Raw genomic sequence first — 57,671 nt, 5'->3', positions numbered from 1 at the left:
CACTACCATCTTCCCACCATACTTTGTTGCGGGAGCTATTTTCTCAGGATTTGCCATGGTAAACACCCTCTTGATCATCATGCGTAAAGTATGTCACCTAGAGGCATATATTACCGTACAGCATATAGAGTTGATGAACATTGTAATCATGATCACAGGATCCATTGTGGGTTGTGCGTATATCACGGAGTTGTTCATCGCCTGGTATTCCGGCGTGGAGTACGAACAGTATGCATTCCTGAACAGGGCTACAGGACCTTACTGGTGGGCATACTGGTCCATGATGACCTGTAACGTGTTCTCACCACAGTTCATGTGGTTCAAGAAATTGCGTACCAGTATCATGTTCTCATTCTTTATTTCCATTGTGGTAAACATAGGAATGTGGTTTGAGCGTTTTGTGATCATTGTAACCTCTTTGCACAGAGATTACTTGCCTTCTTCTTGGACGATGTTCTCTCCAACTTTTGTGGATGTTGGAATCTTTATTGGAACCATCGGATTCTTCTTCGTGTTGTTCCTATTGTATTCCAGAACCTTCCCTGTAATTGCGCAAGCAGAGGTGAAATCTATATTGAAATCTTCTGGTGAACGATTCAAGAATCTTCGTGAGGCTGGAAAACCACTATATGAAAAACCTTCAAAAGGTGGAAAAGTGGAAAAAGCAGCAGCAACAGAAGCAAAGTCTGAGGCAGATGAGAACCAAGTAGCATCCTTATTGGGAGCTATCGGAACCTTTGATGCTACAACAGATCAGGTAGACGATTTGAAAAAAGTTAAGGGGATTGGACCTCAAATGGAGGAAACCTTGAACCAAATCGGGATTTATACCTTCGCTCAGGTAAGTAAAATGACCGAGAAAGAATACGATTTGTTGGATTCGATCACAGGCTCGTTCCCAGGTAGGGCACAGCGGGATGATTGGGCTGGACAAGCTAAAAAATTAAACGATAAAAAGTAGTTATGGCTTCAAAAGTTATACAAGCACTTTATAATGATGACGATGTATTGATGCATGCCGTGAAGAAAGTGAGGGCAGAACATCACCACATTGAGGAAGTGTATACCCCTTTTCCGGTGCACGGTCTAGACAAGGCCATGGGACTTGCGGATACGCGGATTGCAATCACATCTTTTATGTATGGATGTTTGGGTCTTGCGGTGGCTATTGTCATGATGAATTATATCATGATAGATGATTGGCCTCAGGACATTGGTGGTAAGCCCAGCTTTAGCTACTTGGAAAACATGCCGGCCTTTGTTCCTATCATGTTTGAGATGACCGTTTTCTTTGCTGCCCACTTGATGGTAATCACATTTTATCTTAGAAGTAGAATGTGGCCTTTTAAGAAAGCTGAAAATCCAGATGTAAGAACAACCGACGATCATTTTTTGATGGAAATCGGGATACATGATAACGAAGATGAGTTGACCACCTTGTTGTGGGATACTGGAGCTGTGGAAATAAATGTTACTGAAAAGGAGTCGTAATACTATGAAGCATTTAGGTAAAATAGGTATTGTTTTAATTTTGGTTCTGTCCCTGGCTTCGTGCGCGGATAAGAATAGCCCAAACTACCAGTATATGCCAAACATGTACGAACCGGTTGGGTATGAAACCTATCAAGGCGTGGATAATGGTTTGTTCCCTCAAGGAACAGAAGCCCTTCTTCCGCCGGAAAATACGATTTCTAGAGGCTACATGCCCTATAAATTTGAGAACACTCTGGAAGGAAAGGATTTGGCTAGATTGGAGCCAAGCCCATTGGATTCCTTGCAAAGTGAGTCCAATTTGGCAAAAGGAAAGGAATTGTACGATATCTATTGTGCCATTTGTCACGGTCCAAAAGGAAAAGGACAGGGTACTCTGGTAAAGCGTGAAAAAATATTGGGCGTGCCCAGCTATGATGATGTGGCCCGAAATATTACCGTGGGAAGTACCTATCATACCGTATATTATGGTTTGAACTCCATGGGTTCATATGCCGCTCAGCTTGCCAATGAGGAAGAAATGTGGCAAGTGTCCGAGTACGTGATGAAGTTAAAGGAAGACCTAACAAAATAATTGGATAAGTATACTATGTACACGTTTTCAAACAGACTTAAAATAGGATCTTTCATTGCCATGGCAGTAGGGCTGATTTTTTTAGTGATCGGTTTTACCTCTGCCCCAAGCACTGTGGAAGAAGCTAAGGCAATTGTGGCATCCGCCCATCACGATGATCATGGTGGTGGTCATGCCGAGGCAGCTGAGCATGCAACAGAAGATACGCATGGTGAAGCAGCTGGCCACGGACAGGAAGCTGCACATGAAGAAGGTCATGATGCATCCCATGATGAGCATTTGTTGCACCAATTGCAAAACAGGCCTTGGTCTGCATTGTATGTCGCGGCATTCTTTTTCTTTATGATTGCCCTTGGGGTTTTGGCTTTCTATGCCATTCAAAGAGCTTCGCAGGCAGGATGGTCCCCACTATTGTTTAGGGTAATGGAAGGGATTACAGCCTATCTGGTTCCCGGAGGGATTATTGTATTTGTGATTTTGGTACTTTCCGTATTGCACATGAACCATATGTTTGTGTGGATGGATGCGGACGTTGTGGCCCATGATAAGTTATTGCAAGGTAAAGCAGGGTACCTTAACCCAACCTTCTTTTTGGTAAGAGCTGCCATTTTCTTGGGGGGTTGGATATTTTATAGAGAGATTTCCAGAAAACTGTCTTTGGCTCAGGATGAAGCGGATGATAATACCAACTTTGTAAAGAACTTTAGGTGGTCTGCCGGTTTCTTGGTATTCTACCTGGTGACGGAGTCCATGATGTCATGGGATTGGATTATGAGTTTGGACCCGCACTGGTTTAGCACGCTGTTTGGCTGGTATGTATTTGCCAGTATGTTTGTTTCCGGAATCACGGTTATAGCTATGGTAAGCATTTACTTAAAGTCTAAGGGACATTTGGAAAATGTGAACGACAGCCATATCCATGATTTGGCCAAATTCATGTTCGCCATTAGTATTTTCTGGACCTACCTTTGGTTTTCACAGTTCATGTTGATTTGGTACGCGAACATTCCAGAAGAAGTTACCTACTACATAGCAAGATTCCAAGATTACAAATTACCTTTCTTTTCCATGTTGGTCATGAATTTCGTTTTCCCGTTATTGGTGCTAATGAATAGTGATTACAAGAGAATAAACTGGTTTGTAATTATGGCTGGTATCGTGGTGTTGTTTGGTCACTATTTGGATGTGTACAATATGGTAATGCCGGCAACGGTGGGTGATCAATGGCATTTTGGAATTCCTGAAATTGGTGGAATACTGTTCTTTGGTGGATTGTTTGTTTTCTGGGTGTTCAACACCTTGACCAAGCATCCTTTACAACCCAAGCGAAATCCATTTGTTGAGGAAAGTAGACAATTTCATTATTAATACGATTAAGTCTTAGAGCAATATACAATGACTGCATTATTAACATTGACTGTTTTAGTACTGGTGGCAATTGCAATCTGGCAAATGACCAAGATTTTTGAATTGTCCCAACTTAAAGCGGAAGAAACTGGAGTAGCAACGGACAAGGATAACAAGTATAACGGTTATCTAATGTTTGCATTTTTAATCTTCATTTATGGTATCACCATCTTTAGTTTTGCGAAGTACTCCAAGGTATTGTTGCCAGAAGCGTCTTCAGCACATGGAGGTGGATACGACGAATTGATGTGGGTTTCCTTCGCCATCATTTTTGTGGTGCAGACCATTACTCAGGCTCTTTTGCACTATTTCGCATACAAATACAGAGGAGAAAAAGGGAAGAAAGCACTTTTCTTTGCGGACAATGACCGTTTGGAGTTCATCTGGACCATCATTCCCGTTATCGTTTTGGCAGGTTTGATTCTTTGGGGATTATATACTTGGACCAATATCATGGATGTCAACGATGAGGACGATCCCTTGATTGTGGAATTGTATGCCCAGCAGTTTAATTGGACAGCTCGCTATGGCGGTGAAGACAATGTATTGGGAGATGCCAGCGTAAGACTTATTGATATTGATAGGGCCAACGTTTTGGGATTGGACGAATCTGACCCCAATTCAGCGGACGATATTTTGGTTAAGGAATTGCATTTACCAGTAGGGCGAAAAGTGAATTTTATGATGCGTTCACAGGATGTATTGCACTCCGCCTATATGCCGCACTTTAGGGCACAAATGAACTGTGTTCCAGGTATGATTACACAGTTTTCCTTTACGCCGACCATTACCACTGAGGAAATGAGACGTAACCCGGATGTAGTGGACAAGGTGAAAAGAACAAACACATTAAGGGCCAAATGGGCTGCCGAAGGCAAACCCAACTCTGACCCCTGGGAGTTCGATTACGTATTGCTTTGTAACAAGATTTGTGGAAAATCACATTACAACATGCAGATGAAAATCATAGTGGAAACCGAGGAAGAATATAACAAGTGGATTGCAGAACAAGCTACTTTCAAAGAAACTTTAGCCTCTGTCGAGTAATAAAAGGCCATCAAAAAATAAAAATAAAATTTAAAGAAGATTATGTCAGCTACTGGACACGAACACGGACACGAAGATCACGGACATCATCATAAGGAAACCTTTATAACCAAGTATATCTTTAGTCAAGATCATAAGATGATTGCCAAGCAATATCTTATTACTGGGGTATTGATCATGGGCTTTATTGGGATTGCTATGTCCTTGCTTTTCAGAATGCAACTGGCTTGGCCAGGTGAATCTTTTTCCGTTTTTGAAGGATTGTTGGGCAAATGGGCTCCTGATGGAGTAATGGATGCCGACATTTATTTGGGCTTGGTGACCATGCATGGTACCATTATGGTATTCTTTGTATTGACAGCTGGTTTGAGTGGTACCTTTAGTAACCTTTTGATTCCATTGCAGATTGGGGCCAGGGATATGGCATCCGGTTTCTTGAACATGCTTTCTTTCTGGATGTTCTTTTTGTCTGCCGTAATTATGGTGATTTCACTTTTCGTGGAAGCTGGTCCTGCAGCAGCTGGATGGACCATTTATCCTCCCTTGAGTGCCCTACCTATGGCGCAAGCTGGTTCTGGAGCGGGAATGACACTTTGGTTGGTCTCTATGGCTATATTCATTGCATCATCCTTATTGGGATCCTTGAACTATATTGTTACCGTGCTGAATTTAAGAACCAAGGGGATGTCTATGACGCGTCTACCTTTGACCATTTGGGCTTTCTTTGTAACAGCGGTAATTGGGGTAATTTCGTTCCCAGTGCTTCTTTCGGCAGCCCTGTTGCTGATTATGGACAGAAGTTTTGGAACATCCTTCTTCCTTTCGGATATCTTTATCCAAGGCGAGGTGTTGCATTATCAAGGAGGTTCCCCTGTACTGTTTGAGCACTTGTTCTGGTTCTTGGGTCACCCAGAGGTATATATTGTAATCCTGCCTGCCATGGGTCTTGTATCCGAAGTGATGGCAGTAAATGCCCGTAAACCTATTTTTGGATATAGGGCGATGATTGCTTCTATCTTGGCCATTGCCTTTTTGTCAACCATTGTTTGGGGGCACCATATGTTCATTTCAGGGATGAATCCGTTCCTTGGTTCCGTATTTACATTTACAACCTTGTTGATCGCGATTCCATCCGCAGTAAAAGCATTTAACTGGATAACAACCCTTTGGAAAGGAAATCTACAGCTCAATCCGGGCATGCTCTTTTCCATAGGTATGGTATCTACCTTCATCACAGGAGGTCTAACAGGGATAATTCTAGGGGACAGTGCCCTGGATATCAATGTTCACGACACCTATTTTGTTGTGGCCCACTTCCACTTGGTAATGGGTATCTCGGCACTTTATGGATTGTTCGCCGGAGTATACCACTGGTTCCCAAAACTCTTCCAAGGAAGGATGATGAACAAGAATTTGGGTTATGTCCATTTCTGGATCACAGCTATTGGTTCGTATGGTATTTTTTTCCCGATGCACTTTGTTGGAATGGCTGGGGTACCAAGAAGATATTACGAGAATACAGCTTTCCCAATGTTTGACGAATTGACCAATGTGCAGGTACTGATGACCGTTTTCGCCATCATTACAGCGGGAGCACAGCTAGTATTTGCATTCAATTTTGTGTACAGCATTTACTACGGAAAGAGAGGGTCATTGAATCCTTGGAAGGCTACTACCTTGGAGTGGACTGCTCCACAGGAGCATATCCATGGAAACTGGCCTGGAGCTATCCCACATGTACATCGTTGGGCGTATGATTATAGTAAAACCTATGAAAATGGGGAGTACATCATAGCAGGGCAGGATTTTGTGCCGCAGACCATACCGCTGCAGGATAATGAAGAAGAGCTGAATCACTAGCGCAAAAGATAAAACAAGGCCCATCCAATTAGGATGGGTTTTTTGTTTCTGGGGTTTGGTACGGCAATTGTTATTGCTAATTGTAATATCTTTAATACTCCATAATGCGAACACTTTTGAAAAATCTTGCCATACTTCTTTTACTGCTGTTTAATCTGACTGCATTCGCGCAGCGCAAGCCCAAAATAAAGGGAAGCAGGATTGTAACAGAAGTAAACGGCGAACTTCCCATGTTCAATACCGTACAGCTCAATGATGATTTGGATATCGTCTTGAAAAAATCATTTGGGCCAGGGTATAAAATAGAAGCGGACGATAACTTGATTGATATCCTTAAGTTCAATGTTGTGGACGGTACCCTGATCATAAGCTCGTTTTATGATGTTACCGCCAAGAAGAAATTGGATATAACGGTAGAGTTTACTGAGCTACAGGCCATCGTGGTTAAAGAAGGCAGTATAACTTCCGAAGATATGATCAACAGTGATGAGCTCTTTGTGGATGCTTTTTCCAATGCAAGACTAAACCTTCAAGCCAGCGCAGCAGTTATGGATATTCGTATGGAAGAAACCAGTCGTGGCGATTTTAATGTGGATGTAGACTCCCTCAATATTTCTATAAATCAAAGGGCAGAGGCCTATGTATATGCCGTAAATGAAGTGGGCTTGGTAGATTTGGAGCAGAATGGTTCTTTGACCTTGGAAGGAACATCGGATAGGATTGAGGCCAATCTAACGGATAATTCCAGATTAAAGGCCGAAAGAATGGAAACAGCGGCAATAAATGCAAAACTGGAAAACAGTGCAGTGGCCCGCTTGAATGTATATCGTGAACTTGAGCTCAGCGCAATAGATAATACCAGGACCTATCTCTATGGGAATCCCAGCATAACCCTTATTGAGTTCTTAAATACCGCCCAACTTTTAAAAAAGGAAGAACAATAGCTGCCCTATGAACGAAAACCTGGATCCAACATCCGAAAACTTTTCCCAAGAAGAGCTGGACATTGAAAGGGCTTTGAGACCCATAACTTTTGATGATTTTACCGGTCAGGAGCAGGTGTTGGAAAACCTTAAGGTGTTTGTACAAGCTGCGAACCTTAGGGGTGAGGCATTGGACCATACCTTGTTTCATGGACCACCGGGATTGGGCAAGACCACCTTGGCCCATATTTTGGCCAACGAATTGGGAGTAGGGATTAAGGTTACGTCTGGACCCGTTTTAGACAAACCAGGCGATTTGGCGGGACTGTTGACCAATCTGGAAGAGCGGGACGTATTGTTTATAGATGAAATCCATCGACTGAGTCCCATTGTGGAAGAGTATCTGTATTCCGCCATGGAGGACTATAAGATTGATATTATGATTGAAACGGGTCCCAATGCCAGAACCGTGCAAATCAATTTAAGCCCGTTTACTTTGGTGGGAGCCACTACACGCTCCGGCTTGTTAACTGCTCCTATGCGCGCACGTTTTGGTATCCAAAGTAGGTTACAATATTATCATACCGAACTGCTGTCTACCATTGTGGAGCGAAGCGCAGACATTCTCAAAGTGCCCATTACCAACGAAGCAGCCATTGAAATAGCTGGAAGAAGTAGGGGAACCCCCAGAATTTGCAATGCCCTTTTAAGGAGGGTGAGGGATTTTGCCCAAATCAAAGGGAATGGGAACATTGATATGGACATTTCCAAGTTTGGATTGAAAGCCCTGAATGTAGATGCACATGGCTTGGACGAGATGGATAATAAAATCCTTTCTACCATTATTGACAAGTTCAAGGGAGGGCCAGTAGGCATAACCACGTTGGCCACTGCGGTTTCGGAGAGTGCCGAAACCATCGAAGAGGTCTATGAACCTTTTCTCATCCAACAGGGTTTTATTATGCGAACCCCTAGAGGCAGGGAAGTCACAGAATTGGCCTATAAACACTTGGGCAAAATCAAAGGAGGAACTCAAGGCGGTCTTTTTGAATGAAGAAGGTACCTTCAATTTCCACTTTTAAGGTTTTTGCCAACCGACGTACAATCCAGAAAAACCCACTGAATTTCCATCACCGGAATTTTAAGAAATTGGGCGATACTTTTAGCGTATCCATCCCCGCCGAAGGCAGGGTAATCTTTACCCGAGACCCTGAGTTGGTAAAACAAGTACTTCAAAAAAAGCATAGAAGTTTTGAAAAATCAAAGTTGCAGACTAAAGATCTGGCCAAATATATTGGGCATGGTTTGTTGACCTCTAACGGGGAACATTGGCGCACCCATCGACGAATGATTCAGCCGGCCTTTCATCAGAAAAAACTCAAGGGACTTTTTGGAATTATGAGATCTGCCATTCAGGAAGAGCTGGATAGAATTGAGCCCGGCTCGGACTTGAATGTTATCCCCTTGATGGGGGATTTGGCCTTTCAAGTGGTGGCGCAAACCTTGTTTAGCCACAATGATATTAGGCAACCCATGGCGGAGCTTAAGCATATCACCGAAGTCAATCAGAACATGTTGGTGACTGAAATGCGTAGGCCGTATTTCAGATGGTGGTATCGTCTCATGGGAGAAATAAGCAAACACATAGAATTCAGTAATCGCGCTCGGGAGATTCTTAATACTCTTGTAGAAAATAGACGGGCTCAAAATGTAGACCGGGATGATTTGTTAGACATGCTCCTGAAGGCCACTTATGAAGATGGGACGCACATGCCGAGAAAGCAATTATTGGACGAATTGATGATCTTGTTTACGGCAGGATATGAAACCACCGCCAGCGCCCTTTCCTTTACATTGTTCTTTTTGGCAAAGAATCAGCTGGCGCAGGAAAAATTGTTGGCCGAGATTACCAATTTGGGCAAAAAACAATTGGAGTTGGAAGACTTGACCCAATTGCCCCTGACATCTTCGAGCATTAAAGAAGCCATGCGTCTGTATCCTCCAGCTTATTTTATGGATAGGGTAGCCACGGAAAACACAGATCTAAATGGGGTCAAGCTTAAAAAAGGAGGTATGATCCTACTCTCCATTTTCGAATTGCATCGGCATCCAGCCTTTTGGGAAAATCCCTATGATTATCAAGTAGATCGTTTTGTGGGGTTGGACAGTAAAGAATATGGCAACTATTTTTATCCCTTTGGAGCTGGCCCAAGGATGTGTATTGGCAATGCCATGGCCACCTATGAAATGATACTTGCAGTGGCAGAAATTGTTAAAAAGTTTAAGTTGACCACGAGCATGGCCGATGTGGAGATCAATCCGCTGATTACCCTAAAGCCTCAGAAGGTAACCATTGAATTTACGCTGCGCTGATTTCCTTATAGCAAGGAATGGATGTTCCAATATGCTCTTGGAATGCTATTGAATTAGTCGTTCTAAAGCTTTGATTTTGAATCATTTTTGCCATAAAATGGTCTATTTTTCTTATTTTCAATACTAGATATTTTCTTTCTTACAGAAGATTTTCCCCATCTGACCCAAATGTGTCATTAGTATCAAAATCAATATGCCCATATATATGGATAGACATATTGTTCCAGGCATTGAGGCCAAGCATGCTGCTGAGGCCCATAGGAAAGATTTATTGATTCAGGATGAATATGGGTGCCGGTGCATGACCTATTGGGTGGATGAAGAGCGAGGAAGTGCATTTTGTTTGATAGATGCTCCAAATGAGGAGGCTGTAAAAAGAATGCATGATCGGGCACATGGACTCATTCCGCATGACATTGTTCAAGTAAACAGTAATGTGGTTGAAGCATTTCTGGGTCGAATCACGGATCCGGTGGGGTATTATAGTCCAGATAGCCCCAATCTCAAAATTTTTAACGACCCGGCATTTAGGATTGTCATGGTGGCTCAAACCAAGGATACCCGATTGTTGAAAAAGGAACTGGGTGCAGCAAAGACGGAAAAACTCTTGTTGTTGTACCATGAGATCCTTCGCGAACAAATTGCAGAAAATCAGGGGAGGGAAGTTGAACTCAAAGGGGAGCGTTTCATTGCTTCATTTGTCTCGGTCACCCAAGCTGTATTATGCGCTGCTAGAATTCAGAAGAAATTACATGTGGCAGGTGAGTTGATTGACCTGAGAATAGGCCTCAATGCGGGTATGCCGGTTACCACGTACAAGAGTATTTTTGGGGATGTGATCAAAATGGCCCAATACCTAATCCATGTAGGTGCCGCAAACCATACCATGATGGCAAGTATAATCAGGGAAATTTACAAGGATGATGGTCAACCATCTGGTCATGAAACCTCTTTTATTTCCCTTAAACCTTCGGATGAAAATACGCTTGAACTGTTCATGGATGTTTTGGAAAAACAGTATGGTAATCCACAATTTGCGGTGCGGGATTTTGGTAATCAAACGGCCATGAGCAAATCAAAACTATACCGCAAAAGTATGGCCCTGTTCAAATCTTCTCCGAATGAAATACTACGCAAATTTCGATTACAAAAGGCTTTGACACTTTTAAAAAAGGGTAGCACAGTTTCCCATACTGCATTCGAATGTGGATTTAGCAGTCCTTCCTATTTCATAAAATGTTTTCAAGAAAGCTTTGGTTTATCCCCATTGTCCTATCAAAAAATGGAATAAACTTGGTCCATTTTTGACATTATTTGAGTTTTTCCTGTCATAGAATGCTTTGATTGCATTCTAGTTTTAAGGTGTAAAACTTTAAAATTAATGTCATGAAAAAAATCGTTTTGATTGCCACTGTTGTTGTTTTCTGCTCCGCTAACCTTAATCAATTATCTGCCCAAGAGCAAGGGAGCAATGACGAAGATAACAATCCTACAGCGCTTAAAAAGCAAGTATTGAAAACCTATGTGATAGAACGGGAAATTCCCGATGCTGGTCTTCTAAGTCAAGCACAGTTAAAAGGAATATCACAAAAATCATGTAGCGTATTGGAGAACATGGGTTCAGAAATTGAATGGATGCATAGCTATGTAGCCGATGATAAAGTATATTGTTTGTACAAGGCAGTTAACAAAGAACTTATTGAGGAGCACGCCAAGAAAGGTGGGTTTCCCGTCAATTCCATTCAGGAATTGTCAACGGTTATCGGACCAAATACTGCAAAGGAAAAATCCTAATTCATGGTTCGGGTGAAATGTCAGAAGCTACTTTGAAGTAGCATGCCTCATGGTTTTAGGTATTATTTTTTTAATTTAGAAAATGCTATTAATCTGATGTAATAGACACAAAACACAAATATTCGAATTTGATAAAAACCGAAGCCAAACGCCTCGGTTTTTTGTCTTGTGGTATCTCTAAGGCTGTTTTTCTAGAGGAGGAAGCTCCACGTCTTGAGAAATGGCTCAAGCAGGGCATGCATGGAGATATGCAATACATGGAAAACCATTTTGACAAGCGTTTGGATCCCACCAGGTTGGTGGAAGGTTCCAAATCTGTGATTTCATTGCTGTTGAACTATTTTCCGGAACAGCATCAAATAGAAAATACGTACAAGGTTTCCAAATATGCCTATGGAACCGACTATCACTTTGTGATCAAGGATAAACTCAAATCCCTTTTACATTTCATTCAAGAAGAAATTGGAGAAGTTCACGGCAGGGCCTTTGTGGATTCTGCTCCGGTCTTGGACAAGGCCTGGGCAGCCAAAAGTGGTTTGGGATGGATAGGTAAACATAGCAATTTACTGACCCAACAAGTGGGGTCTTTTTATTTTATTGCTGAGTTGATCATTGATTTGGATTTGGAGTACGATGCTCCAACCACTGACCATTGTGGTACCTGTACGGCTTGTCTGGATGCCTGCCCAACGGAGGCTATAGTAGAGCCTTATGTGGTGGATGGAAGCAAATGTATTTCCTATTTCACCATTGAGCTTAAAAATGAGATTCCAACCGAGTTCAAAGGGCAGTTTGACGACTGGATGTTTGGCTGCGATGTATGCCAGGATGTGTGTCCTTGGAACCGATTCTCCAAGCCACACCAGGAACCTTTGTTTAATCCGCATCCGCAATTATTGTCGATGGAACGAAAGGACTGGGATGAGATTACAGAGGAAGTTTTTAGAAAAGTGTTCAAAAAATCGGCGGTAAAAAGAACCAAATTCCAAGGCTTGAACCGAAATATTAAATTTCTGAAATAGGGAATTGCAAAATTTCAAACGTTTTCGTTGCCGATATCTTGATTTCAGTGGTGTTATTTTATAAATCCTCTATGGAAAACACTATATTGAAGGAACTTAAAGACAATAGGCGATACCTGGCCTTGGATTAAATCTCCCTCAGATATGATGAAGATCACAAAACCCCGATTAAGTTTTTGGCAAATATGGAACATGAACGTTGGATTTTTGGGTATCCAATATAGTTTTGGTTTACAGCAAACCGCAATAAACCCTATTTTTCTTTTTCTTGGCGCCAAAGAGGAATTGCTGCCTATACTTAACATTGCGGGGCCTGTCACTGGTTTGATTGTGCAACCGCTTATCGGTGCCATTTCTGATAAAACCTGGTCACCCAAATGGGGCAGGAGAAAGCCTTTTTTCCTTATAGGGGCCATCATGGGAAGTTTATGTCTTTTTGCGTTCCCTTTAAGTCCGGCACTTTGGTTTGCTGTTGGCTTACTTTGGATTCTTGATGTGGGAAACAACATGGCCATGGAACCTTACCGTGCCTTTGTTGGAGATAAATTACCCGACAGTCAGTTGAGTATTGGTTATCAAATGCAGAGCTTATTTGTTGGAGCTGGGATATTATTGGCGAATGCGTCCATCTTTCTGTTTCAATCTTGGTTTGGCGGCGGGGAAGAAACCTCGGGCTCCATTCCAACCTGGTTATATTATTCCTTTTTTATAGGTTCTTTTCTATCCATTGCTACCATTTTATGGTCTGTTTTGAAGACCCCGGAAATACCTCCTTCAGATGAAGAACTGCAAGAAATAAATGCCCATAAAGGTTTACCTTTTATTGAGAGGTTTAAAATGCCCTTTAAGGAAATAAGCGAAGCCGTTAAGGATATGCCCAAATTTATGTGGAAGCTTTCTGCAGTATACTTGTTCCAGTGGTATGCCTTATTTGTATACTGGCAGTTTATCACCCCCTTGTTTAGGGCTACAATGGGATTCGACACATCCGAAGCAGCCGCACAAGCTGCCAAAATGAGCACTACCTACAACATTGTAACTGCCGTTGTTGCTTTAATTTTGGTGCCCCTAACTGTAAAGTATGGCGGTAAAAAAATATACGCCTTAAGTTTGGTAGGTACCGGATTGGCACTGTTTGCCATCCCAAATATTTCAGACCCGGTCATGGTACTATTTCCCATGGTTTTGTTTGGAATTGGTTGGGCCGCCATGATGGGTATTCCCTATAGTATGGTTTCAAAGATTGTTCCGCAAGAAAGAAGAGGGGTGTATATGGGAATTCTTAATATGATGATTGTGATTCCCATGGGAATCCAAACCCTAAGTTTTGGCCCCATTTTCAAGAACCTGTTAGGCGCAAATTCTGTAAATGCCATGTTCTTTGCAGGCACATGTTTTGTGATTGCAGCTATACTGGCCATGCGACTCAACGTCAAGAAAGACTAAAGTTTTTCATAGAAACCGACACCACAATTCAACTCCGGTGAAAAGAAGACCTAACTTATATAGGTTTTCTAATGGAATGCCATAAATTTACCCCTTCAAACTTTAGGTATGAGCAAAGAGAAACAACGACGGGAGGCATTATTGTATCATGCCAAACCCCAGCCCGGTAAGATAAAAATAGTTCCCACCAAACCCTACGCTACCCAGCGTGATCTGGCCTTGGCTTACTCCCCAGGCGTAGCAGAACCCTGTTTGGAGATTGAAAAGAACAAGGAGGATGTCTACCGCTATACGGCTAAAGGGAACATAGTTGCCGTAATTTCCAATGGAACAGCTGTTTTGGGCTTGGGAAACATTGGCCCGGAAGCATCCAAACCTGTGATGGAAGGGAAAAGTTTGCTCTTCAAGATTTTTGCCGATATCGACGGAATGGATATTGAATTGGACACCACGGATGTAGATAAATTCATAGAAACCGTCAAGACCATTGCACCAACTTTTGGTGGGATAAACCTGGAAGACATTAAGGCTCCTGAAGCCTTCGAAATAGAAAGACGCCTAAAAGAGGAGCTGGACATTCCGGTGATGCACGATGATCAACACGGAACGGCAATTATCTCGGCCGCCGCATTGATCAATGCCATGGAAATAGCCCAAAAGAAAATCGAGAAGGTGAAAATTGTGGTCAGTGGGGCCGGAGCGGCAGCCGTTTCCTGTACCCGCTTGTACAAGGCCTTTGGCGCCAAAGCAGAGAATATTGTAATGCTGGATAGTAAAGGAGTTATCCGAAAGGATCGGGAAAACCTATCCAAGGAAAAACTGGAATTTGCTTCGGATAGAAAAATTGATACATTGGATGAAGCCTTACAGGATGCAGATGTGTTCATTGGGCTGTCCATTGCTAATATTATGACCCCGGACATGCTACTGTCCATGGCCAAAGACCCAATCGTGTTTGCCATGGCCAATCCCGATCCAGAAATTGAGTACGGTCTTGCCTGTAAAACGAGGAAGGATGTTATTATGGCCACAGGAAGGTCCGATCATCCCAATCAGGTAAACAATGTACTAGGGTTTCCGTTTATTTTTAGGGGAGCTTTGGATGTTAGGGCTACCAAGATCAATGAAGAAATGAAAATGGCTGCGGTCAGGGCTTTGGCCGATTTGACCCGCGAACCAGTTCCAGAACAGGTCAACATAGCTTACGATACGACAAGGTTAGCATTTGGCAAGGAATATATCATACCCAAACCATTTGATCCCCGTTTGATTACCAAAATCCCACCAGCAGTGGCCAAGGCGGCAATGGCTAGTGGAGTGGCAAAGGCGCCCATCCAGGATTGGAAAAAATATGAGGAGGAGCTGTACCAGCGGTCAGGGAATGATAATAAAGTAGTGCGGTTAATGCACAATAGGGCCCGGGTGAATCCCAAACGGATTGTTTTTGCAGAGGCTGAGCTCCTGGATGTGATGAAAGCTGCTCAAATTGTACATGAGGAAGGGATAGCCATTCCAATTCTCTTGGGGAGTAGGGAAATCATTGAAGGTCTCAAAAAAGAACTGGAATTTGAAGCTGAGGTTGAAATCATAGATCCTAGATCGGACGAATCAAAGGAAATCAGGACCAAATATGCTATGAAACTTTGGGAATCCCGAAAAAGAAAAGGGGAAACCCAATACAGCGCCCGAATCAATATGGGCAAGCGAAATTACTTTGGAGCCATGATGGTATTGGAAGGAGACGCTGACGGAATGATTTCGGGCTATTCAAGATCTTACCCCAAAGTGTTAAAGCCCGTTTTTGAGGTTTTGGGTAGGGCTAAAGGAGTTACCAATGCTTCAACGGTTAACATAATGATCACGGATCGAGGGCCTTTGTTTTTAGCGGATACCTCCATCAATGTGGATCCCAATGCCGAAGAATTGGCTGAAATTGCCCAGATGACTGCTAATGTGGCCAGCACCTTTGGGTTTAATCCGGTAATGGCACTGTTGTCCTATGCCAATTATGGCTCATCCAGTCACCCAAATGCCAGAAAAGTAAGGGAGGCGGTGCGCATGTTGCATGAGCGTAACCCAGATTTGGTAGTAGATGGGGAAATCCAAACGGATTTTGCCCTGGATCAGGATTTATGCCATAACAATTTCCCATTTTCCAAATTGGCTGGAAAAAAAGTGAATACCCTGATTTTTCCCAATTTGGATTCGGCAAATATTACGTACAAGCTTTTAAAGGGATTGCATAATGCAGAATCCATTGGGCCAATTATGGTAGGTCTGCGAAGATCAGCGCATATTCTACAATTGGGTGCCAGTGTGGATGAAATGGTGAATATGGCAGCAGTTGCTGTAATTGACGCCCAGGAGCGGGAAAAACGAAGAATGGCCCATATGCAAGTGGAAGATTAAATCTTATTTTTCAATAACCAATAACCAATAACCAATAACCAATAACCAATAACCAATTGACAGTTGCTTACGCCTTAAATCATCCCAAGTGTCATTTAAATCGAACCATCTAAGTATCTAATAATCCAACAATCCAAACATGATTACCCATCTATCCGGAAAACTGGTCGAAAAAAATCCCACCAATGTAATTATTGAATGCCATGGGGTAGGTTATTTTTTGAATATATCCCTACATACTTTTTCACTACTAAAGGATGAGGAAAACATCAGGCTTTTTACCCATTTGCAGGTTAAGGAAGACTCGCATACCTTGTTTGGATTTGTGGAGAAGGCAGAACGCGAAATTTTTAGACTTTTAATTTCGGTTTCCGGGATTGGATCAAGCACTGCGAGAACAATGTTGTCCTCCCTGTCACCCACGCAAGTTAGAGATGCGATTGCAAACGGAGATGTCCCTTCCATACAGGCAATCAAGGGGATAGGAGCCAAAACTGCCCAGCGGGTAATTTTAGATCTTAAAGACAAGATTTTAAAAGTCTACGATATGGGTGAAGTTTCCCTTCAATCAAACAATACTAGCAAAGAAGAAGCGTTATCTGCTTTAGAGGTTCTTGGTTTCGTTAGGAGACAATCTGAAAAGGTTGTGGACAAGGTACTGGCCCAAGACCCTGCACTAAGCGTAGAGGACATTATTAAACTGGCGCTGAAAAATTTGTAACTAGTTTGAAAAGAGGGGCAAAACCGATGCTTAAATCGTTGAGATTTAAGTACTTTTTCTTTTATATATGTTTTCTGATGGCCGCTTCCATGATGGGCCAGGAAACTACTGAGCAGGTACAGGACTCTGTTAAAACAGGTGTTGCCCTTGGTAAGTTGATATTGGAAAACCCCAATAGTATTATAGCAAAATACACCTACGACCCCAAACTGGACCGTTACATTTATACTGAAAGTATTGGGGATTTTGATATTACCCACCCCATCATCTTGACTCCTGACCAATACTACGATTTGGTTCAAAAGGAGCAGATGAAATCCTATTTCAAAGAAAAAATAGATGCCTTTACGGGAAAAAAGGAAGGAAGTGAGGAAGCGCGTAAAAACCTATTGCCCAATTTCTATGTGAACAGCAGCTTTTTTGAGTCCATTTTTGGGGGAAACACCATTGAAGTCATCCCGCAAGGTTCTGTAGCTATGGATTTAGGAATCTTATGGCAGAAAAATGACAATCCGGCCCTTTCTCCTAGAAACCGGACTAATTTATCCTTCGATTTTGACCAACGGATCAGCTTGAGCCTTTTGGGAAAGGTAGGAGAGCGGCTTCAAGTAACGGCCAATTATGACACTGAAGCCACCTTTGATTTTCAAAATCTGGTAAAACTGGATTATACCCCAACCGAAGACGATATTCTTAAAAAAATAGAAATCGGTAATGTGAACATGCCCCTAAACAGTTCATTGATTACCGGAGCCCAGAGTCTTTTCGGAGTCAAGACCCAACTGCAATTTGGAAAAACTACGGTTACTGCCGTTTTCTCGGAACAGCGATCCCAAAACAACACGGTTGTGGCTCAAGGCGGGGGAACACTCAACGAATTTGCCCTGACGGCTTTGGATTATGATGAGGACAAACACTTCTTCTTGGCACAGTACTTTAGGGACAACTATGATAGAGCCCTGACCAATTATCCATTTATTAGGAGCGAGGTACAGATTACCCGTTTGGAAGTATGGGTCACCAACCGAAACCAACAAACCTTGAATGTGCGAAACGTTGTGGCCATTCAGGATTTGGGAGAAGCGGAATTGGGCCAAAACGGGAACCCCAAAACCAGAATTGGGATTGCTGGCGGAGCCCCCGCAGGCTTTTTCAATGTTTTTGGCAATGACGTACCACCGCAAAACGGGGCCAACGATTTTGATCCCAACCAAATAGGAACCGGAGCGCTTACGGAATCCATTAGGGATATTGCTACCGTGGAACAAGGATTCAATGTTCCCGGATACCAGGTAAACCAGGGATTTGATTACGCCATACTTGAAAATGCCAGAAAATTGGAGCAGGGAAGGGATTACCAATTCGATACCCAACTGGGATATATCTCCCTGAACCAAAGATTGAGCAATGATGAAGTGCTTGGGGTGGCTTTTCAATATACTATTGGAGATCAGGTGTTTCAGGTAGGGGAATTTGCCAATGGTGGAGTAGACGCTACAACCGTGTCTGGAGGGGTGAATCCTATCATAGAAAACAATACGTTGATCTTGAAATTGCTCAAGAGTAACATCACCAATGTGGATGATCCTATCTGGGATTTGATGATGAAAAACATTTACGCCACTGGTGCTTTTCAGTTGAGTCAGGAAGATTTCAAATTGAATATCCTGTATTCAGACCCTACGCCACGAAACTACATTACGCCGGTTGATCCCAACCAAGGATGGCCTACAGGTTTAGAAGAAAGAATATTGATCGATGTGTTCAATCTGGACCGATTGAACATCTACAACGATGTGCAACCCGGAGGGGATGGCTTCTTTGATTACGTTCCTGGTATCACCGTGGATACGCAAAGTGGCCGAATCATTTTTACCAAGGTGGAACCTTTTGGGGAATTTCTTTTCGACGAATTGGGAGGAGGTACGTATGATGTTGAAAACGATCAGGGATATAATCCCAATCAGCAGCGGTATGTGTTCCGTAACATGTATGCCAAGACCAAGGCGGCTTCTTTGCAGGATGCCGAAAAGAACCGATTCCAAATCAAGGGACGATACAAATCCGAAGGAAACAATGGTATCCCTATTGGAGCGTTTAACGTACCAAGAGGTTCTGTACGGGTCACCGCAGGTGGAAGACAGCTTCAAGAGGGAATAGATTATACGGTGAACTACCAGGCTGGGACGGTTCAGATTTTGGACCCTAGTTTGGCAGCTTCCAATACACCAATCAACATTTCGGTAGAGAACAATGCCGTCTTTGGACAGCAGACCCGAAGATTTACCGGAGTTAATGTGGAACACCAGTTCAACGAAAAGTTTGTGCTGGGAGGAACCATCCTCAATTTAAATGAAAGACCGCTTACCCAAAAATCGAACTTTGGAGTGGAGCCGGTAAACAATACCATTTTTGGACTGAACGGAAACTTTAGTACCGAGTTGCCTTTCTTGACACGTTTGGCCAATAAATTGCCGAATATTGATACGGATGTGGCTTCCAACCTATCGTTGAGGGGAGAAGTGGCTTTTTTAAAGCCAAATTCACCTAAAAATGCGGATTTCCAAGGTGAAACAACGACCTATTTGGATGACTTTGAAGGGGCGCAGGCTCTAATAGACATCCGTTCCAGCCTTGGCTGGTCCCTAGCCAGTCCCCCTGTGGAATTCTTGCAGGACCGAACGGATATTGATGTGGGATATGAGCGGGCAAAAATGGCTTGGTATACCATCGACCCCATATTCTATACCAATCAAAGGCCTTCAGGAATATCAGATAATGATATTTCCCTGAACGAAACCCGCAGGGTTTTTATCAATGAGGTCTTTACGGAAACTGATATAGCCCAAGGCCAGACTCAGGTGCAAGGAACCTTGGATATGGTTTACTATCCAAATAATAAAGGGCCCTACAACGCGAATCCTAATTTTGCAGCAGAGACCCCACAGGATAAATGGGCAGGTATTATGCGTCCCTTGAGCAGCACCAACTTTGAGCAGTCCAATGTAGAATTTGTCCAGTTTTGGGTGTTGGATCCCTATATAGGCGGACAAGCCAACCCTGCCAATTCAGGGGAGCTGGTGATCAACCTCGGGAATATTTCAGAAGATATTTTAAAGGATGGCCGCAAGCAGTATGAAAACGGATTACCGGCAAGCACAAATAACGAAATCCCACGGGCCACCATTTGGGGACAAGTACCTTCTACCCAATCTTTGGTCTACGCCTTTGATGCCGATGAAAGCAATCGAACTTTACAAGATGTTGGTTTTGATGGATTGAATGATGCTGAGGAAGCTTCCATTTATAATGGCCCTAGTGAAGACCCTGCTTTAGATAACTATCAATACTATCTGAACCGAGAAGGGGGTATTTTGGAGCGCTATATTGATTTCAACAATCCAGATGGCAACTCGCCTGTGGCCGTGACCAATACCAACAGAGGTTCCACCACCTTACCCGATGTAGAGGATATAGACCGTGACCTTACCATGAACACGGTAAACAGTTATTACGAATATCGTATCCAAATCAGGCCCAACACGGATATTAATGATCAATATGTTACCGATATCCGAGAGGGGCTCACTCCGGACCTTCCCAATGGAACCCAATTGAACCGACGATGGATTCAGTACAAAATTCCTTTAAGCGATTTTACAGCTGCCGTTGGGGGAATTACTGATTTCCGTTCCATCAGCTTTATGCGGATGTATATGACCGGTTTCCAGGACGACATGGTTTTACGTTTTGCTACCTTGGATTTGGTGCGGGGAGATTGGAGAACCTATACAAATTCCTTGCAGCCCGATGTTGATAATGACCCTTCGGATGATGGTACCGTAACGGATGTGAACACCGTCAATATTGAAGAGAATTTTGGACGTCAGCCCATTCCTTATGTGTTGCCTCCGGGAGTTGTTAGGGAGCAGTTGAACAATAATAACACCATCATTCGTCAGAATGAACAATCGCTTTCATTTGTGGTGGAGAATTTGGAATCCCAGGATTCCAGAGGGGTGTTTAAAAACGTCAACATAGATGTGAGGCAGTATGAGCGGATCAAGATGTTCATGCACGCCGAAAAGATTTTAAATGGGGATTATTCGGATGACGATACACCCCTTGTTGGTTTCCTTCGGATTGGAACGGACTTTTCAGAAAACTTCTATCAGATAGAACTTCCGCTACAGTTTACATCGTTCAATGTGACCTCTGCAGATGAGATTTGGCCCGATGTAAACCAAATCAACATCGCCCTAAGTGATTTGAATAAGGTGAAATCCAGAGGTATAGCGGAACAAACCTTAAATCAAATCAACTATTATGAAATTGTGGATGGTGAGGCCATTCCTGTGGATGAATTTGCCCCTCGAACATTGGGACGATTACGAATGGGTATCCGGGGTAACCCATCTTTGGGGAGTATCCGTGGTATGATGGTTGGGGTAAAAAATATTGATGACTTGCCGGCGCGAGGAGAAGTGTGGTTCAACGAACTACGTTTGGCAGGACTGGACAATAATGGGGGTTGGGCCGCCATTGCCGCTTTGGACGCCAATATGGCCGACTTTGCCAATGTTACGGCAACGGGAAGCAAAAGTACCTCTGGCTTTGGTTCCATAGACCAAATGCCCAATGAACGTTCCAGGGAAGATGCCATCTCCTATGATGTGGTTACCAATGTGAATGTTGGACAATTGCTCCCTAAAAAATGGGGAATCCAGGTTCCGTTCAACTATGGAATTTCAGAAACTTTGATCACCCCGGAATTTGACCCCGTGTACGACGACCTTAAATTGGATGATAGAATTGCCGCTGCAACTACCGCAGAAGAGGCAGAAACCATAAAGGAACAAGCGGAGGATTATACCAAAAGAAGGAGTATAAACTTGATCGGGGTTCGAAAAAATCGCGGAGCCGAGGCCAAGGAGAATTTCTTTGATGTTGAGAACTTTACCTTCAACTACTCCTATAACGAAACTAACCATAGGGATTTTGAAGTGGCTGACCTGCGCGATCAGAATGTCACCACCGGTTTTGTATATAATCACAATTTTAAACCGGCACCCTTGGCGCCTTTCGCCAAAAACGATTCTTTGTTGACCGGCAAGTACTGGCAATGGCTCAAGGACTTAAACTTCAATTTGCTGCCTACCAGTCTTTCGGTAAATGCCAATTACAATCGCTCGTTTAACCAGCAACGTTTTAGGGATGTGTTGGAACCCGGAGTGGATGCTCTAGAATTGCCCTTGTTACAGCAGCGTAATTACCTCTTCAATTGGCAATACACCTTAAACTATAGTATCAGCAAATCCTTACGTTTGAATTTGACGGCCTCCAATAACAATATTGTCCGCAATTACTTTAACGTGGATGCAGACCCCGATTCCGGAATCAACGAGGCCCTTGATCTTTGGGATGGATTTTTTGATATTGGGGAACCCAATCGTCATCAGCAGAATATGCAGTTGAACTATGATCTTCCAACAGCTAAGATTCCGTTTTTGAATTTTATCAATGCCCAATACAGTTACACCAGTAATTTTGATTGGCAACGAGGCGGGGATGCCCTGCTTGAGGTAGCTGGTGAAAACATCAATACGGTTCAGAATGCCAGTACCCACAATTTAACGGCCAATTTGACCATGCAGCGTTTTTACGACTATTTGGGATTGAAAAAGCGGGATGGAAAAGTTACTGCTGCCCAAGCTCGTCAGCGTAGGGACAAGGCTGGGAACCCTGCTTCCGGAACGGATGAAAAACCCATAAAAAAAACCAGTAAAGGCTTCAATACTTTGGTGGATGTATTGACAATGGTGAAGCGGGTCAATGTAAACTACAGCAGAAATAGCGGAACGGTATTGCCTGGGTATACCCAATCCATTGGATTTATCGGAACAGCTAGGCCAAGCTTGGGCTTTGTTTTTGGAAGCCAATCCGACGTGAGATATGAAGCGGCTCGAAATGGGTGGTTGACCACCTTCCCGGAATTTAATTCGCAGTACATGCGAAATACAAATCGCCAACTGAACATTACCGCCACGGCACAACCAACCCAGGATTTGACCATAGATTTGACCGCTGATCGTTTGTTGACCAGTAGTTCCCAAGAAAATTATAGTCCGGAAGAATGGATCAATCAACAGGATGGGCTGATCAATGAGTTGGGGAATTTCAGTATTTCCACCATCATGATCGGGACCATTTTCAACAAGAGTGATGAATTTGACTCCAAAACTTTTGAACAGTTCAAAGCTAATCGAATTACTATTGCCAATCGACTGGTGTCTGACAGGGGACAAACATCTGGCCCTTTGGATGATGATGGCTTCCCACAACGTTATGGAAAAACACAACAAGAAGTATTATTGCCCGCTTTCTTTGCAGCCTATACAGGTCAGGATGTAAACCGGGTGAATCTGGATACGTATCGGGAGATTCCAATCCCAAATTGGAACATCAAATACACCGGTTTGATGAAAAACCGTTGGTTCAAAAAGAAATTCAAGCGATTCTCCCTAAGCCATGGATATAGAGCGTCTTATAGTGTTAATTCCATCCAGAGCAATTTGGAACGTCAAAACGGACAAATTGATCCCGAGACCGAAGACCTGTTGCCGGAAAATATCATCAATAACGTGGTGTTGACAGACCAGTTTAATCCGCTTCTCCGTATGGATTTTGAAATGAAAAACTCCTTTAGCTTCTTGGCTGAGGTACGTACGGATAGGGTATTGACTTTGAGCTTTGACAACAATTTGATGACAGAGATCAATGGAAAGGAATATACCCTTGGACTTGGATATCGATTCAAAGATGTAAAATTTGTGACCAACATTGGGGGTGAAAGAACCCGACTTAAGGGTGATTTGAACCTGAAAGCGGATTTATCCTTGAGGGACAATATCACCATTATCAGAAATCTTGATATTGATAACAACCAAATTACTTCAGGTCAGAAATTGGCTTCTTTAAAGTTTACCGCAGATTATGCATTGAGCAAGAGCTTAAATGCCCTGTTCTTCTACGACCATTCCTTTTCCAAATTTGCGGTTTCTACGGCATTTCCGCAGACTACCATCAACGCCGGATTCACCCTTAGATACAATTTCGGTAACTAAAATGTAACGTAATCTGGGCCTGTTTATAGGGGTGTTATTTTTGTTGCAAAGTTTACTTGAAAAGCTATTTCCGATCCGTTACATTTGTCACTGGACTAATACAAATTGATAATGAACATACCAGCAGAATTGAAGTACACCAAAGACCACGAATGGATCAAGATAGACGGCGATGTGGCCACCGTGGGAATTACAGATTTTGCCCAAGGAGAGCTTGGGGACATTGTTTATGTGGAAGTGGAAACTGTGGATGAAACCTTGGATAGGGAAGAGGTTTTTGGAACCGTTGAAGCCGTAAAAACCGTTTCGGATTTGTTTTTGCCCTTAAGTGGGGAAATCATCGAGTTCAACGAAGCTTTGGAGGATGAGCCGGAGAAGGTAAATACAGACCCTTATGGTGAAGGGTGGATGATCAAGATCAAAATCAGTGATACTGCTGAAGTTGATGATTTGATGAGCGATTCAGATTACAAAGCATTGATTGGTGCTTAAAAGAAATATTTATACCGTACTTTTTATAGGCTGGGTCTTGTTTTTAACAACACTCAGCTTATTTTCTTTCTCGGGGTTGGACACAGGTACCATTCGCATTCCGTATGCAGATAAGATTACTCATTTCATATTTTATCTGGTTTTTGGAGTGCTGGCCTGCCTAATGCTACGTGAGAAAACCCAGGGCCGAATGGAACTCGGAAAGGCCATGCAGTGGGCATTGATCGCTGCCATAGCTTACGGTATAATTATTGAGGTATTACAGTACGCACTAACGCAAGATCGCATGGCCGAATTGGGAGATGTGGTTGCCAATACTTTGGGGGCATTTGCAGGAGTTCTCTTAATTAAATGGTATTTTTCCAAAGAAAGGCCGTTAAAATGGAAATTTTAATTGTTTATTTCATCAATTAATAATTAAATTAGCAAACACTAAATTCAGAACGATGGAACTAAAAAAGAATCCAAAAGCAGACGTAGGAAAAAACAGTTCACTCTATTTTGTGATAGGGTTGGCCGCTGTTTTGGGGTTGGTTTATGGAGCCATGGAGTGGAAAAAATATGACAAATCCAATGATTATGACGTCTCTATGAACGTTGAAGACCAATTGGATGAAGAAGTGCCCATGACGGAGCAGATCAAGACGCCACCGCCACCACCGCCACCAGCTGCACCTGAGGTTATCGAGGTTGTTGAAGATGAGGAAGAAGTTGAGGAAACCGTAATCGAGTCTACAGAAACCAGCCAGGAAGAGGAAGTTATGGAAGTGGAAGAGGTAGAGGTTGAAGAGATGGATGAAGATATCTCCGTTCCATTTGCCGTAATTGAAGACGTGCCGGTATTCCCTGGTTGTGAGGGATCTAGCAATAAAAAGCAATGTTTCCAGGATATGATGCAGAAACACATCCGTAAAAACTTCCGTTACCCAGAAATTGCCCAAGAAATGGGAGTTCAAGGAAGGGTAAACGTAATTTTCGTTATCCAAAAGGATGGAAGTATCGGAAACATTAGAATGCGTGGGCCGGACAAAAACTTGGAGAAAGAAGCCATGAGAATTATTCAAAAGCTTCCTAAAATGACTCCTGGAAAGCAGAGAGGTAGAGCTGTAAAGGTTCCTTTCAGTATTCCAATTACCTTTAAGCTACAGTAAAAGAAGATTTACAATTCCTGTCGAGGCAGGAATGAAAAAGCCCTGATGGAAACGTCAGGGCTTTTTTTGGTCATTTGGTTACCATAAGATGTAATCTTGCGGTAGCTGGGTTAAGCGTGATAGTAGCGCTCGTTGATGATCTTACCGTCTTTCCATTGCGTTCTCACCGCTTGTTCAAATCTGTGGTCGGTGCCATCATCTGTGGTAAATTCCATTACGGCCTCATAAAAAGTAGTGTCCCCTTTTACAGCTGGCCCGGAGATTACGGTATATCCGTGAAAAGCGGTTACCGTATCCAGTAGTTTCTTTTCTTCGGCCAAGCAGAAATCCTTGCCCACCTTGGCGGGATTGTTCCCTTCAAAAAGTTGCACGTTGTCGTCCAAGTAGTTTTCCATGGCCTCAATGAATTTGCCTTCGGCCAATAGGGCCGTTACCTCGTTTGCCATGACAAGTAATTCTTGCTCTTGTATAGTAGCTTCCATAAATGTATGTTTAAGATGTTAATAACTGGAAACAAAAGTAAGTGCGGCTGATGCCTACTTCATTGTTGATCTTTCCCGAATACTTTTATGGATTTCCCTAATAGGGGGAAAGTGTGTGGTTTTTGTTTACTTTAGGATGGCCACAAGATGGAATCTTGCGGCAGCGGGAGGTATAATTTTGAGAACGGAATAAAATTGAATAATCTTAAATGGAATTGAAACAAAGGTGGGAAAATGACACCAAAGCAAATTCTGCAATTAGGAAAATTAAAAAAGCTTTTAAAAAAGGTGGGGTTTTGGATAAAAAATATTCTCCGTTTCAAAATATCGACGGTTATATTGACTTTAGAGGAATTAATGCTGGAAAGGAAAAAATAAACGGATTAAAAATAGATGGAGCAGATATATCTTATTCGAATTTATCTTTCTCTTTCATTAATAAATCTAGGTTTACCAACGTCTTGTTTAAAAAAGTTGAGTTCTCAGGATTTTCTGACAAGTTTAATGTCTTTGAAAATTGTCATTTTACGAATTGCAAGTTTCAAAAATCAGCGATTGGTTATATGGGGTCTAAATTTTTGAACTGTGTTTTTGAAAATTGCAATTTCACAGACGCGGTTTTCATTAGAGCAGAATTTGACAATGTGAAATTCGTGAATTCCAATCTTAAAGGCGTGGATTTTAATGCCTCTTCATTCATAAGTTGCTCATTTGAAGGACATTTGGAAGATGTTTGGTTCCGTGGAAGCTATGAGATTTCTTCTGACATAAATGAATTTGGAATTGCCCGTAAAAATGAAATGAAGGATGTTTCATTTGAAATGGCCACAATGATTGGTGTTAACTATAGCAATGATTGTGATTTGTCATCTATAAAACCACCAAAGGAAGGAACCTATATGATTTTTGATAAATGGCATGAGCGACTAATGAGATTGAAATTGGATATTGAACATTGGGAGGAGGAAGAGCAAATAGAGGCTAATATTTTTGTGAATTCATATCTAGTGCATGCGAAGAACCAGGACTGGTTCCTTATTAACGCGGAAGAGATAAACAAAGAGTTTGGCATAATAGGGGATAAGATTCTCAAAAGGATAAAAAGGAAAGAAGCGTAAAGGGTATGATTTTATTTTAAATATGGAATTTAAGTCTTGTTCAAGAACCATACGGCGCCAGATTTACCATTATAAACGTGCCTCACCCGTAATTCCCTTTGTTTCTCTGGAGGTTCAATGGTAAACTCCAATTCTAGGGAATGAGGTCTAATACAGAGACTTCCATGGTTCAAGGGCCGTGGGAGTTTTTGCATAGTAGTGGTTTTACCAGCCAGCGCTTCTATGGGGTCAAAAGCAACCAGAAAGGGAAACACCAGATTGTCCACTACATCCATTTGTAGGAGGGTTGAATCGTTGACTTTTTCCAGGATAAGTTCCGCTTCTCGACGTATGTGTAGGTCAAACGGATTTCCATGGTTAAACAGATTGATTTCCAGCGTTTCAAAAGTTAATTCAAGCGTGGAATGGGAGTCGCTTTCCCAAAAGTTTTGGATTTCCTCCAAAATAGATATAGGTGTCATAGCCAATGGTGTTGGTTAACTGGGGCTATGCCGGGGATGTAGTGCAATTTAGTAAAATTTTTAAATTGCCCCATCGTGGTTGCCCCTAGTTTTTCACCCTATACCCAAATTGGACTGTGCTCAAAGAATACACTAGCAGAGATAGGGAAGTAATGCGAAAAGTTGGCAAAAGAGTTCGTCAACTCCGTGAAGAAAGTGGGCTGTCCCAATTTCAGCTTGGTGTCGATGCTGACCTGACCAAAAATCAAATAGGAAGAATTGAACGCGCGGAACGCAATACCAGTATTGTAACCTTAAGCCGCATTGCAGATGCCCTGGAAATCCCGTTGAGCAGTTTGTTTCTTTTTGACGATTAGGCTTTTCAAGTTCAAGTTCAAGTTCAAGGGCAGGGGTCTTTTATCTTGTTTCTTGAATCTTTGGTCTTTGGTCTTTGGTCTTCAGAAATCAGCGTTCAGAAGTCAGAGCATAGCTATCAGTAACTGAACTCTGGAATCTGATATCTGATCTCCGACCTCCAACATCAAGCATCGAACATCAAGCATTCAAAACTAAGTTCAAGCCCAAGTTCAAAAACAATTGCCCATTACCATTTACCCTCGTCTAGCAATCCAACAGTCCAAAAATCTGAACTTCGAGCACCCAACTTCTGACCTCTAACCTCCAACATCAAGCATCGAACATCTGGCACCATTTTCAATTTTCAATTTCCCATTTTCAAACTTCTGTACACTGCCTCTCGCATTCGCTCCGGATTAATATAGGCTTTCCCATGGGTTTCATCGTACTTGGCCAGCAAGGAGCTGTTGTTTTTTACTTCGTCTAGACTTCTACCGGCATCAATCTCTTTTTGGATAATGCTTCGAATGTCCTCTAACATCGTTACAAAGCCTTGTAATTCTTTTTTGTTTGAAGGTCTACCATGCCCAGGGATAATTTGGGTTTCGTCATCAATTATCATGAGCGCATTTTTACTGGCAGCAATGTACCCATCAATGCTTCCCCCGCTGTTGATATCAATATAAGGGTAGCGACCCGCAAAATAAGTGTCGCCCATGTGCAGCACGTTTTCGTTGACAAAATAGACTTGGGTATCCCCATCCGTATGGGCGTTGTGTACATGCATGAGCATTATAATCTCATCACCCTCGTAAAAGGTCATCCCATCGGCATGCGTGATTTCAGGTAGACTTTTTTCATAATCGGATTGCGATAACTTCTGGTCGGCCACATTTTTTTGCCCACGTTCTTGCAGTCTTTTGCGCACATTGTCCTGGGCCACAATCGTGGTTTCGTCGGAATTAAAATTTGCATTTCCTCCCGTGTGGTCGCCATGCATGTGGGTGTTCACCAAAAAGGAAACCGGCTTGTCCGTTAATGTGGCAATCGTTTTCTTGATCTTATCGCTTAAAGGAGCAAACTGATCATCGATCATATAAACTTTATCCTGCCCCATATAAATTCCGATGTTACCGCCTCTACCCGTAAGCATATAGGTGTTTGAAGTCAGGGTGTCCACTGTAATAGTCACATCATTCATTTGGGCTTGAAGAGCTGCTGGAAAAACAAAAAGAAGGGCTAAAAGAAAGCGCATGATAATGGTTTTAAGGGTTGTTACCTAATCTTGGACGTACCGTCACATCAAAAATAACACAAAGACCGTCAATAGGTTGGAAAAGAGATAGGCTGGCGTTATCTTTGCCTGCCATTAAAAAATGAGGATGAAATCTGCAGTAGGCTCTGTAAAAAACACTTCCCTTTCCTTGATTTTTACCGATTTTAAGGAAATCACCAAGGCCAAATTGGCCGTGAGCGTGGTGTTTTCATCCATTGCGGGTTATTTTCTGGGCGCTTATCAGATAGATTTGGTTTCCTTGTTTCTGTTGGCTTTTGGCGGCTACTGTATGGTTGGGGCCTCCAATGCGTACAATCAGGTCATAGAAAAAGATTTGGATGCGCTCATGAACCGCACCAAAAACCGACCTATTCCATCTGGGCGGATGACAGTGGCAACAGCAATGACCATCGCCATTGTAATGACCATCCTTGGTGTAATTGCGCTATACATTTTAAGTCCCAAAACGGCCATGTTCGGGGCCATTTCCATTTTCTTGTACACCAGTGCGTATACACCGTTAAAAACAAAAACTCCACTTTCGGTATTTGTTGGGGCACTGCCAGGGGCCATTCCCTTTATGTTGGGATGGGTTGCGGCAACCAACGATTTTGGCATTGAGCCGGGAACCTTGTTCATGATTCAGTTTTTTTGGCAATTCCCACACTTCTGGGCTTTGGGCTGGATGTTGGATGAGGATTACAAAAAAGGTGGCTTTAAAATGCTGCCCACTGGAAAAAAAGATGCAGGTACCGCCCTTCAAATTATACTGTACACCATTTGGATGATCGTAATTTCCATTATGCCTGCATTTGGGTTTACAGGAAGATTGCATTTATCCATTCCAGCAGCGGTGCTAGTTTTGTTGGCAGGCTTGGTGATGCTGGTGTTTGCATTCAAACTGTACGAAAAGAGGGATAACCCAGCTGCAAGAAAGTTGATGCTGGCCAGCGTTACCTACATCTCATTGATTCAGATAATTTACGTTATAGATAAGTTTATTGGTTAAGCCTATGGATTTCACCGAAGTGGATATTGAAGTAAAGAATAAAAGAGCCAAAAAAATGTTGCTCTGGTTTGGAATTGTGAGCCTGATTATGGGCTTCGCAGGCTGGACCAGTGCCTATATTGTGAGCAGCAAGCGAGAAGATTGGATCAGTGATCTGGAATTGCCCCAAGCCTTTTTTGTAAGCACGGCGATCATTATATTGAGCAGCATCACTTATTTTTTGGCCAAGCAAGCTGTAGCTGCGGGCAACCAAAAAAGAGGAACGCTTTTGCTAGTTGGTACTTTGGCTTTGGGCATTTCTTTTATTGTGTTGCAGTTTATGGGTTTCTCCCAGATGTTGGAGAACGGGTATTACTTTACAGGGCCTACCAGTAATATTAAAATGTCCTATGTGTTTTTGATTGCTGCGGTACACATTGTCCATGTGGTGGCTGGGCTTATTTCATTGTTGACCGTTTTGGTTCAGCAGCTTAGGGGAAAATATACATCGGACAATATGTTGGGCTTGGAACTGGGGGCTACCTTCTGGCATTTCTTGGATTTCCTTTGGGTATATCTCATACTTTTTATGTATTTCGTGAAATAAATTTTTGATGAAGTAGTTTTCATTCAACTTTGTCTTTTTCAATACAGCAAAAGATGTATTTTTGCTAAAGTTTTATTAAAACGACCTTTTTATATGGATACAACGGTGACTACCGGTACAGAAGAAAGCACTTGGGGAGGTGGAAATCGTCCACTAAATGCTAGCTATGGAAAAATGATGATGTGGTTTTTCATCGTCTCGGATGCCTTGACCTTCTCTGGATTCTTGGTTTCTTATGGTTTTTCAAGGTTTAAGTTTATTGAAACTTGGCCTATTGCTGATGAGGTGTTTACACACGTTCCTTTCTTCCACGGTAATTACCCCATGTACTATGTTGCCTTTATGACCTTTATTCTGATTATGTCTTCCGTCACCATGGTATTGGCTGTGGATGCGGGACATAAAATGATGCAGAAGAAGGTCATTCTTTATATGTTCCTTACCATTATCGGTGGTGCCATCTTCGTTGGCTCACAGGCTTGGGAATGGGCCACTTTTATAAAAGGTGACTTTGGGGCAATTGAGACCAAAGGAGGTAGAATACTTCAATTTGTAAATGCCGAAACTGGTGAAAGGGCCGCCTTGGCAGATTTTGCCAAAACTTTACCTGAAGACCGCGTGAAGCATGTAAAGAGCGAAGGTGTTTGGTTCTTGCAGGAAGGCTACAAAACCAGCTATTCCTTAAATGAAGTTATAGAAGGATTCAAAGCTTCACCAAATATTTTGATTCGTACCGAGACCATTAACGAACATGGCGAAAAAACGCTGTTGGATCGTCCAGGTTCATTGGCAAAATTGGCAGATGCCTCTCAAGTGGTAGAAGGTGCAAACCTTATCCATAACGAATACGGAAGCCGACTTTTTGCGGATTTCTTCTTTTTCATTACTGGATTCCACGGGTTCCACGTATTTTCCGGAGTAATGATCAACATCATCATTTTCTTCAATATCATTTTGGGCACCTATGAAAGAAGAGGTCATTATGAAATGGTGGAGAAGGTTGGGCTCTACTGGCACTTTGTAGATTTGGTTTGGGTATTTGTATTTACATTCTTCTATCTAGTATAATTTGATTTTTCATTTCCGAGAAGTCGGAAATCCAAAATATAAAACAGCATGGCGCACGAACATAAACTTGAAATTTTTAGAGGACTGGTAAAGTTCAAGTCCAACGTCCAAAAGATTTGGGGAGTACTGATTTTTCTAACCTTGGTAACCGCGGTTGAAGTAGGTTTGGGTATAGCCAAACCAGCGGCTTTGACCGGAAGCTATTTCCTTGGTATGAAACTCCTCAACTGGATATTCATTATCCTTACCTTGGTAAAAGCCTATTACATTGCATGGGATTTCATGCACCTTAGGGATGAGAAAAGCTCTTTGCGTAGAGCTATTGTTTGGACACCGATATTCTTGATCTGCTACCTGATATTTATATTGCTCTTTGAAGCGGATTATATTTACAACGTGTTCAAGGATGGGTATATGTCCTGGAATTTCTAGTAAAGGATAAACAATATTAAAAGGCGGTTTCTTAACCGTCTTTTTTTATTTTTGCACTCAGCAAAATCATCATGAAAAAGGCCTCTGTTTTAATCGTTCTCTTTGTCTTTCCCCTAGTGGCCTATTTGTTTTTTGCCTCCGGTGTAAACAACTTTGGAAGATTGCCAATTTTAACCCAAAACATCCCTGAGCTTGATAACTTTGAGGGAGGTGCAAGGCTCAACAACAAGATTACCATTCTGGGTTTCCTCGGGAACAATATCGACTACAAAAAAGGAAACGCCTTTAATCTGAACCAAAAGATTTATAAACGCTTTGGCAAGTTCACCGATTTTCAGATTGTGATGGTGGTGCCCGAAGGGGAAGAGGAAAACGTGGAGGTACTTAGAAAGGATTTGGGCAAGCTTTCTGAGACCGACAGATGGAATTTTGTGTATGGTTCGGAGGGGGACGTAAAATCCCTTTTTAAGAGCTTGGAAACCAATTTAACCCTGGATGAAGATTTGGGAACCTCCTATGTTTTTATTGTGGACAAAGACCGTAACCTTAGGGGAAGAACAGATGATGAGGATGAGGGGACCAAATATGGATTCAATACCACATCCGTTGCCGATCTGAACAATAAGATGGAGGATGATGTAAAGATCATTCTTGCTGAATATCGCCTTTCTTTAAAGAAAAACAATGCCGACAGGAGCAACTAAGAAGAAGAAATACAACTACGTTTGGGTATCCGCCATAATCCTGGTCTTTGGGATATTTGCGGTCAATGAGATTACAAAGACCCTAAAAAAGGGAACTGTAGTGGAAACGGATCGGATGAGTGCGGTTCCCCAACAATCCAAATTGGGATATGTGATCAGCAATGGCAAGAAGAGGGAGGTGCCCAACTTTTCCTTTTTGAACCAGGATAGTGTACTGGTTTCCAACAAGGATTATTTGGGGAAAGTCTATCTGGTTGAGTTTTTTTTTACCACTTGCCCGACCATTTGCCCGATCATGACCCAGAACTTGGTGGAATTACAAGATACGTTTAACGAGTACCCTGAATTTGGTGTGGCTTCGTTTACCATCAATCCTAGATACGATACGCCAAGAGTGTTGAAGAAATATGCTAGCAAGTATAGTATTACCGATCAAGACTGGCATTTGTTGACCGGGGATAGGGACTCCATCTATACTTTGGCCCAGGAGGGTTTTTACATTGTGGCTAACGAGGACGAGGATGCTCCCGGTGGTTTTGAACATTCGGGGATGTTTGCCTTGGTGGATAAAGATGGGTATATCCGGTCCCGGGATGACCAACATGGCAATCCCATGATCTACTACCGGGGCACCATAACGGAAAAGCAGGGGGTAAACAAGGAAGGAGAGGCGCAACAGATTACCATGCTCAAGGAAGACATTCAAAAATTATTGCTCGAGGAATAATGGAACATGATTTAGCCAAGGAAAAAAGATTTAAGCGTTGGATTACCATCATTTCCATCGCTATACCGGTAGTGGTTGCCCTATTGTTCGGGTATAAGATTCCAAATGCAAAACCCCTCTCATTTTTACCACCAATCTATGCTTCCATTAATGGATTAACGGCCATACTTTTGGTTTGGGCAGTGATTGCCATCAAAAATGGAAAAAGGGACTTGCATCAAAAATTAATGACCACTTGTATCGTCCTTTCTGCCCTGTTTTTGGTGATGTATGTGGCCTATCACATGACATCGGATAGTACTAAGTTTGGAGGTGACGGGGCAATTCAATACCTCTATTTCTTTATTCTGATTACGCATATTGCACTTTCTATCGCCGTAATTCCTTTGGTATTGGTAACCTATTCCAAGGGATATCTGGGAGATTTTCAAAGCCATAGAAAATGGGCCAAATTCACCTTCCCCATTTGGCTGTATGTGGCGGTAACCGGTGTTGTTGTTTATATCATGATATCACCCTATTATGCGCATTAAACCCATCAGATCTAGCTCCTCACCAAATAGGGGAGGTGTCCTGATAAAATTATCAGGACGGAGGGGTATTTTTATTTTATTAATCCTGTTCTTCCTCTTCCCTCAACTCACCGAAGCCCAATGCGCCATGTGCAGGGCAGTGGTGGAAAGCGAGGCCGATGGAAAAACGGCAGAAGGAATTAATAATGGCATCGTCTATTTAATGGCCATCCCTTATATTTTGGTAGGAGGACTGTTCTATTTCGTGTATAAAAAGCTTCGCAGTTAAGAAATATTTAAATTTTTCACATTTTTTTTGCAAATAGGTGTAACAATTTGATGGTAGCTTTGTCTTATTGGATATACGTTTACGTATTTCATCAATCATCAAACACCAACCATCATGTTCGACATTGAAAGGTGGCAAGAAATATTTGACACCATCCGGAAGAACAAACTGCGTACTTTTTTGACCGGGCTGTCCGTGGCCTCCGGTATATTTATTCTTGTCATATTATTAGGTTTTGGCCAAGGGATGCGAAATGGTATTGAACACGAGTTCAAACAAGATGCAACCACTAGTGTCTGGGCCTGGCCCGAAGCGACTTCCAAAGCGTATAAAGGACTCAACCCGGGAAGGGTCATCCGTTTTAAAAACGCGGATTATGAAACCGCTGGAAGAATGTTCAAAGAGGATATTGAATACGAATCCCCGCGTGTTTTTGTACGCAACGTTAACATCAACTACGGTAGCGAATCCTTGGTCTATGGCATTCAAGGGGTGTCTTCCGAATTCCAATTTATAGAAGGTTTTTCCACTATCGAAGGGCGTTTCATCAACTATAAGGATGAAGAGTCCCTGGGTAAAGTGGCCGTTATTGGAAAGAAGATTAGGGGAGATGTTTTCAAAGATGTGGAGACACCCGTGGGAGAACGTATCGAAATAGCAGGTATTCAGTTTACAGTGATAGGCGTTTTTAAAGAACAAAATGAAAGGGAAGAAGAGCGCATTTACATTCCCCTAACTACGGGCCAAAGAGTGTTTAATGGGGATGATAAATTAAACACACTTTCGTACACTTTGCCCCCAGTTGAGAATTTTGACCAAGCCGTAGCGCAAGCAGTAGAGTTTAAGGATAACCTCCGAAAGTTCTTGAAAGAAGAACATCTGGTAGCTCCCGAAGATGAATCGGGAGTGAGGGTTTGGAGTGCCATGGAGGAGGCAAAGCGCTACTATGGGATTACGAATAATATGAAACTGTTTTTTTGGTTTGTGGGTGTTTGCACCATTATTGCCGGAGTTGTGGGCGTAAGCAATATTATGCTGATTGTGGTCAAGGAACGTACCCGCGAAATTGGAATCCGGAAAGCCTTAGGGGCCAAGCCTTGGTCCATAGTGGGCATGATTTTGCACGAATCCGTTTTTGTCACGGCCATTTCCGGTTTTTCAGGTTTGATTTTCAGTATGCTGATTTTAGAGATTTTAGGCCCCCATGTTCAAATTGAATACGTAAAGAATCCGTCTGTGAATTTTACCGTAGCATTTTCCACGGTTATGGTACTCATTTTTGCGGGCGCTCTTGCCGGACTTGTGCCAGCATTGCGTGCCGCTAGGGTTCAGGTAATAGAATCGTTGAGGGATGAATAAATTTAAAACCATACACCATGTTCAACAGAGATAGATGGCGTGAAATATTGGAAGTGCTCACCAGCAACGTGGGCCGAACCATTCTTACGGCTTTTGGGGTGTGCTGGGGCATTTTCATCCTAATTGTTCTACTAGCCGCTGGGAAGGGCTTTGAAAATGGAATTCGGGCAGATTTTGGAGATATTGCCACCAATACCATGTTCATGTGGACCCGCAGGACCACAAAACCGTATGAAGGTTTACCTAAAGATAGGAGCTTTGAATTCAAGGTTAGTGATGTGCAGGCCATTTGGGACAATGTGCCTAACCTTCGGTTTGTCTCCCCAAGAAATCAATTGGGAGGTTTCCGAGGAGGAGGAAATGTAATCAGGGGCATCCGTGTAGGGGCCTATAATGTGTACGGAGACTATCCCGAAATCATCAATCAAGACCCCATGACCGTTACCTCTGGACGGTTTATCAACCACAATGACATTCGGGAGAAAAGAAAGGTGGCGGTGATTGGACAAGGGGTTAAGTCCGAGTTGTACGAGAAGGGAGAGGAAGTGCTCGGTAGTTATATCAAAATCCAGGGAGTCAATTTCATGGTTATTGGCACGTATAAAAAGAAAAATAACGACGGGGATGGGGAAGAGGCCCAAAAGGAAATATATGTACCCTTTACCTCTTTTGCACAAGCCTTTAACCGAGGTGAAGATGTAGGCTGGATGGCAATAACCGCCCACGATGGAAGTTCAATTTCCCGTTTAAAGGAAGATATTATCAGAGTGATGAAGGAACGGCATAAGGTGCACCCTGAGGATAACCGAGCTGTTGGCCATTTTGATTTGTACGAGCAGTTCAATAGGGTAGAGAGCCTGTTTGTGGGATTAAAAGCCATTGCCTATCTAGTAGGGATCATGGTATTGCTTTCTGGAATTATTGGTGTCAGCAATATTATGCTCATCGTTGTAAAGGAACGCACCAAGGAAATTGGGATTCGCAGGGCTTTGGGGGAACAACCTTGGTCCATAAAAAAACAGATTCTGATGGAGTCGATTTTCTTGACGATAATTTCGGGAATGGCGGGCATTATTTTTGGGTCGCTGGTCATTTATGGAATCAATTCACTTTTGGATAGTGTGGGGCCAGTGGACATGTTTATCAACCCCAGTGTAAGCGTTGGGGTGGTCAGCGGGGCCCTGGTCATACTAATGGTATCTGGACTTTTGGCTGGATTCATACCTGCTAATAGTGCCATCAAAGTGAGGCCCATTGAAGCACTCCGAACAGATTAGAACAAATTGAATCAATCAAATAACTATAGGAATTAAAATGAAAAAGTCAGTAACCATCATCATCTTGTTGCTCATCGTTGTGGTATTCGGTGGCTCCATGTACTATTTGTATCAAAAGAATTCTGAGGACCCCGTGGTGTATGAAACGGAGAAACCCTCCAAACAGAGCATTGTAAAAAAGGCAGTTGCCACCGGGAGTATCCTTCCTTTGGAAGAAGTGCTGATCAAACCCAATATCTCCGGAGTTATTGAGGAGATTTATGTGGAAGGGGGCGATTATGTGAAATCGGGTGACCTTTTGGCCAAGATTAAAGTTGTCCCCAACTTAAATGCGCTTAATGATGCTAGAAATGCCATTGATGAGTCCAAAATCAATTTGGATGATCAAAAAAGAAATTACGAAAGACAACTGTCCTTGTTTAACAAAGGGGTGATATCAAAAGCCGATTTGGAACGCGCCCAAGTAACCTATGATCAGGCCAAACAGGCGTATGGCGCAGCCAATAAACGCTACGATATTGTGAAAACGGGAACTACAAGGGGATTGAGCAACGCAGCCAACACCTTGATTCGTTCCACTGTGAGCGGAATGGTCCTGGAAGTTCCGGTGGAAGTGGGGAACCAGGTCATTGAAAGCAATAACTTTAATGAAGGGACTACCATAGCCGCTGTCGCTGATGTGGAAAAAATGATTTTTGAAGGGAAAGTGGACGAATCCGAAGTGGGAAAAATTACGGAAGACCTACCCTTGGAAATTACCGTAGGGGCCATAGAGAATCAGGTATTTGATGCTGTTTTGGACTATATAGCTCCCAAAGGAAAGGAGGAGAATGGTGCCATTCAATTTGAAATCAAGGGGACACTCAAGAAAAGGGACTCCGTGTTTATTCGGGCGGGATTGAGTGCCAATGCCTCCATAATTTTAGCTCGGGCAGACAGCGTCCTAGCTCTAAAGGAAGCTTTGGTACAGTTTGATCTTGAGACCAAGGAACCTTATGTGGAAATAGAAACTTCAGAACAACAATTTGAGCGCAAGGATGTGGAGTTGGGCATTAGCGACGGCATTTTTGTGGAAGTAAAATCCGGTCTCAATTCCGATGACAAGGTGAAAATATGGAATGCTGTTGAGGAGGAAGAATCTGCCAACTAATCATTTAACAAAAAATTTCAATAAATCTTGTAACATTTTAACAACTTGTAAGTCATATTACAGGAGTTAAAATGCCAGATAGCTAATAGCACCAATCATGATAGAAATCAAGGACCTTCACAAATCCTACAGAATGGGAAGCAATTCCCTCCACGTACTCAAAGGAATTAATTTTAAGGCAGAATCAGGAGAACTGGTTGCCATTATGGGATCCTCGGGTTCTGGTAAATCTACTTTACTGAATATCTTGGGAATGTTGGATGTGGCCGATTCTGGTGAGTATACACTGGATAATGTCCCCATCAAGGATTTAAGTGAGACCAAAGCTGCCCAATACAGAAATAAGTTTTTGGGATTCATCTTCCAATCGTTTAACCTTATCAACTATAAGTCGGCCTTGGAAAATGTAGCCTTACCATTGTATTATCAAAAAGTCGGGCGAAAAGAACGACAGGAAAAAGCTATGAGCTATTTGGAAAAAGTTGGGTTAAAGGAATGGGCCACGCATTTACCAAGTGAGCTTTCCGGAGGTCAAAAACAGAGAGTGGCCATTGCAAGGGCCATGGCTGCCGAACCCAAAGTGCTTTTGGCGGATGAGCCTACAGGAGCCTTGGACAGTACTACTTCTTATGAGGTTATGGACCTTATTCAGAAAATTAATGATGAAGGGAACACCATTTTGGTGGTGACCCACGAAGAGGATATTGCACATATGTGCAAGCGAATTGTGCACCTTAAGGATGGTGTTATTGTTGAAGACAAAAAAATAGAGCAAGTAAGAGCACAACAATATGTTTGATCGCGATATTTGGCAAGAAATCTTTCACACGCTCAAGAACAACAAACTCAGGACGTTCTTGACCGGTTTTTCCGTGGGATGGGCCATTTTTATTTTGGTGATGCTGTTGGCTTCCGTAAATGGGATGCAGAACGGATTTACAAGCCAATTTAATGATGATGCCACCAACTCCATCTTTATTAGACCGGGCACAACTGCCCAAGCCTATGGAGGTTTTGAAGCAGGAAGAAGGATTCAGCTGAAAAATGACGATTACCAATATATAAAAGAGAGCTTTCCCAAGGATGTTGAATATATCAGTACCCGTTATTTTTCCAACACGACAGCGAGATATAAAAGTGAAACTGGAAACTACTCTGTACAAGCCGTACATCCAGAACATCAGATTATAGAAAAGACCCTAATTACCAAAGGCCGATTTTTTAACAATGCCGATGTGGTCAACCGGGCCAAGGTTGCAGTGATTGGAAGAAAGGTGGCCGAAGATCTATTTAAAGACGAAGATCCTTTAGGTCAATTTGTTGAATTTAATGGACTTCCTTTTAGGGTTGTAGGTGTTTTTACGGATGACGGTGATGACAATGCTGAGCGAGGAATTTATGCTCCAATAACTACGTATCAAAGAATTTTTGGGGATACCAACGATGTCCATCAAATTTTACTGACTTATAATCCAACCTATGATCTCACAAAAGCTTTGGAATTTTCAGGCAAACTGGAAGATTTAATGAAGAGACGACATAAAGTGGCTCCTGAAGATCAGGCTGGAATCAATGTTTGGAATTATGCGGAAGCTTTTGATGACATCAGCAGTTTTTCTGCCGTATTAAGTGCGATAAGTATTGGAGTAGGCTTTTTGATATTGATAGCCGGAATAGTGGGTATTGGAAACATTATGGTCTTCACCATTAAGGAACGGACCAAGGAAATTGGGGTTCGAAAAGCGTTGGGTGCGCAGCCTAAGCAAATTATCAATTTGGTGCTTTTGGAATCCACATTTATAACAGCTTTATCCGGTTTTATCGGTTTGGGTTTTGCTTGGATTATTTTATCCTTGATAGGACCTACCATTAATACCCCGGCCTTTACCAATCCAAACGTTAGCTTGTCAACAGTAATCACAGCAACCATTATTCTAATTGTTGCAGGGGTGTTGGCGGGATTGATTCCAGCAGTAAAAGCTGCCAATGTTAAACCAATAGTGGCCTTAAGCGATAAGTAATATGTGGTTGTTCGATAGAGATTTATGGATTGAAGTTTTCCACACCCTTGGAAAGAATATGTTTCGCACATTCTTGACCATGTTGGGTGTCATCTTTGCCATGATCATTTTGATGCTGCTCTTGGGATCATCCAATGGAATGACCAATGGATTCGATAAAATTTTTGCGGGTACCGCATCTAACAGTCTTTTTGTTTGGGGACAGTCTACCTCAGAACCGTATAAAGGTTTTGAAAGAGGTAGAAGGATTCGCTACAAAATAGAGGACGCGGAAATACTAAAAAGAGAGATTCCAGAAATTGAGGTTTTGGCACCAAGGATAGAACTGGGCAGTCATAGAAGTGTGGTCACTGTTTACAGAAAAGGCCAGACCAGTGGATCCTCCGTGTATGGGGATTACCCGGAAATTGACAACATCACCAAAAAGAAACTGGTTGAGGGTCGATTTTTGAACCAAATGGATATTGAACATTCCAAAAAGGTTTGCGTAATAGGGGAAGAAACCTATAAACTTTTGTTTGAGAAGGGGGAAGAGGCCATTGGTGAGGATATCAGAATTAATGGAGTGTTTTTCTCTGTGGTGGGCATCTACAAACCTAACAACAACATCAATATTGATGGGGAGAATGCGGTGTTTATCCCCTTTACCACCTTTCAAAAAGCCTTTAATTCTGGAGATCGGATGGGTTGGATGGCCATAGCCGTGGAACCGAACACCAAGGTCCCGGTGGTGGAAAGTAGAATCAAGGACATTCTCAAAAATAAATACGACATACATCCGGATGACCAAAGAGCCATTGGAAGCTTTGATATGTCCGAGATTTTCAACAACATTTCTTCCTTTACCATGGTGCTAAGAGGGTTTTCCTACTTCGTAGGACTGCTCACTTTGCTGGCTGGGGTAATTGCGATTAGTAATATTCTATTGATTACAGTAAAGGAACGTACCAAGGAAATTGGAGTGCGAAGGGCTCTGGGTGCAACCCCAAGATTGGTGTTACGGCAAATTTTAATGGAAGCGGTGGTGTTGACCTCCTTTGCTGGATTGGTTGGATTTGCCATTTCCGTCGGAATTTTGGCCGTCCTGGATTCGCTTTGGGGCAGTGGGGAAGATTTTCCCTTTGTAAAGCCCATGGTGAGTATAGGGCAATTTAGTTTCTCCTTCTTTTGGATGGTGTTCCTGAGCTTGTTGATAGGATTGATACCGGCAATCAAAGCCATTAAGGTACGTCCTATAGAAGCCTTACGGGAAGAATAATTGGAATTTGAAAAAATAAATTAGATAACGATCAAATAAGTAGTAATGAACAAATACGTAAAATACGGGTTAATCACGATTGTATCAGTCGGAATTTTGGGCGCTGTAGTTTATTTCCTTAAGCAGAACAGTACCCCAACCCAGATTTATGAGACTGAATCCCTGGAACGCAAAGACATTGTGAACAAAGTTATTGTTACGGGCAAGGTTATTCCAGAAGATGAAATCAACATAAAGCCACAGATTTCCGGAATCATTGATAAGATACACTTGGAAGAAGGTGTGGATGTTAAGGCTGGGGATTTAATCGCTGTTATCAAGGTGGTGCCCAATGAGCAATCCCTGAATCAGGCAGCAGGACGTGTAAGAAATGCGGAATTGGCCTTGAACAATGCCAAAATCGAGTTTGATCGCAACAAGGCTCTTTTTGATAAAGGAGTGATTTCCAGCCAGGATTTCAACAACCAACAGTTGACCTATGATCAAGCAGTGCAGGAACTTACCAATTCCCGGGCCGATTATCAGATTATACGTAAAGGTTCTGCGGGTGGATCATCCAGTGCCAACACCAATATCCGGGCTACAGTTTCTGGAACAATTCTGGAAATTCCAGTTGAAGAAGGAGATCAGGTCATCCAGAGTAACAACTTCAATGATGGTACCACCATTGCCACTATTGCGGACATGAACAAAATGATATTTGAAGGGGAAGTGGATGAAGCAGAAGTTGGAAAACTTAGTGTGGGGATGCCCTTGGAAATTAGTTTGGGAGCCTTGGAAAAGAACAAATTTGATGCGGAATTGAAGTTTATTGCTCCCAAGGGAGTAGAGGAGGAAGGTGCCGTTCAGTTTAAAATAGAAGGTGACTTGGTAGTTAACGATAGCACCTATGTAAGAGCGGGATACAGTGCCAATGCCTCCATTGTTTTGGAAGAAAAAAAGGATGTTTTGGCCATTAAGGAAGCGTTGTTGCAATTTGATAAGGAAACAGAAAAACCCTATGTGGAAGTTGAAGTGAGTGAGAATGAATTTGAGCGCAAGGAATTGGAGTTGGGTGTTAGTGATGGTATTGATGTGGAAGTAGTTTCCGGAATTGAGGAAGGAGACAAAATAAAGGTTTGGAACAAATTGGAGAAGAAGAGCGATGAGGATGATTCCTAGAATTGGCCAAACAATAATCAATCAAAAAATCAAAAAACGAATGAAATTTAAGATCACAGTGATCATGGTAGTATTTGCCATGTTCGCCACCAACGCTCAAATGAAAAAGTGGACCCTGCAGGAATGTGTAACATTTGCAGTAGAGAACAACTTGACCATTGAACAGTTTGAATTGGATTTGGAAAGTGCCAAAATTGATAAGTCGGATGCCATAGGAAATATGCTTCCCAATTTAAATGGCTCGGCCACAGTGTCCAGTAACACGGGTTTTTCCATTAATCCAACCAATAACTTGCCCACAAACAGTACGGCCTTTAACGTAAATGGATCCTTGAGTTCCAATGTAACCTTGTTTGATGGTTTGCGAAATATGCGCCAATTGGATAGGGCTAAACTGAATGCCATTGCCAGTCAATATCGCTTGGACGATTTAAAGGATGATATTCGTTTGAGTGTTGCCAATTCGTATTTGCAAGTTATTTCCAATAAGGAGCAGCTAAAAACTTTCCGTGCGCAATACGAGGTAACAGAGCAGGATTTGAAACGAACCAAGGAATTGGTGGAGTCCGGAGTGGTACCCAGAGGGGATTTGTTGGAAATTGAGGCTACCGCAGCCAATCAAGAGCAGCAAATTGTAAATGGGGAGAGTTTGGTTCTTATTGCAAGGATTAATTTGGCCCAATTGCTTCAGATTACGGATTATGTCAATTTTGACGTAGCGGATGAGGAATTTGATATTCCACCTTCTGATATCTTGAATAACTCTGCGAAGGTCATTTTTGACAAAGCATTGGGTTTTCGAAACGATATCAAGTTCTCAGAGTCCAACGTACAACTTGCAGAAGAGGATTTAAAAATTTCCAAAGGAGCGTATTACCCAACACTTTCTGCATTTTTCCAGTATGGAACAAGGTATTCCGATGTAACCCAAATTCCCGATGCTAATGGGGTTCCTTTTACGCCCAATTTCACCGATCAGCTGTGGATTTTTGATGGGGTTTCGTATGGCGCCCAATTGAATGTCCCCATTTTTAATGGATGGAGCACCAGGAACAATGTAAAACGTTCCCAAATCAATTTGGAAAAGGCCAAATTGCAATTTGAGCAGGACAAATTGGACTTAGAGACCAATATCCAGCAAGCATACGTAGATGTTACCACCTTTTTTAAGGCCTACGAAGCCGCTGAAAAAACTTTGGAGGCCCGAAGATTGGCCTATGATTATGCCAAGGAACGTTTTAATGTGGGATTGATGAATGCCTTTGATTTTAGTCAAGCGCAATCAAGGGTAGACAATGCGGAGGCAGATGTAATTCGTACCAAATACGACTATATCTTTAGACTGAAAATTTTGGAGTTCTACTTTGGTATACCCATTTCACTAAACTAGTATCTTTGTGGCCGCTATGGCCATAATACTCAATTTAGAAACCGCAACGACCAATTGCTCTGTAAGTATTTCCAAGGGAAAGGAAATCCTGTGTTTAAAGGAGAATAATGCAGTAAATTATTCCCATTCAGAGCAGTTACACGTATTTATAAAAGAAGCCTTGCAAGAGGCTTCTTTATCTTTTTCAGACTTGGATGCCATTGCCGTGAGCAAGGGTCCTGGTTCGTATACCGGACTTCGGATTGGGGTATCCGCGGCCAAGGGACTCAGTTTTTCGTTGGATATTCCCCTGATTTCCATTCCAACGCTTCAGAGTATGGCGCTGCAAGTGAAGCTCAATGCCGGTGAGCTTGCAATTCCTGTTTTGGATGCTAGACGGATGGAAGTGTATTCCGCCGTTTATGATGCACATGGAGACGAAGTTCGCGAAACAAGAGCAGAAGTTGTGGATGGCACAACATTTAGCGAGTATACTCATTTTGAAAAAGTACATCTTGTGGGGAGTGGAGCGGAGAAATGCAAAGAGGCACTTCAGCATTCCAATTTTCAATTTCATACCAAAGTTGTTCCCTCTGCAAGAGAAATGACGGTGCTGGCTTATGCCAAATTTCAAGCTAAGGAATTTGAGGATGTAGCCTACTTTGAGCCCTACTACCTCAAGGATTTTGTATTACAAACCAAGAAAAAAGCTTAATCCCCTTCGTGAACCACTCTTTGTGGGAACGGAATTTCTATACCAGCCTGATCAAATCGAAGTTTGGTTTCCTCAATGACATAAAAATGGGCTGGCCAGAATACATCGTTGTTGGCCCAAAAGCGCAACGTAAGGTCAACGGAACTATCCCCAAGGTTTCCCACATATACTTCAGGGATGGGATCGGTCAAAATATCTGGATTGTCCGCACAGATCTGTAATAAAATTTCCTTGGCCTTTTTAATGTCAGAGCCGTATCCTACACCCACATCAAACTTATCACGTCGGGTATTTTCCATATTGTAGTTTACAATGCTGCCGTTGGACAACTGTCCGTTGGGTATAATGGCTACTTGATTGCCAAAGGTGTTGAGTTTGGTACTAAAGATGCTGATTTGCTTTACGCTTCCTTCCTGCCCTTGGGCGGAAATCCAATCGCCAACCTTAAAAGGTTTGAAAATAAGGATGAGCACTCCCCCGGCAAAGTTGGCCAACGAACCTTGTAGGGCAAGACCAATGGCTAGGCCAGCAGCACCTACCATAGCTACTAGAGAAGATGATTTTACCCCCAATTGGGTCACTACAACTACAAAGAGCAGTACTTTAAGGGCAATACTTATAAAACTTTGAAGAAAACTTTCCAGGGTGGGGTCATAATCTTTCCGTTCAAAAAATCGGTGCACCATCCGGTTGATCAACCGAACTATCCAAAATCCAACAAAAAATATAACAAGTGCCAGTATCAGATTGGGCATAAAACCCCAAAACCACTCTATGGCATGCTCTAAATGTTGCTCAAAATCCCTGAGTTGTTTCATAACGTAAAGCGGATAATAGATTCATTAGTTGTTGATTAGCGCAACGGCCTTATCTGCGGTTTGCACGGGCAGTTTGCAGGTGCCTTCTATGCAGACGTATACAAAAGTTTCTCCTTCTGCATATCTGTTCGTAAGCAATTCTACAGGTCCATCCTTGGCAGAACCAACCAAGATGCTATTGGGAATGTAGGTTTTGCTAATTTCCTTCCCCAACTTTTTATAGTTTTCCCCAACCACGGCTATCTCATAGAAATTCTGATTTTCGAATAGCACCAAGTTCATCCAATTGGCGTATCCCTGGGCGCTTTCCACAAAATCGTCCTGTACATTTCTAAGCATTTGTTTGGCCATGTCCCCATAACCTTCATCAGGATATAGTTTATGTAATTTCAAGAGGTTTTTCGCCATGATGGAGTTGGATGAGGAAATTTCCTTATCAACAGTCTCAATGGATCGCCTGATGAGAGAGGTGTCCGCATCCGAGGTATAAAAGAACATTCCGGATTTTGGATCTAAAAAGTGAACTTTGGCATATTCCACCAATTTTTTGGAGTGATTCAGCCATTTTTCATCAAAAGTTACCTCGTAGAGCGATAAAAAAGCTTCACTGACAATGGCATAGTCCTCCAAAAATGCATCAATATCACTTTTACCATCCTTATGGTTCCTAAAGAGGGAATAATCCTCCTTAATCATTTCCTTTTCAAGAAATTCGCCATTTTTCAAGGCCATAGCCAGGTATTCCCGGTTCCCCAGGTACCGATATGCATCTATCAATCCACTTAACATGAGTCCGTTCCATGAAGTGAGGATCTTATCATCAAGACGGGGTTTGGAACGTTTCGCTCTTTCTTCTTTAAGAATTTGTAGCGCGTCACGCATTTTCCCTTTCAGCTCGTCTATAGAAATGTTGTGCTTCTTGGCTATTTCGGCATCTTCTTTATCCCGAATCAACACATAATTGCCATGTTCCCAAAGGCCATAGGAGTTGATATTGTAATAATCCTTGAAAATATCAAAATCCGCCCCTAGAAGCTGATTTAGTTGTTCCTTCGTCCAAACATAATAAGCGCCTTCTTCCAGCTCCCCATTTTCATCCAAACTGTCAGCATCCAAGGAGGAGTAGAATCCTCCATCTTCATCCAATAATTCTTCTTGTACAAAGGCAATGGTCCGTTCAACAACATCTCGATACAGCCCATTTTTGGTAACAGCATAGGCCCGTGCATATAGGCTGGTCAGGGGTCCATTGTCGTAAAGCATTTTTTCAAAATGGGGGACATGCCACTTGGTATCCACAGAATACCTGGAGAAACCGCCTCCCACATGATCAAAGACCCCACCAAAGGCAATACGCTGCAACGTAACATCCACCTGCTCCATGAGCTCAGGTTTGTTGTTGGTCTCGGCGTAATGCATTAAAAAGTCCCAGTTGTTGGGCATCATGAACTTGGGAGCCCGTTTATAGCCCCCCAAAAAGTTGTCAAAGTGCTTGGCCCAATTCTCCACAGATGCATCCAGTTGTTCTATGGTAAATAAATCGGAATCGGGTTTATGCTCCACCAAATTAATGGCATTGATCCCGTTGGACAGATCTGTTGCATACTTGACTATTCTGGATTTGTCTTTTTGGTATAGCTCGATGAGCTGTTGTAGGGATTTTATCCAGTTATCCTTGGGCACATAGGTGGCGCCCCAAAAGGGTCTACCGTCAGGTAGTGCAACAATGTTGAGGGGCCAACCTCCGTTTCCGGACATCATGGTAATGGCGTCCATATAAATTTGGTCCACATCGGGTCTTTCTTCCCGATCAATTTTTATGTTGATGAAGTTGTCGTTCATCATTTGGGCCACTTCCTCATCCTCAAAACACTCTTTTTCCATAACATGGCACCAGTGGCACGATGAATAACCAATACTGATGAGTAAAGGTTTATCCTCTTTTTTGGCCCTTTCCAGAACTTCGGGTCGCCAAGCTTCCCAGTTCACCGGATTATGCGCATGTTGAAGCAGATAAGGACTGGTTTCATTGATTAAGGCATTGGTGTGTTTATGGGTCACTTTACTGGTTTTTTGCGTGCAGCCCTGGTTCAGTGAAATGATCACCGATAATAGGATAATTCTTTTGATCATAACAATTCTTTTGGACATAAAAAAAGCGCCCATAAAGGGCGCATTGTTTTCTTGCCCTTTGATTATTTTACCTCAAAGGTAATCTTTACATTGACTCTGTATTCATCAATTTTGCCATCTTTAACAGAAGCGCTTTGCTCGTTAATGTAAACAGAACGTATGTTTTTTACCGACTTTGATGCCTGATCCAGTGCATTTTTTGCCGCTTGTTCCCAACTCTCATCCGAGTTGGCCAATACTTCGATTACTTTTAATACTGCCATAATAGTTAATGATTTTAAATTTATTCAATTTAGCAAAAATTGATCACACCTATGGCAGGGGAACCTGAAATCAGCCGTTGATGGCAACCACTTCGTTTACCTTGTCTCCCATCATGTTTTTTAGCATGGTCTCAATACCGTTTTTAAGGGTGAAAGTAGAAGATGGACAACCGCTACAAGCTCCTTGAAGGATTACATTGACGGTCTTACTGTCGGCCTCATAGGATTGGAACAGGATATTTCCCCCATCACTGGCAACAGCAGGTTTTACATACTCGTCCAAGATGTCAATGATTTGCTTGGAAGTGTCATCAACAGCAGTTTGTGCTTGGTTTTGGCTTGCGGTTTCTTTGGATTTTTGAATACTTTCCGCAGAAATCACCTCTTTGCCACCAGCTAAGAAATCCCGGATAAATTCACGTACTTCCATGGTCACAGTATCCCATTCGGCGATATCAAATTTGGTTACGGAAACATAGTTCTCATCCAAAAATACCTCCTTGACAAAGGGAAAGTGAAAAAGTTCTTGTGCAAGTGGACTGTCCTTGGCTTCGTCAATATTCTTGAACTCGTAGGTAGCGGGCACTATTTTTTTGTTGGATACAAACTTCATTACTCCTGGGTTAGGTGTTACCTCGGCATACACGGTAATGGGCTGTTTCTTTTGCACGTCCTCTTCAAGAATCACAGGCTGGCCATCATTCAGATATTCCACCAATTGCTGGGCCACTTCATCCTTGACATCTTCCCACTCCACAATATCAAATCGCTCAAGGGCAATGAAATTTCCAGAGATATATACCGTCTTAACAAACGGAAGGTAGAAAAGTTGTTGAGCCAAAGGCGAGTTCTTGGCCTCATCTATATTTTTGAGTTCATAATTGCCTTTTGCAAGGAAATGATTTGCCTCAAATTTTATGATTTTTGGGTTGTTGGTGGGTACAACCGTAATGTTATAATCGTTCATAGCTAAAATTTGTACAAAAATACCAAAGTAAAGATGAGGGGCAAAATATATAATAATGTATGCCGAAGGGCGTTATTTAAATGTTTGATTACCTTTAAACCCCAACTATAGCCCCAAACGCTGTATGAGACGCTATTTAACCTCACTGATTGTTGCCCTGACCGTAGGGCTTACCGTTAAGGCCCAAGAAGGCATTCCTGTTTATTTTGATTATTTGGCGGACAACTACTATTTGGTGTATCCCTCAATGGCTGGTATAGCGGAAGGAACCAAGATTAGGCTAACAGCAAGAAAACAATGGTTTAACGTGGATGAGGCACCCAGTTTACAGACCTTGAACTTTAATTCAAGGGTTGGGGACCGCAGCGGTATTGGTGCCATTTTGTTCAATGATAGCAATGGCTATCACTCTCAAACAGGATTTAAGGGCACATTTGCCCAACATCTACAGTTAGGTGGGGATTTTAGGACCTTGAACCAGATTTCGTTGGGACTTAGTGCAGGGGTTATCCTAAGCAGTTTGGACGAAACAGAATTTCGATCTATAATTCCGGACCCGGTTGTTACCGGAACCAAAAACACTGTAAGCTATTTTAATGTTGATTTAGGAGCTTCCTATAATTATATGGAGTTCTACGCGCACTTTGCCGTTTTGAACGTGCTGGGCAGTGGAAGGGATTTATATAGTTTGGAAGAATTTGATAACCTCCGAAGATATTTATTGTCTGCCGGCTATATTTTTGGAAGAAAAACTAGGATTGAACCTTCCATTTTGTTCCAGCTAACAGATTTTACCCGCGAAAAGACGGTGGATATTAATGCCAAGGTGTATAAAGATGTAAGTTTTGGTACAGTTTGGGCTGGACTTTCCTATAGACGAAGCTTTGATGGGGCGCAATTCCAGACGAATGGCGGATTTGGAGAGCAACGTTTACAGTTGTTCACGCCCATTGTAGGGGTAAACTGGAACCAATTTTTGTTCTCTTATAATTATTCTTACCAATCTGGGGATATTCGTTTTGACAATGGTGGATTTCATCAAATTACCTTGGGTTACGAATTTGGACAGAATGATCAAAGCAAACGCTACGATTGTTATTGCCCAGCCGCCAATAACTAAAAATGGCCCATCGGTTAGGATGGACCATCTTAACTACAATCAACACAAAACTAATCCCACTTGTAGTTTTTCTTGGCTGCCTGGTTCTTAATAGCTGATAATAGGGCATTTTCCAGCTCTCCAGTCTCTTCCTTTTGGTTCTTGGCAATATAGGCCTCACGCTTAATGTTCAAATCCTGAATTTGTTTCTGGATCTTTTCACGCTCCTCTTTTTTGTCTTCCACATATTCCTTGATTTCCTTTTCTGATTTGCCTTGAAGTTCTTTAGGCAGGTCTTCCACGGCAATTTCTGAAACTTCCATTTCGTCCTCTTCAATGGCATCTACCAAATCCCATTTGGAGTTTTTATAAAGTCTGGAACTTTTGCTTACGGATCGTTTTACGGCTACCCCCTTGTTCATTTCATTCGCTTTCATGTCCTGTGCTACTTGTGCCGCTTCTTTTTGAGCGCCGAGGTATCCGTAGGAAATATAGGTTTTGTTGAGCTTGGAATTGAGCTGAATAATCACATCATCATAAGGAGTTTCAATATGTACCACCTGCCTGTTATGGTCAATGGCCATATACTCACCCCCGGTCAAGGTGGCACCATTTTTCCATTCCGTTGAGATTCCCTGCTCGTAGTTGCCACAAAAGATGGTATTTACAACAACATCGTTCTCTTTGGCATTGTGGGCGGCATCCTTATAGTTCAACTTTCCTTGGGTAAAGGGCTCGTTCCCAGCAATGAAAATCATTTTAAGGTCATCGGCATTTTTGCCCCATTCCAATTGCTTTAATGAGGTTTGAATGACTTCTCCGCAGAACTCTTCCCCGCCATTGGTGGTCAGCGAAAACAGTTTTTCAGAAATCTCATCCAAGTCTTCACTGAATCCCAGCACTTGACGGATATAGCCTTCGCTCGAAGCTAAATTATCATTGCCGTACTCATAAAGTGCAATTTGAAGCAATGGGCGGGTCTCGTTTCCGCAACGCGCATGGGTAAATTCGTTGACAATGTCCCAAAGTTGTGCTTTTGCTTGATTAATAAGTCCATCCATACTGTTACTGGTATCCAATAACAGGGCTATTTTCACATATTGTTTTGCCGGCTTTTCAACTACGGCTGTGGTAACCAAAGAAGCCGTTTCCGGGTGATGTGCCTTAAGATTGCAACCATATAGTGTTCCAGTCGCCATAATCATAAGGGCTATTCCAAATAGGTGTTTCAAATGTTTCATAGTTCAATGTTTTAAATCTGCGATAAAACTATGTCCAACTTTTTTGAATTAAAATCCAGAATGAGTGAACAGCACACTTTAGTGAGGGAGTAGGGCAAACCATTTTGTGACATGGTCAAAAGGGCTGGAAAATGCAATGTTTTCAGGGGAACACCATTTTTTAAAACGCTTGGGATGAACTAAGTTTACTAAAGTTTGTGCCAATTGCACGGAAAAAAAATATATAAAAATGAAAATTGAAAAGTACAATCAAAGACTGCTTGCCATTTTGGGGACTGTAGGGGTAATTTTCTTAATTATTGCATTGATAGCCTTTGTATCCATGTGGGCTTTGGAGCTGGGACGGTATTCGGATGACGATATTGATACTGGTATTTTATCGCAGGAAAAGATTGAGCAGTTGCAACAAGAAAATAAACGGGAGCAAGTAATCTCTTATGAGACCCCACGGTTGATTGATACCTTGAATTCAGTTTATATCATACCGGTATCCCATAAAACCTTGGGTGAACCTGAGGATATTGATGAATCCCTTAATGCTATGTCTTCTGGAGGTTTATTTGAAAAGGTGGACATGCGGTATACCAATTACTTTTATGGAGCTTTCAACAATATAATAGTATATAAACCAGAACTGGATGATTTTAAAAAGTTATTTGATAAAAGGGTGAATTTCAATGAAATCCAAACGGAGTATTTTGAAGATGATATCTTTCTCCTTTTGAGTGTTTCTGAAAAAGATACCTTTAAAGATGGAGTAATCAACCTAAAGGATTATAAAACGCTTTATATTTATTCTATGGGTACTGGGGAACTTAAAACGGTTGCTATCGAAGGAACGGATGTTTTCCAATTCAAAGTGCTGAACACGGGTAAGGACATAGCCATTCGTTTTGGGATTGATAAAAACAAAGATGGAAAGTACGAGGAACACAATGAGCCCACAATAATCAAAAAATATGATTTTGAAACCGGTAGCTTGGTGGATATTGTTGACCAAAAAGTGAATGCTGAGATGCAAAGAACCCTGGAAGGAACAAAATAAACACTACTGACCAAGAAATGGCAAGCGGAAAGCAATGGTAAGATCAAAATTCATAGTATTTCTCTGCAGTCTGTTTACAATGGTTGCCTTTTCGCAGCAGCAAGACGGACGCAAATGGGTAGAAATCAAAGGTTCTGTGAAGGGCAAGGAGAACTATGAGCCCATATCTGGCGTGGACGTCTCCACGGATTCGGGCTATTATACCACAACCAACAGCCTGGGAGAGTTCAGAATTAGAGCCGCTATTGGGGATATGCTCATTTTTGAAAGTGGGGAGTTTGAAACTGCACGGCATCGGATTACTTCTGAAGAGGATGTGGATGTATTGGTGGAAGGCTATGCTCCCTCAAGAAGCAGTAAAAAGGAGAAAAAGCTAAGCTCAATTTCCAGAAAAGTGGAGAATCATCAGCGCTTTCTGGATTCTGCCAACCAATATAAAAGAACCGACCTGGAAAAAAGTATCGATTTTATTGCGCAATCCATTTCCCAATTGGGTAAACGGGGAAACAAAACAGAACTCTCCAATTCACTTACGGCGCTGGGCGAAATTTATTTATATCACCAACAATATGATTTGGCCATAAGCAGTTTCAAGGATGCCCTTACCGCTAGAAGAACGGTAAAAATAGAGTTGCTTTTGGGTCAGGCCCATATTTTAAATGGGGAATTTGAGCATGGCGAGTCCATGCTGGCACCATTGGTAGATGTCAATGGTCTGGTACCTTATCAACGAATTGAAATTTACGAAGGACTGGGTGATGCCAACAAAGGCTTGGGAGATGTGCAAAAAGCATTGGAATTCTATCAAGAAGCGCTTCAAATCGCCGAAAAAAATCAGATTTCCCCTAAAGTGATTGATTTGAATTCCAAGATTGCAGATACCTATGCACGGGATAACAGGCTGGTTGAGGCTGAAGGTTTTTTTGCCAATTCTTTGAACCTCTCTAAACAAGTGGCTCCGGAGCGCCAGATACAGGAAAATGAGAAGGTGGCTGATTTCTATAACGAAAAAAACCGCTATGAGGATGAGATTCAATTGCGCAAACAGAGTTTGAATGAGCTGCAGCAACTACCCAGTGTTTCCGTAAATAAAGATAATGCCACTGCTGGACTGCCGGATTCCATCACTTCCCAACAGATAAATTATAAGATTGGTCGAGCGTACATAGCCCAGGATAAGCTGGATGAGGCCATACCCTATCTTCAAAAGAGTATCGTAGAGGCGGACAGCGAGGATGATTTGGTAGTGCAAAAGGATGCCACAAGAAGATTGTCTGAAGCATACCGATATAAGGGTGATTTTGCCAAGGCACTGGAAACCTATCAAGATTATGTGGCGGTAGTGGATAGTTTGTACGCGAGAAAAGAGCAGGAAATTTCAAGGGCTGCCCGATTGAACCGGGAAATAGCAACTAAACAAAACCGAATTTCAAGTTTAGAGCAAGAAAGGGAACTATCGCAAAGCAAGTATAGCTTGGCCTTAACAGAGCAGCAATTGTTTGAGGAAGCGAGTAAAAGGCAAAAATGGATCATCTACTCCCTGATTTTTGGAATGGTTTTGATGGCATTGACCGCATTTTTGTTCTATAGAAATAATCAGCAGCAAAAATTGGCCAACAATCTTTTGGCGCTGAAGTCGCTTCGAACCCAAATGAACCCCCATTTTATCTTCAATGCCCTCAATTCGGTGAACAATTTTATTGCCAAGAGTGATGAACGTAGTGCTAACCGTTTCCTAAGTGATTTTTCGGTTCTAATGCGAAGTGTTTTGGAAAATTCTGAGGAGGATTTTATTCCATTGCCCAAGGAGTTGGAACTCTTGGAACTCTATGTAAGACTGGAGCACTCCCGGTTTTCGGACAAGTTTGATTTTTCCATCGAAGTTGATGATAACATTGATGTTGAAGCCTTTGAGATTCCACCGATGCTCTTGCAGCCCTATATTGAAAATGCTATTTGGCATGGACTTCGATACAAAGAGGAGAAGGGCTTTCTAAAAATCAACGTGAGTGAAGTAACCAAGGATAAGTTGAAAATTGTGATTGAGGACGATGGGATTGGGAGAAAGAGATCAGCTGCGTTGAAGACCGAAAATCAAAAGAAGCAGAAGTCCAAGGGGATGGGGAACATTAAAAAACGCATTCAAATTCTAAATGATATGTATAAGAACAAGGTGGAAGTGTCCATAGCAGATTTGAAGGAGGATCAAACGGGAACAAGAGTAACCTTAAACCTAAGAAAGGACTGATGGATTTGACAGCGATTTTAGTTGAGGATGAGGCCAATAGCAGGGAGATTCTAAGAAATTATCTGGCGAAATATTGCCAAGAGGTAAAACTTTTAGGGGAAGCTTCCAATATCTCCGAAGGCTTGGAACTCATTAAGAAAAATGAACCTGACATGGTCTTTTTGGATGTGGAAATGCCATTTGGAAATGCCTTTGACTTGTTGGACAAGCTGCCAGACAGAACTTTTGAGACCGTTTTTGTTACAGCTTACAATCACTACGCCGTGGATGCCTTGAACAGCCATGCAGCCTACTATTTAATGAAGCCTATCAATATTGATGAATTAATCAAGGCCGTTAACTATGTAAAAGAGATCAGGGAAAAGGAAAATGCTCTGGATGGACAAGTGCTTAATGCCAAACCTATTAAGGCAGAGGGTAAAATTACCTTGCCACAACAAGATGGGTTTCAAGTGTTGGAAGTGGGCGATATCTATTTTTGTAAGGCTGATGACAACTATACGGAAATCTATCTAGAGCATAAGAAGATATTGGTGAGCAAAACCCTTAAATATTTTGAGGATGCCCTTAACTCCTACGCCTTTGCCCGAATTCATAAATCCTATTTGGTCAACGTGGCAGAAGTGGTTAAGTACAAAAAGGGAAAAGGTGGGAGCGTGGTGTTATCAAATGGAAAGGAATTGTCTGTTTCGGCATCCAAAAAAGCTACATTGCTCTCCTATTTTAAATAAGAATGAAAGAATTATGATTATAAAGTCTGTGCGCGGGAAAACCCCGGAATTTGGTGATGATTGCTTTATTGCGGAAAATGCCACTATTGTGGGTGAAGTAAACATGGGGAATCAATGCAGTATTTGGTTTAATGCCGTAGTGAGGGGCGATGTGAACTACATAAAAATGGGAAACAAGGTCAATGTGCAGGATGGAGCGGTGATTCATGGCACCTATAAAAAGGCGGCAACTACGATTGGAAACAATGTATCCATTGGTCATAATGCAGTTGTACATGGCTGTACCATTAATGACAATGTGCTTGTTGGTATGGGGAGCATAATCATGGATAATTGTGTCGTGGAAAGCAATTCCATAATAGCGGCAGGTGCAGTGGTTACCCAGGGAACCCATGTAGAGGCAGGAAGCATATATGCAGGAATGCCGGCAAAGAAAATTAAGGATATAAGTCCCGAACTCAGCTCAGGGGAGATTGATCGCATTGCCAATGCCTATGTTACGTATTCAGGTTGGTTTAAAGAAAATGAAAAGGATTAACCTATCCCGTACCCTTCACCCGCAACCCATAACCCATAACCCATAACTCGTAACCCATAACCCATAACCCGTAACCAGGAACTCCCTTCAAAATGCGCTGTAACATTCCAAAATATCGCTATTTTAGCAGAATCAAAACCAGACTATAATGAAAGCACATATATTTCCCGGACAAGGCGCCCAGTTTGTTGGAATGGGATTGGATCTTTATGAAAACCACTCCTTGGCGCAAGAATTATTTGAACAAGCCAACGATATTTTAGGGTTCTCCATCACAGATATAATGTTTGAAGGGACAGCAGACGACCTGAAACAAACCAAAGTTACCCAACCGGCTATATTTTTACATTCAGTAATACTAAGCAAAGTGTTGGGAGATACATTTAAACCCGAAATGGTTGCAGGTCACTCTTTAGGTGAGTTTTCGGCCTTGGTCGCCAATGGAACCTTAAATTTTGAGGATGGACTTAAACTGGTTAGTCAACGTGCCTTGGCCATGCAAAAAGCCTGTGAGCTAAAACCTAGCACGATGGCGGCTGTTTTAAGCTTGGCAGATGAGGTAGTGGAAGAAATATGTGATAGCATTGAAGGTATTGTTGTACCTGCAAATTATAATTGTCCTGGACAGCTAGTTATTTCAGGGGACGTGGAAGCCGTAAATGAAGCCTGTGAAAAGATGAAGGAGGCAGGAGCCAGAAGGGCATTGTTGCTTCCGGTTGGGGGTGCTTTCCATTCCCCATTAATGGAGCCGGCAAGGGAAGAGTTGGCAGCAGCAATTGATGCTACTAATTTTAACGAACCTAATTGTCCCATCTATCAGAATGTTCCAACCACTGCAGTTACCAGTGCCTCTGAAATCAAAAATAATCTAATGTTGCAGCTTACAGCTCCGGTCAAATGGACGCAGAGCATACAGCAAATGATCAAGGATGGGGGAAATTCTTTTGTAGAGGTTGGCCCAGGCAAAGTATTGCAAGGCTTGGTGAAGAAAATTGATTCTGGGGTTGAAACTGCATCTGCTACCCTGTAGAATTCTATTTATCCACGAAATTCTACATTTCAGCCAATAAACCTAGATTTAATCCACAATTTTGGGGGCTTCCTTTATTTTTTAGTAATATTGGTTCTTCCCAAATAACCTACCTATTGTGGCATAAAAACCCAGCTTATAATCTTGAATAGGTAATGTTAACCTTCTTAAAAAAAACTTTGCTATTTCATTTTTCCAATTTGAACGGAGGAAAATTGCTTTTGGTTTTGGTTGCTTTTATTCTAAGTAATCAAGGTTATGGGCAAGATTTTATCAGCATAGACGACGTTGCGGTCTCGGAAGGGGACGCTGGCACGACGAACTTCGACTTCACGGTGAGCGTTGACGGCGGCGGGAACGCTGCGGCGAACATCGGCTTCACGGTGAACACTGCGGACGGGACGGCGACCTTGG

53 protein-coding genes (1 of these 53 running past the window's edge) are annotated in these 57,671 nt (G+C 42.3%); 45 read left to right on the top strand and 8 right to left on the bottom strand.

The window, feature by feature from the left end; genetic code table 11:
* From nrfD to FGG15_RS09090, 19 genes are all read left to right on the top strand, one after another.
* Positions 1-961, top strand: partial view of an NrfD/PsrC family molybdoenzyme membrane anchor subunit gene (gene nrfD / locus FGG15_RS09180; protein ID WP_138835538.1) — the 3' portion only. The gene continues 764 nt to the left of window position 1, outside the view; 961 of the gene's 1,725 nt are visible here — the last part of the coding sequence; its start codon lies off the left edge, out of view; the stop codon is at positions 959-961.
* A gap of 2 nt (positions 962-963) precedes the next feature.
* Entirely contained in the window at positions 964-1,491 is a 528-nt protein-coding gene (locus FGG15_RS09175; RefSeq protein ID WP_138835536.1) for a DUF3341 domain-containing protein, read from the top strand.
* Positions 1,492-1,495: 4 nt separating this feature from the next.
* Complete coding sequence (locus tag FGG15_RS09170) at positions 1,496-2,065, top strand: c-type cytochrome (protein ID WP_138835534.1); 570 nt, start codon at positions 1,496-1,498, stop codon at positions 2,063-2,065.
* A 15-nt stretch (positions 2,066-2,080) separates the two neighbouring features.
* Positions 2,081-3,433: a FoF1 ATP synthase subunit a gene (locus FGG15_RS09165; protein ID WP_138835532.1), complete on the top strand. Its 1,353-nt coding sequence runs from the start codon at positions 2,081-2,083 to the stop codon at positions 3,431-3,433.
* Positions 3,434-3,460: 27 nt separating this feature from the next.
* Positions 3,461-4,519 (top strand): cytochrome c oxidase subunit II, encoded by a 1,059-nt coding sequence (locus FGG15_RS09160; protein WP_138835530.1) that lies wholly within the window; start codon positions 3,461-3,463, stop codon positions 4,517-4,519.
* A gap of 42 nt (positions 4,520-4,561) precedes the next feature.
* A complete protein-coding gene (locus FGG15_RS09155) occupies positions 4,562-6,379 on the top strand; it encodes a cytochrome c oxidase subunit I (RefSeq protein WP_138835528.1) in 1,818 nt (605 codons plus the stop codon).
* 104 nt (positions 6,380-6,483) lie between these two features.
* Entirely contained in the window at positions 6,484-7,323 is an 840-nt protein-coding gene (locus FGG15_RS09150) for a GIN domain-containing protein (RefSeq protein ID WP_138835526.1), read from the top strand.
* Positions 7,324-7,330: 7 nt separating this feature from the next.
* Positions 7,331-8,356, top strand: coding sequence for a Holliday junction branch migration DNA helicase RuvB (gene ruvB, locus FGG15_RS09145; protein WP_138835524.1), 1,026 nt, complete (start codon positions 7,331-7,333; stop codon positions 8,354-8,356).
* A complete protein-coding gene (locus FGG15_RS09140; RefSeq protein ID WP_138835521.1) occupies positions 8,353-9,675 on the top strand; it encodes a cytochrome P450 in 1,323 nt (440 codons plus the stop codon). The genes ruvB and FGG15_RS09140 overlap by 4 nt, the downstream gene beginning before the upstream one ends.
* 205 nt (positions 9,676-9,880) lie before the next feature.
* Positions 9,881-10,966: a nickel-binding protein gene (locus tag FGG15_RS09135; protein ID WP_161991946.1), complete on the top strand. Its 1,086-nt coding sequence runs from the start codon at positions 9,881-9,883 to the stop codon at positions 10,964-10,966.
* Between the two features lie 95 nt (positions 10,967-11,061).
* Positions 11,062-11,469, top strand: a complete 408-nt coding sequence (locus FGG15_RS09130) for a DUF4242 domain-containing protein (protein ID WP_237561792.1) — start codon at positions 11,062-11,064, stop codon at positions 11,467-11,469.
* 101 nt (positions 11,470-11,570) lie between these two features.
* Positions 11,571-12,491 carry a tRNA epoxyqueuosine(34) reductase QueG gene (queG, locus tag FGG15_RS09125; RefSeq protein WP_138835517.1) on the top strand — a complete coding sequence of 307 codons (921 nt, stop codon included), beginning with the start codon at positions 11,571-11,573 and terminating at the stop codon, positions 12,489-12,491.
* A gap of 147 nt (positions 12,492-12,638) precedes the next feature.
* Positions 12,639-13,937 carry an MFS transporter gene (locus FGG15_RS09120; RefSeq protein ID WP_138838205.1) on the top strand — a complete coding sequence of 433 codons (1,299 nt, stop codon included), beginning with the start codon at positions 12,639-12,641 and terminating at the stop codon, positions 13,935-13,937.
* A 108-nt stretch (positions 13,938-14,045) separates the two neighbouring features.
* The gene (locus tag FGG15_RS09115) at positions 14,046-16,346 is read left to right on the top strand and encodes an NADP-dependent malic enzyme (RefSeq protein WP_138835515.1); all 2,301 of its coding nucleotides are present in this window, start codon (positions 14,046-14,048) and stop codon (positions 16,344-16,346) included.
* Between the two features lie 139 nt (positions 16,347-16,485).
* On the top strand, positions 16,486-17,067 hold the full coding sequence (gene ruvA / locus FGG15_RS09110) for a Holliday junction branch migration protein RuvA (protein ID WP_138835514.1): 582 nt from the start codon (positions 16,486-16,488) through the stop codon (positions 17,065-17,067).
* Positions 17,068-17,072: 5 nt separating this feature from the next.
* Positions 17,073-24,191, top strand: coding sequence for a T9SS outer membrane translocon Sov/SprA (gene sov / locus FGG15_RS09105; protein WP_470295076.1), 7,119 nt, complete (start codon positions 17,073-17,075; stop codon positions 24,189-24,191).
* Positions 24,192-24,302: 111 nt separating this feature from the next.
* Entirely contained in the window at positions 24,303-24,683 is a 381-nt protein-coding gene (gcvH, locus tag FGG15_RS09100) for a glycine cleavage system protein GcvH (protein ID WP_138835510.1), read from the top strand.
* Positions 24,676-25,077 carry a VanZ family protein gene (locus FGG15_RS09095; protein ID WP_161991945.1) on the top strand — a complete coding sequence of 134 codons (402 nt, stop codon included), beginning with the start codon at positions 24,676-24,678 and terminating at the stop codon, positions 25,075-25,077. Before gcvH ends, FGG15_RS09095 begins: the two co-directional genes overlap by 8 nt.
* A 52-nt stretch (positions 25,078-25,129) precedes the next feature.
* On the top strand, positions 25,130-25,834 hold the full coding sequence (locus FGG15_RS09090) for an energy transducer TonB (RefSeq protein ID WP_138835507.1): 705 nt from the start codon (positions 25,130-25,132) through the stop codon (positions 25,832-25,834).
* 110 nt (positions 25,835-25,944) lie between these two features.
* Here FGG15_RS09090 and FGG15_RS09085 read toward each other — a convergent pair whose 3' ends face one another.
* Positions 25,945-26,316 carry a SnoaL-like domain-containing protein gene (locus FGG15_RS09085; RefSeq protein ID WP_138835505.1) on the bottom strand — a complete coding sequence of 124 codons (372 nt, stop codon included), beginning with the start codon at positions 26,314-26,316 and terminating at the stop codon, positions 25,945-25,947.
* Positions 26,317-26,525: 209 nt separating this feature from the next.
* Here FGG15_RS09085 and FGG15_RS09080 point away from each other — a divergent pair, with 209 nt between their 5' ends.
* The gene (locus FGG15_RS09080) at positions 26,526-27,434 is read left to right on the top strand and encodes a pentapeptide repeat-containing protein (RefSeq protein ID WP_138835503.1); all 909 of its coding nucleotides are present in this window, start codon (positions 26,526-26,528) and stop codon (positions 27,432-27,434) included.
* 29 nt (positions 27,435-27,463) lie between these two features.
* Here the strand turns inward: FGG15_RS09080 and FGG15_RS09075 are convergent, their stop codons facing one another.
* Positions 27,464-27,895, bottom strand: coding sequence for a hypothetical protein (locus tag FGG15_RS09075; RefSeq protein ID WP_138835502.1), 432 nt, complete (start codon positions 27,893-27,895; stop codon positions 27,464-27,466).
* A gap of 152 nt (positions 27,896-28,047) precedes the next feature.
* Between FGG15_RS09075 and FGG15_RS09070 the strand changes: the two genes are divergently transcribed.
* Positions 28,048-28,251 (top strand): helix-turn-helix domain-containing protein, encoded by a 204-nt coding sequence (locus FGG15_RS09070; protein ID WP_138838203.1) that lies wholly within the window; start codon positions 28,048-28,050, stop codon positions 28,249-28,251.
* 344 nt (positions 28,252-28,595) lie between these two features.
* Here the strand turns inward: FGG15_RS09070 and FGG15_RS09065 are convergent, their stop codons facing one another.
* On the bottom strand, positions 28,596-29,486 hold the full coding sequence (locus tag FGG15_RS09065; protein ID WP_138835500.1) for an MBL fold metallo-hydrolase: 891 nt from the start codon (positions 29,484-29,486) through the stop codon (positions 28,596-28,598).
* 127 nt (positions 29,487-29,613) lie between these two features.
* On the opposite strand from FGG15_RS09065, the gene cyoE reads away from it, so the two are divergent.
* The 17 genes from cyoE (at position 29,614) to tsaB (ending at position 45,144) form a co-directional block, all read left to right on the top strand.
* On the top strand, positions 29,614-30,516 hold the full coding sequence (gene cyoE / locus FGG15_RS09060; RefSeq protein WP_138835498.1) for a heme o synthase: 903 nt from the start codon (positions 29,614-29,616) through the stop codon (positions 30,514-30,516).
* Positions 30,517-30,520: 4 nt separating this feature from the next.
* Positions 30,521-31,102, top strand: coding sequence for a cytochrome c oxidase subunit 3 (locus FGG15_RS09055; RefSeq protein WP_138835497.1), 582 nt, complete (start codon positions 30,521-30,523; stop codon positions 31,100-31,102).
* A gap of 93 nt (positions 31,103-31,195) precedes the next feature.
* Entirely contained in the window at positions 31,196-32,170 is a 975-nt protein-coding gene (locus FGG15_RS09050) for a cytochrome c oxidase subunit 3 (RefSeq protein ID WP_138835495.1), read from the top strand.
* A gap of 48 nt (positions 32,171-32,218) precedes the next feature.
* Positions 32,219-32,602 (top strand): cytochrome C oxidase subunit IV family protein, encoded by a 384-nt coding sequence (locus FGG15_RS09045; RefSeq protein ID WP_138835493.1) that lies wholly within the window; start codon positions 32,219-32,221, stop codon positions 32,600-32,602.
* 71 nt (positions 32,603-32,673) lie between these two features.
* Complete coding sequence (locus tag FGG15_RS09040) at positions 32,674-33,306, top strand: hypothetical protein (protein WP_138835492.1); 633 nt, start codon at positions 32,674-32,676, stop codon at positions 33,304-33,306.
* Complete coding sequence (locus FGG15_RS09035; RefSeq protein WP_138835490.1) at positions 33,287-34,033, top strand: SCO family protein; 747 nt, start codon at positions 33,287-33,289, stop codon at positions 34,031-34,033. The genes FGG15_RS09040 and FGG15_RS09035 overlap by 20 nt, the downstream gene beginning before the upstream one ends.
* Positions 34,033-34,566: a DUF420 domain-containing protein gene (locus tag FGG15_RS09030; RefSeq protein ID WP_138835488.1), complete on the top strand. Its 534-nt coding sequence runs from the start codon at positions 34,033-34,035 to the stop codon at positions 34,564-34,566. Before FGG15_RS09035 ends, FGG15_RS09030 begins: the two co-directional genes overlap by 1 nt.
* A gap of 40 nt (positions 34,567-34,606) precedes the next feature.
* Positions 34,607-34,834: a hypothetical protein gene (locus FGG15_RS09025; protein WP_138838201.1), complete on the top strand. Its 228-nt coding sequence runs from the start codon at positions 34,607-34,609 to the stop codon at positions 34,832-34,834.
* Between the two features lie 114 nt (positions 34,835-34,948).
* On the top strand, positions 34,949-36,193 hold the full coding sequence (locus FGG15_RS09020; protein WP_138835486.1) for an ABC transporter permease: 1,245 nt from the start codon (positions 34,949-34,951) through the stop codon (positions 36,191-36,193).
* A gap of 17 nt (positions 36,194-36,210) precedes the next feature.
* Entirely contained in the window at positions 36,211-37,470 is a 1,260-nt protein-coding gene (locus FGG15_RS09015; RefSeq protein WP_138835484.1) for an ABC transporter permease, read from the top strand.
* A gap of 37 nt (positions 37,471-37,507) precedes the next feature.
* The gene (locus FGG15_RS09010) at positions 37,508-38,620 is read left to right on the top strand and encodes an efflux RND transporter periplasmic adaptor subunit (protein ID WP_138835482.1); all 1,113 of its coding nucleotides are present in this window, start codon (positions 37,508-37,510) and stop codon (positions 38,618-38,620) included.
* A gap of 97 nt (positions 38,621-38,717) precedes the next feature.
* Positions 38,718-39,419, top strand: coding sequence for an ABC transporter ATP-binding protein (locus FGG15_RS09005; protein ID WP_138835480.1), 702 nt, complete (start codon positions 38,718-38,720; stop codon positions 39,417-39,419).
* Positions 39,412-40,641 (top strand): ABC transporter permease, encoded by a 1,230-nt coding sequence (locus FGG15_RS09000; protein WP_138835479.1) that lies wholly within the window; start codon positions 39,412-39,414, stop codon positions 40,639-40,641. Before FGG15_RS09005 ends, FGG15_RS09000 begins: the two co-directional genes overlap by 8 nt.
* Positions 40,642-40,699: 58 nt before the next feature.
* Positions 40,700-41,899 carry an ABC transporter permease gene (locus FGG15_RS08995; protein WP_237561789.1) on the top strand — a complete coding sequence of 400 codons (1,200 nt, stop codon included), beginning with the start codon at positions 40,700-40,702 and terminating at the stop codon, positions 41,897-41,899.
* Between the two features lie 45 nt (positions 41,900-41,944).
* A complete protein-coding gene (locus FGG15_RS08990) occupies positions 41,945-43,060 on the top strand; it encodes an efflux RND transporter periplasmic adaptor subunit (RefSeq protein WP_138835475.1) in 1,116 nt (371 codons plus the stop codon).
* A gap of 40 nt (positions 43,061-43,100) precedes the next feature.
* Positions 43,101-44,450: a TolC family protein gene (locus FGG15_RS08985; protein WP_138835473.1), complete on the top strand. Its 1,350-nt coding sequence runs from the start codon at positions 43,101-43,103 to the stop codon at positions 44,448-44,450.
* A gap of 16 nt (positions 44,451-44,466) precedes the next feature.
* Positions 44,467-45,144 (top strand): tRNA (adenosine(37)-N6)-threonylcarbamoyltransferase complex dimerization subunit type 1 TsaB, encoded by a 678-nt coding sequence (gene tsaB / locus FGG15_RS08980; protein WP_138835471.1) that lies wholly within the window; start codon positions 44,467-44,469, stop codon positions 45,142-45,144.
* Here the strand turns inward: tsaB and FGG15_RS08975 are convergent.
* The 4 genes from FGG15_RS08975 to FGG15_RS08960 form a co-directional block, all read right to left on the bottom strand.
* Positions 45,141-45,962 carry a mechanosensitive ion channel family protein gene (locus FGG15_RS08975; RefSeq protein WP_138835469.1) on the bottom strand — a complete coding sequence of 274 codons (822 nt, stop codon included), beginning with the start codon at positions 45,960-45,962 and terminating at the stop codon, positions 45,141-45,143. The genes tsaB and FGG15_RS08975 overlap by 4 nt on opposite strands.
* 24 nt (positions 45,963-45,986) lie before the next feature.
* A complete protein-coding gene (locus tag FGG15_RS08970; protein WP_138835467.1) occupies positions 45,987-48,095 on the bottom strand; it encodes a thioredoxin domain-containing protein in 2,109 nt (702 codons plus the stop codon).
* 62 nt (positions 48,096-48,157) lie between these two features.
* Entirely contained in the window at positions 48,158-48,358 is a 201-nt protein-coding gene (locus FGG15_RS08965; protein ID WP_136466086.1) for a dodecin family protein, read from the bottom strand.
* Positions 48,359-48,428: 70 nt separating this feature from the next.
* Complete coding sequence (locus FGG15_RS08960) at positions 48,429-49,325, bottom strand: NifU family protein (RefSeq protein WP_138835465.1); 897 nt, start codon at positions 49,323-49,325, stop codon at positions 48,429-48,431.
* A 124-nt stretch (positions 49,326-49,449) separates the two neighbouring features.
* Here FGG15_RS08960 and FGG15_RS08955 point away from each other — a divergent pair, with 124 nt between their 5' ends.
* Positions 49,450-50,445, top strand: a complete 996-nt coding sequence (locus tag FGG15_RS08955; protein ID WP_138835463.1) for a PorP/SprF family type IX secretion system membrane protein — start codon at positions 49,450-49,452, stop codon at positions 50,443-50,445.
* Positions 50,446-50,495: 50 nt separating this feature from the next.
* Here the strand turns inward: FGG15_RS08955 and FGG15_RS08950 are convergent, their stop codons facing one another.
* Positions 50,496-51,665: a vWA domain-containing protein gene (locus FGG15_RS08950; protein ID WP_138835461.1), complete on the bottom strand. Its 1,170-nt coding sequence runs from the start codon at positions 51,663-51,665 to the stop codon at positions 50,496-50,498.
* A gap of 229 nt (positions 51,666-51,894) precedes the next feature.
* Here FGG15_RS08950 and FGG15_RS08945 point away from each other — a divergent pair, with 229 nt between their 5' ends.
* The 6 genes from FGG15_RS08945 to FGG15_RS08920 form a co-directional block, all read left to right on the top strand.
* Positions 51,895-52,710 (top strand): hypothetical protein, encoded by an 816-nt coding sequence (locus tag FGG15_RS08945; protein WP_138835459.1) that lies wholly within the window; start codon positions 51,895-51,897, stop codon positions 52,708-52,710.
* A gap of 34 nt (positions 52,711-52,744) precedes the next feature.
* Positions 52,745-54,958, top strand: coding sequence for a tetratricopeptide repeat-containing sensor histidine kinase (locus tag FGG15_RS08940; protein ID WP_138835458.1), 2,214 nt, complete (start codon positions 52,745-52,747; stop codon positions 54,956-54,958).
* Positions 54,958-55,689, top strand: coding sequence for a LytR/AlgR family response regulator transcription factor (locus tag FGG15_RS08935; RefSeq protein ID WP_138835456.1), 732 nt, complete (start codon positions 54,958-54,960; stop codon positions 55,687-55,689). Before FGG15_RS08940 ends, FGG15_RS08935 begins: the two co-directional genes overlap by 1 nt.
* A 13-nt stretch (positions 55,690-55,702) precedes the next feature.
* The gene (locus tag FGG15_RS08930; RefSeq protein WP_138835455.1) at positions 55,703-56,227 is read left to right on the top strand and encodes a gamma carbonic anhydrase family protein; all 525 of its coding nucleotides are present in this window, start codon (positions 55,703-55,705) and stop codon (positions 56,225-56,227) included.
* Between the two features lie 148 nt (positions 56,228-56,375).
* Positions 56,376-57,257: an ACP S-malonyltransferase gene (gene fabD / locus FGG15_RS08925; RefSeq protein WP_138835453.1), complete on the top strand. Its 882-nt coding sequence runs from the start codon at positions 56,376-56,378 to the stop codon at positions 57,255-57,257.
* A 155-nt stretch (positions 57,258-57,412) separates the two neighbouring features.
* Positions 57,413-57,671 (top strand): hypothetical protein (locus FGG15_RS08920; protein WP_202619541.1); only part of this gene is annotated, 259 nt, incomplete at its 3' end.

Origin of the sequence: Flagellimonas algicola, assembly GCF_005937185.1 — a bacterium.
GTDB lineage: Bacteria > Bacteroidota > Bacteroidia > Flavobacteriales > Flavobacteriaceae > Flagellimonas > Flagellimonas algicola.
Note: the sequence above shows the minus strand (reverse complement) of the source record. Positions and strands in the feature narration are given on the sequence as shown.

What these genes read in the sequence shown, in the direction of transcription:
- FGG15_RS09175 (WP_138835536.1), top strand. Translation starts at nt 964, where the DNA reads ATGGCTTCAAAAGTTATACAAGCACTTTATAATGATGACGATGTATTG.
- FGG15_RS09170 (WP_138835534.1), top strand. Translation starts at nt 1,496, where the DNA reads ATGAAGCATTTAGGTAAAATAGGTATTGTTTTAATTTTGGTTCTGTCC.
- FGG15_RS09165 (WP_138835532.1), top strand. Translation starts at nt 2,081, where the DNA reads ATGTACACGTTTTCAAACAGACTTAAAATAGGATCTTTCATTGCCATG.
- FGG15_RS09160 (WP_138835530.1), top strand. Translation starts at nt 3,461, where the DNA reads ATGACTGCATTATTAACATTGACTGTTTTAGTACTGGTGGCAATTGCA.
- FGG15_RS09155 (WP_138835528.1), top strand. Translation starts at nt 4,562, where the DNA reads ATGTCAGCTACTGGACACGAACACGGACACGAAGATCACGGACATCAT.
- FGG15_RS09150 (WP_138835526.1), top strand. Translation starts at nt 6,484, where the DNA reads ATGCGAACACTTTTGAAAAATCTTGCCATACTTCTTTTACTGCTGTTT.
- ruvB (WP_138835524.1), top strand. Translation starts at nt 7,331, where the DNA reads ATGAACGAAAACCTGGATCCAACATCCGAAAACTTTTCCCAAGAAGAG.
- FGG15_RS09140 (WP_138835521.1), top strand. Translation starts at nt 8,353, where the DNA reads ATGAAGAAGGTACCTTCAATTTCCACTTTTAAGGTTTTTGCCAACCGA.
- FGG15_RS09135 (WP_161991946.1), top strand. Translation starts at nt 9,881, where the DNA reads ATGGATAGACATATTGTTCCAGGCATTGAGGCCAAGCATGCTGCTGAG.
- FGG15_RS09130 (WP_237561792.1), top strand. Translation starts at nt 11,062, where the DNA reads ATGAAAAAAATCGTTTTGATTGCCACTGTTGTTGTTTTCTGCTCCGCT.
- FGG15_RS09120 (WP_138838205.1), top strand. Translation starts at nt 12,639, where the DNA reads ATGAAGATCACAAAACCCCGATTAAGTTTTTGGCAAATATGGAACATG.
- FGG15_RS09115 (WP_138835515.1), top strand. Translation starts at nt 14,046, where the DNA reads ATGAGCAAAGAGAAACAACGACGGGAGGCATTATTGTATCATGCCAAA.
- ruvA (WP_138835514.1), top strand. Translation starts at nt 16,486, where the DNA reads ATGATTACCCATCTATCCGGAAAACTGGTCGAAAAAAATCCCACCAAT.
- gcvH (WP_138835510.1), top strand. Translation starts at nt 24,303, where the DNA reads ATGAACATACCAGCAGAATTGAAGTACACCAAAGACCACGAATGGATC.
- FGG15_RS09090 (WP_138835507.1), top strand. Translation starts at nt 25,130, where the DNA reads ATGGAACTAAAAAAGAATCCAAAAGCAGACGTAGGAAAAAACAGTTCA.
- FGG15_RS09085 (WP_138835505.1), bottom strand. Translation starts at nt 26,316, where the DNA reads ATGGAAGCTACTATACAAGAGCAAGAATTACTTGTCATGGCAAACGAG.
- FGG15_RS09080 (WP_138835503.1), top strand. Translation starts at nt 26,526, where the DNA reads ATGGAATTGAAACAAAGGTGGGAAAATGACACCAAAGCAAATTCTGCA.
- FGG15_RS09075 (WP_138835502.1), bottom strand. Translation starts at nt 27,895, where the DNA reads ATGACACCTATATCTATTTTGGAGGAAATCCAAAACTTTTGGGAAAGC.
- FGG15_RS09070 (WP_138838203.1), top strand. Translation starts at nt 28,048, where the DNA reads ATGCGAAAAGTTGGCAAAAGAGTTCGTCAACTCCGTGAAGAAAGTGGG.
- FGG15_RS09065 (WP_138835500.1), bottom strand. Translation starts at nt 29,486, where the DNA reads ATGCGCTTTCTTTTAGCCCTTCTTTTTGTTTTTCCAGCAGCTCTTCAA.
- cyoE (WP_138835498.1), top strand. Translation starts at nt 29,614, where the DNA reads ATGAAATCTGCAGTAGGCTCTGTAAAAAACACTTCCCTTTCCTTGATT.
- FGG15_RS09055 (WP_138835497.1), top strand. Translation starts at nt 30,521, where the DNA reads ATGGATTTCACCGAAGTGGATATTGAAGTAAAGAATAAAAGAGCCAAA.
- FGG15_RS09050 (WP_138835495.1), top strand. Translation starts at nt 31,196, where the DNA reads ATGGATACAACGGTGACTACCGGTACAGAAGAAAGCACTTGGGGAGGT.
- FGG15_RS09045 (WP_138835493.1), top strand. Translation starts at nt 32,219, where the DNA reads ATGGCGCACGAACATAAACTTGAAATTTTTAGAGGACTGGTAAAGTTC.
- FGG15_RS09040 (WP_138835492.1), top strand. Translation starts at nt 32,674, where the DNA reads ATGAAAAAGGCCTCTGTTTTAATCGTTCTCTTTGTCTTTCCCCTAGTG.
- FGG15_RS09035 (WP_138835490.1), top strand. Translation starts at nt 33,287, where the DNA reads ATGCCGACAGGAGCAACTAAGAAGAAGAAATACAACTACGTTTGGGTA.
- FGG15_RS09030 (WP_138835488.1), top strand. Translation starts at nt 34,033, where the DNA reads ATGGAACATGATTTAGCCAAGGAAAAAAGATTTAAGCGTTGGATTACC.
- FGG15_RS09020 (WP_138835486.1), top strand. Translation starts at nt 34,949, where the DNA reads ATGTTCGACATTGAAAGGTGGCAAGAAATATTTGACACCATCCGGAAG.
- FGG15_RS09015 (WP_138835484.1), top strand. Translation starts at nt 36,211, where the DNA reads ATGTTCAACAGAGATAGATGGCGTGAAATATTGGAAGTGCTCACCAGC.
- FGG15_RS09010 (WP_138835482.1), top strand. Translation starts at nt 37,508, where the DNA reads ATGAAAAAGTCAGTAACCATCATCATCTTGTTGCTCATCGTTGTGGTA.
- FGG15_RS09005 (WP_138835480.1), top strand. Translation starts at nt 38,718, where the DNA reads ATGATAGAAATCAAGGACCTTCACAAATCCTACAGAATGGGAAGCAAT.
- FGG15_RS09000 (WP_138835479.1), top strand. Translation starts at nt 39,412, where the DNA reads ATGTTTGATCGCGATATTTGGCAAGAAATCTTTCACACGCTCAAGAAC.
- FGG15_RS08995 (WP_237561789.1), top strand. Translation starts at nt 40,700, where the DNA reads ATGTTTCGCACATTCTTGACCATGTTGGGTGTCATCTTTGCCATGATC.
- FGG15_RS08990 (WP_138835475.1), top strand. Translation starts at nt 41,945, where the DNA reads ATGAACAAATACGTAAAATACGGGTTAATCACGATTGTATCAGTCGGA.
- FGG15_RS08985 (WP_138835473.1), top strand. Translation starts at nt 43,101, where the DNA reads ATGAAATTTAAGATCACAGTGATCATGGTAGTATTTGCCATGTTCGCC.
- tsaB (WP_138835471.1), top strand. Translation starts at nt 44,467, where the DNA reads ATGGCCATAATACTCAATTTAGAAACCGCAACGACCAATTGCTCTGTA.
- FGG15_RS08975 (WP_138835469.1), bottom strand. Translation starts at nt 45,962, where the DNA reads ATGAAACAACTCAGGGATTTTGAGCAACATTTAGAGCATGCCATAGAG.
- FGG15_RS08970 (WP_138835467.1), bottom strand. Translation starts at nt 48,095, where the DNA reads ATGATCAAAAGAATTATCCTATTATCGGTGATCATTTCACTGAACCAG.
- FGG15_RS08965 (WP_136466086.1), bottom strand. Translation starts at nt 48,358, where the DNA reads ATGGCAGTATTAAAAGTAATCGAAGTATTGGCCAACTCGGATGAGAGT.
- FGG15_RS08960 (WP_138835465.1), bottom strand. Translation starts at nt 49,325, where the DNA reads ATGAACGATTATAACATTACGGTTGTACCCACCAACAACCCAAAAATC.
- FGG15_RS08955 (WP_138835463.1), top strand. Translation starts at nt 49,450, where the DNA reads ATGAGACGCTATTTAACCTCACTGATTGTTGCCCTGACCGTAGGGCTT.
- FGG15_RS08950 (WP_138835461.1), bottom strand. Translation starts at nt 51,665, where the DNA reads ATGAAACATTTGAAACACCTATTTGGAATAGCCCTTATGATTATGGCG.
- FGG15_RS08945 (WP_138835459.1), top strand. Translation starts at nt 51,895, where the DNA reads ATGAAAATTGAAAAGTACAATCAAAGACTGCTTGCCATTTTGGGGACT.
- FGG15_RS08940 (WP_138835458.1), top strand. Translation starts at nt 52,745, where the DNA reads ATGGTAAGATCAAAATTCATAGTATTTCTCTGCAGTCTGTTTACAATG.
- FGG15_RS08935 (WP_138835456.1), top strand. Translation starts at nt 54,958, where the DNA reads ATGGATTTGACAGCGATTTTAGTTGAGGATGAGGCCAATAGCAGGGAG.
- FGG15_RS08930 (WP_138835455.1), top strand. Translation starts at nt 55,703, where the DNA reads ATGATTATAAAGTCTGTGCGCGGGAAAACCCCGGAATTTGGTGATGAT.
- fabD (WP_138835453.1), top strand. Translation starts at nt 56,376, where the DNA reads ATGAAAGCACATATATTTCCCGGACAAGGCGCCCAGTTTGTTGGAATG.